Genomic DNA, 54,125 nt, shown 5'->3' with positions numbered 1-54,125 from the left:
TCGCAGGTCGGGCCTGTCCGCATCGTTTATGTGGACTCCGTTTCGACCGACGGCTCGGTTGCCGCGGCGCGCGCGCGCGGCGCCGAAGTGGTGGAACTGGACACCGACATTCCCTTCACCGCTGCGCGCGCGCGCAATGCGGGCCTTGACCGGTTGCGGACGGGAACGGCGCCCCCCTTGGTGCAGTTCATCGACGGCGATTGTGCCATCCGGTCCGAATGGCTGGGAACCGCCCGCGCTTTCCTGACTGACCACCCCCAGGCCGCCGTGGTCTGCGGGCGCAGACGGGAACGGTTTCCGGACGCCTCGGTCTACAACCGCCTGATGGATACGGAATGGGACACGCCGATCGGGGCCGCACGGGCCTGCGGCGGCGATGCATTGATGCGGATGGAGGCGCTGGAGGCGGTGGGCGGCTTCGACCCCGGCCTGATCGCCGGGGAAGAGCCGGAGATGTGCCTGCGTCTGCGCGCCCTGGGCTGGCAGGTCTGGCGCATCGACGCGGAAATGGTGCTGCACGATGCGGCCATGACGCGGTTCGGCCAGTTCTGGAAACGAATGCGGCGGGCCGGCCATGCCGCCGCCGAAGGGGCCGCGATGCATGGGGCCCCGCCCGAACGCCACGGCGTGCGCGCCCGAAACAGCGCGCTCGTCTGGGGCCTGGCCCTGCCGTTGGGCACCATTCTGTCCGGACTGGCGTTCGGAGGGTGGGGCCTGATCCCGGCCCTGTTGTATCCCGCACAGATCCTGCGGTTATGGCTGCGCTTCGGCGGCGGACGACACGCAGCCGAGCGCGCATTCTTTCTGGTAATAGGCAAGTTCGCAGAGGCGCGGGGCGTCGTGGAATACCACCTGAATGCCCGCACCGGCCAGAATGCGGGATTGATCGAATACAAGTAGAAGCAGTGCCGTTCGGCACTGCGTACGGTGTGTCCGTTGGCCTTGGATGGGGTGGTGGCCCGCCCTCGAACTGTGGTTCGGGATGGCGGCGACCTGCATCCGCCGACACCCTCAATAACCTTAATTATGTTAAAGGAAGTCCGGAGGTGGTTGAGGCGCTACCGGCTTTGGCCCGGTCCCGCCTTGCTGCGACCTTGCATGAACGGCCACATGCTCCGGTTGCCATGCAGGGCTGATACCGACCCCCGAATGGCTCATGTGGCAGATCCCGATCAGACCAGATCGAAGGTTCCCGACGCGAGCTGGATGTTGATGTCCGTCTGATCCGCGCCGTCGATCAGGGCCCAGATGATCTGACCGGTGGGCGTGTAGATCACGAAGGCCTCGTCCACGGCGCCCGACCCGGCGTTGTAGGTGGTGGCGACGTTGACCTGGAAATCGGCTGCGGTCGCGCTGGCCGGGCCGCCGAACACCAGAACGTCGCCCTCGGATGCATCGTAGTCCTGAATCCAGTCGCTGCCGTGGCCCTCGACGCCGCCGTGGAAGAACCGGTCCGCCCCGTCGCCCCCGCTCATCCGGTCGAAACCGAAGCCGCCGTTGAGGAAATCCATGCCGTCGCCGCCCGACAGCATGTCGCCCAGCGACCCGCCCGTCAGGGTGTCGTTGCCGGTACCCCCGAGGAGAAGATCGGCGCCGGTGCCGCCATCAAGGATGTCGTCGCCCGCATCGCCGCGCAACTCGTCGTTGCCCGCGCCACCGCGCACCGTGTCATTGCCCGCGCCGGCAAACACCACATCGCGCAGGTCGCCCTCCTCGGGGCCACCGGTGATCAGGTCGTTGCCCGCGCCACCCACGATGGTGTCGAGACCGAGGCTGCCGTCGATCGTGTCGTCGCCATCGCCCCCGGTCAGCGTGTCCGACCCGTCGCCGCCGCGCAAATGCTCGGAGTCCAAGGCACCGATCTCCACGCCGGCACCAGGGCCGACAGGCTCCTCGATCGTATCGTCGCCGCGCAGCGCCTGGCTCTGGAACAGCGTCTCGCCGCGATCGTTGACCACGTAGCGCAAGCTGGCGGAAACGGAGCCGATGCCCGCCTCCTCCAGCGTCATCGTCTCGCCGGTCTCGAGCACCGCGTCGCCGTCATCGGCCCATAGCTCCAGCCCCTGAAGCTCGGCGCCCGTGAGCACGCCGTCGCCGTTCGCGTCGATCAGGGCCAGCTTGGCGTAGCCGTCGACATAGGTCCCGCCCTCGTCGCCGAACAGGCGCTTGCCGTCCATGTCGCCGATGGCCGCCCCGTCGCGGTTGTCGATCAAGAGGGCGTCGGTGCGCCCGTCCATCCATTCGATCCGCTCGAGCGTGCCGTCGCCGTCTAGGTCGAACAGGACCGTATCGCCGATCTCACCGTCCGCGCGGAACTGCGCGGTGGACACGCCGGTGGTCGATATGACGCCGTCCCCGTTCAGGTCGAACGCGATGGGCGAGTGCAACGTGCCCGCGCTCACCTGCACGTTCACATCGAGGCCGAAGACCTTGCCGCTCGGGTCGCGCACCTGGATCGGCGTCGGGATCGCATCCGGCAGCGCATCGAATTCTTCCTGCGTCAACTCCACGTCCCGCGCGCGGAAGCGCAGCGTGATTTCGTCGTCGTCCACGTCGATGTCGATCTTGTCGAGCGTGCTGACCCCCAGATCGGCGAAGACCTCGAGGTAATGCGAAACGTCGACATCCTCGAACGTCCAGTCGGTATCCTCTCCGAACAGGTCCTCCAGGGGGATCTCGACGCGAAGCTCCAGCTTGTCGGAACCGCCCTGATAATCCCACTCGGTCCTGACACCGGCAGCCACCACGATTGGCGAGGTGTCGGCCATGAACCAGACATCCTCGGTCATCACCGTATCCGCACCGGCCTCGTCCGCCGCGCCGTCCACGCGCAGGCGCACGGTCGTGGTGGCGGTCGCGCCGTGTTCGTCGGTCACGGAAAGCTCGAACGTCTCGATGGCGTGGGTCCCGGCGCCAAGGGCCTGGGTGGCCGGGGCGTCGTTGTCGAGCGTGTAGGTCCATTCGCCCGTGTCGGAGTCGATCGCGAGGCGCCCGTAGGTGCCCTGCGCATCGCCCGACCAGGTCAGGGCCGCGTCCGCGTCCGCGTCCGCCGCGCGCGCCTGTCCGGTGGCGACGGCGGTGCCCTGCCCGTCCGTTCCGGCTTCGGCGACGGTGCCCTCCTGTGCCGCGCTGGTGACGGTGGGCACGTCGTTGGTGCCGTCGACGGTGATGGTGACGACCTGCCGGGTGGTGTTGCCGCGCCCGTCCGTCAGGGTGGCGGTGAAGGTCTCGGTGACGCTTTCGCCGCTCTGCAGGGCCTGGGTGGCCGCCGCGTCATTGTCGAGCGCATAGGTCCATTCGCCCGTTTCCGGGTCGATCGCGAAGCGCCCGTAGGTTCCCGCGGCGTCGCCCGACCAGGTCCCGGTGGTTGTCGGGGCCACGGCCGCCGTCAGGGTGCCGGACGCCCCGGGGATGCCCGGTCCGTCGATGCCCGCCTCGATCACGCCGCCCGCGTCGTCGCCACCCGCGTCGGGCGTGTCGATCACGGCGATGATGGAATGGGCCGGCGGGCTGACCTGTCCGGCCATGTCGGTGACGGTGAAGGCAAGGACGCGGTTGGCGCCCGGCCCTTCCGTCGGGGTTTCGGAGGTGTTCTCGTATTGCACCCCGCCGATCAGCGAGGAGACGGCACCGGTGTCCATCGCGCCCCCCGCAGGGTCGGTGACGATCGCGGTGGTCCCGTCGAAGGCAACGGTCATCTCTGCGCCGTTCACGGTAATGGTCGCGGTGCGCGCCGTGCCGAAGGCGAAGGTCTCGCCGCCCAGAAGGATCGTCTCGTCCCCGCCGTCGGCGATGTTGCGCATCTCGATCGCGACGGAGGCAAGGTCGTCCTCGCCGCGGTCGTCGAGGGTGAAATCGGCGTCGACCACCCCGATGGGACCGTCGCCTTCGGTGAAGGTGCGCGCGACATCCAGGTTTTCGCCGGTGATCGCGCCGAAGGCGGAGGCCGACAGGTCGGTGACGAAATGGTCGGTCTGCACGCCGATGGGCGTCAGCGCGCCGGTCTGCTTGTCGATGATGTAGAGGTTGCCGCCGCCCTCGCCCCGCTCACCTGCGCGGTCCACGTAGATCAGGTTGCCGTCGACATCCATGCCGAGCTGTCCGCCCGACCTGTCGGTGAAGTCGAGGCCCGCCACCGGCGTGTTGAGCGCCTCGAACGTCTGCGTCGCCGTGTCGAACTTGGAGAACGATCCGCCGCGCGACAGGTAGATGACGTCGACGCCGCCTTCTTCGGTGACGACGAAATCGCCGAAACCCTTTCCGTCGTCCGGCATGACCTCTTCGGAGGATATGATCCGCAGGCCGTCGTCCGATAGCCTGTGCTTGTGGATCGCATTGCCCACGGCCGTGTAGAGCGCGCCGTCGTAGAAGTCGCCCGCCGCGCTTTGGCCGCCAAGGGTCTTGAGGGTCGTCTGGGTGCCAGCCGCGACGTCCACGACCTCGATCGTGGCCCTGCTGCCGTTGTTGGCATAGTAGAAGAGGCTGGGGTTCGTCGTGCTGGCGGCCGCGCCGTTCACCTGCCCGGTGAAGGCCGAGCCGTCGGCCTTGAGCGACTGCCAGACAAGGGTGTCCTCGCCCGTGGCGAGGTTGATGGAGCGGATCTGGCCGTTCTGGGTGCCGTAGCCCAGGACCGTCTCGACGCCCGCAAAGCTGCTCTGGTCGCCATCGAGGTCGAGCGCGGGGGCGAGGTCGGGTGCCGGGGGCGCGTCGACACCGACGAGCTGGATCGAGGCGGTCGCGGGGGCGGACTGAATGTCGTCCGCGTCCGTCAGGGTCATCGCCAGTTCGCGCAGGACCGGATCGGCCCCGACCGGCAGGTCGGCGGTGTTGTCATAGGCCAGCCCCTGCACGAGGCTTGCCATCGCGGCGTCAGGCGCGCCGGCGGGGTCGACCGCAGTGATCGTCACGGCACCGTCTTCGAAGACGACCTCGAAGGTCTCGCCGTCCACGATGATGCGGCGTGGCGTGGTGTCCGAACCGTCCAGCGGCACGGAAATCTCGGCCCCGTCGTCACCGCGCAGGATCAGAACCTCGTCGGCGCCATAGGCGATGCTGCCGGCCGCGGGCGTGACGCTCAGCGACGTCATGAAGCCGCCCGCACTGTCGATCTTGAGGGTGTCCGGATCGGCCAGGCCGACGGGATCGCCGCCCTCGTCGAACCGGGCGCCGAAATCGGGATTGGTGTCTTCGACAAGAACCTCGGTGAAGAACGTGTCGCTGAAGGTGCCGTCCAGGCCCACGTTCCCACCGCGGTTGTTCTTTTCGTACTGGATCGTGAACTCGGACATGTTGCGGAACGTCAGCGCGACGGAATTGTCGGGCCGCGCGCCGGGCGCGCCGGGGTCGTTGTCATCGGGGGTGAATGTGTACGAACCGCCGTTGTCGGTGACCGTGATGTTGGTCGGGTTGGCGGCGGCGCCCTCGAGGGCGTAGCTGTCCATCTGGTCCTTGGCGACGGTGATGCGCTCGTATTTCGTCATGGTGCTGTCGCCGTCGAGATCGTTGATCAGGACCGAGACGCCATCGACCGTGACGGGAATGTCGGTGCCGCTCTCGACCAGGACCCACTTGACCTCGACCAGGGAATTGGCGGTGAACTTGACGTTGGCGGTGCCATCGCCGCCGGCCGCGCCGGGGTTGGTGTTGACGAGGTCGGGGTTGGTGTCGGCCCCGTTGGGGTTGCCGGCCGCGTCGAGCTTTTCGGCGCGCATCACGTGCCCCACCAGGTCGAGCGACCTGCCCTCGAAGGTCGCCACATTCGCGTAGACCGCCCGTTCTGCGACGCCATCGGCGGCAAAGGTCTTGCCGTCGTCGTGGATGACCGGCTGTGCCGAGCCGAAATCGAGCTGGATGGTCGATGTCTGCAGAGTGCCGACACCGGGGACGGCCTCGGAAAAATCGAGGTCGAAGGTGGGGCGGTTGATGGTCTGCGACATCCTGGCGGCTCCTGCTGGCGGCCCCGGACGGACCACTGATTACAAAGACGGCGTTAGAGGCCGGACTTGTCCGGGTCGGGGCAGAAATCAGGGAACAATAAGGCTTAAGTAAGATAAGAGTTTTCGGGATGTGACCGCGCCCGGCCATCCACCATGGCGCAAGGCGGTCGGGGGCCGCAGGCGATCGCACGCCTGCCCCGCTTCACGGACGACGACTGCGTACTTCCGGCAATACGCCGCCACAGGGGGAAGGTCGCAGTCGAGAGCAACACGAACCGCGCATCAAGTGATTGATATATATCGTCCGTGATGCAAGCCATCCGCAGTTTCGAGATTTGCAGGTCAGGTGAATTTTGCAGGTCCCCGACAGAACCGGAACAGGTTTGCGATGCTTCGGCCGTTACGCCGAGCCGCCGTTCCACGGCAGTCTGCCTTGTTTACAAGACAGGACGCCCCTGCGATAGCAGACTGGGTTAGCGATGGAGTTCACCATGTCAAAGGTGCTCGTCACCGGTGCGGCCGGTTTCATTGGCTATCACGTCAGTTCCGATCTGCTGGATGCCGGGCACGACGTAGTCGGTCTTGACGCCATGACCGACTATTACGACGTGAGGCTCAAACAGGCGCGACTGGACCGGCTGATCCGGAAGCCGGGTTTTACCTTCGTTGCCGGTGCCGTTCAGGAGCAGGGATTGCTGTCTGGATTGTTCGCCGAGCACGGGTTCGATTACGTCATCCATCTGGCTGCCCAGGCGGGCGTGCGACACTCCATCGAGAGCCCGCGAGATTACCTCGAGAGCAATATCGCCGGCACGTTCGAGCTTCTGGAAGCTGCCCGTGCCCATCCTCCAAGGCATATGCTGCTTGCGTCCACGTCCTCGGTCTACGGTGCCAACCGCGATCTCCCCTATGGCGAGACGATGCGCGCGGATCATCAGATGTCCTTCTACGCCGCCACCAAGAAAGCCGGCGAGGCGATGGCCCATTCCTATGCCCATCTTTACGGACTGCCCACGACGATGTTTCGGTTCTTTACCGTCTACGGACCGTGGGGGCGTCCCGACATGGCGCTTTTCAAGTTCACGCGCGCCATTCTCGCTGGCGAGATGATCGACGTTTACAACCAAGGCCGGATGCGTCGGGATTTCACCTATGTGAGTGATCTGTCCACGGCGATCCTGGGCCTGATGACAAAGGTTCCCGGTCTTCCCGAGACGGCGCCGGAAATTCCCGACGACAGTCTTTCGCCCATCGCGCCATGGCGTGTCATCAACCTCGGAAATTCGCAGCCAGTCGAACTCGGACGTTTTATCGAGGCAATCGAGACCGCTACCGGGCGGCCTGCGCGCCGCAATCTCCTGCCGATGCAGCCGGGAGATGTGCCTCAGACCTGGGCCGATACGACCCTGCTGCGGACTTTGATCGGTTCTGTCCCGAATACGGATATCGATGAGGGGGTCGCGTCCTTCGTGACATGGTACCGCGACTACTACGGCGTCTGAACGTCCTCGATCTAAGGTCTGCCTGTTCCCCAGCTGAGGGGACCGCAACCAAGGGGATCGACCGCAAGCATGGCGTCGGTGATGGCACGATCCAGGAATGGCGCCGGAACGTGGCATTATCAGTACCGAAGGTCACGAACGCGAAGCATTGAACCATGCCGAGGCGCGTTGCCCGGACGCCGAACCGGAATACCGATACGCCCTCGCTTCGAATGGTCCCCCCCTACCCCGCCAGATGCCTTGTACGAGCATCCGGCCGGACCCGGAGATCAATTCAGGTGGTCATGACATCACCACTGCCGCATACTGCCGCCGTTTGAGACAGAAATCAGGCGCATCGCCAGGCAACTGCCTTGGCAACGTCTTTGGTGGTGATGTGAGAGATGTTGCCAGTGCACTATGACTGAAAAGAGCTGTTTGGCCTCGATCCCCCTGACGACCAATTGCGAACGCAAAGAAGGCTACCCCCATGAAGAGCGCAATGGCCAAAAACGCCTCGAATGACGTTCATGTCCTGAGAAGACTGTTAGCCCGACTACCGGAATACTTGAAGAACGCCTGGCAGCCTGTCGGGTCGGATAGGGGTTTTTTCGGTGATGGTTCATCTGGCGAAAATGGTATTCGTTCCAACAGCAATCTCGTTTTCGCCATCGCGACACTCCTGAGTCAGAAAGACGAAATTTCTGTTTCCGAAGATGTTCATGTCGAGCTCGGCACGATTCTGAAAAGATTGGTCCGTTACCTCACCTCCAGCCACGTTACAGGCAATGGATCCTGCCAGGACAACGGGCGTTGGGGGTTGAGTTGGCAGTCTTCGTGGTGGGCAACGAAACTTGCTCTTGGGGCAGATATGGCGCGGGACATCCTCGAGCCGGACGATATGGCCGCGGTTCATGCCCTTGTTGCGGCCGAAGCGAACCGGCATTTGTCCCGCCTCATCCCAACCGGCCTTTCAGAGGACACGAAGGCCGAGGAAACCGCTTGGGATGCAGAGATCATAGCCGTTGCCATGGCATTGCTTCCCGATGATTCCAATGCCCCGCTGTGGCGCAAACGGTTGATCGAGTTCGGAATCAATACCTTCAGTTGCCCTTCCGATCGAAACAACAACACAGTCGTCGATGGCGTCACCGTGTCCGAGACATTGAGGTCCTGCAACATTCATGAGGATGGCAGCCTCGAAAACCATGGCACCACCCATTTCTGCTACGTCGCTTCACCGCTCATTTCAAAAACCTGGGCCGCTTTTGCACTGAAACGGGCGTCGATAGCGATCCCGGATGCGCTCGCACACAATGCTAAGAAAGTTTGGGAGTTTTCCGAACCGACCTTCCTTTCGAACCGATTTGCATATCTGGGGGGGCAGGACTGGGCAAGATACACCTACGGTGAATACTTCATTCTTCCGGCCTTGCTGTTCCTTGCCTCCATCGAATGTGGAGAGCGGACAGGTACGATCTTTCAGAAACGCTTGGCCCTGCTTGATTTTGAAGCCTCCCGCAGCCTGGACGGATCGTTCTTCGGCGCCCGCTTCACGCAAGGTTTGTACAAGGGCCAGTATGCAAAATACGAAACCGATTGCTTTGCGTGTATCGCGCTCACACTGACGATGCTGGCTTCGCAAGGGTTTGCTACAGGGCCGGCAGCAGAAGGCTGTGCTGCGGGCACAAGCAGCCCGGAATCACAGTGCTGTTACGCAAGAAATGAAACGGCTTTCATGTCATTTGCCTGGTCAACGCTCAATCAGCCTGTTCCGAACCTCGTATTCTTGCCGTTCAGTGACGATAGTATCGCCGACTGGTACCGAGCGAACCTTCTGGGCTCGATAAAATTCGGGCAGGAGGTGAACTGGATCGGCGTCAAGGCCATGGAGGCGCAAGGCAATTCCATCCGCGTGGAAGGGTCCCATTCCATCAGAAATTCAAAGGGCGTCGCGCTTGCTCAGAACCATTTGAAAATTGATTTTCGTGATGGAATCTTGCGCGTTGCCTCGAAATATAGAAGCTCCAGAAAGCTGTCTGCCGTGCATCTGACCGGTTTGAATTGGAGCATTCCCAACGACGTGTTCAATGGCTTCACCCGAACCTATTTCTTCGAAGGTCCGAGCGACACGATTTCAAGTTTTGAAAGCGTTGCATCGACTGATCCGCAGAACACGAACACCTTGTCATTCACGGAAAAGATAAAGCGCAAAGCTCAGTTGCATGGGGAGGCGAAGAACTTCGGTGCTTCGAGATGGTTGAACATCGACAACAAGGTGGGCGTGGTTTTTGATCGCGACGAGCGGATTGCGCTGCGCCGCTATCCAAACAAGGAAGCAACTTGGAGCAGCCTGAATATCGAGCGCGTCGAGACCCCGAAAGCAAACTGGCGGTTCAATGTTCCCAAAGGGTCCACTCTTCTTGATTTGAGCTGTCGACTACATCTGGGTACAGCGCGAGAAACACAACGTTTGGCCCAAGTATCCATGAATTAGACGATGAGGATGCCGAATTTCCATGAACAACAATCAAGCCTCATCGCCACAGGCATCAATTCTGGCTGACCGTAAGATCATGGTGGATGTCGGGTTGCATAAATGCGATAGTACATGGATTTAGAAACATATGTTCGACAATGCGGATGTCGGATTTTCATCGCCTTGGGGGAACATTGCATCAGCCGCAATTTCTGAATTCGTTGCGATCGACCCCCTTGCATTTGACCCTGTCGCGACACGCAACCGATTGGAATCCGTTGCAAATCTGTCCGAGGGTACGACAAATCATACGATCATTGTAAGCCACGAAGCATTGTCATCTCGTCCTTTTTCCGGAGAATATTATGCGCCCCAGGTCGCGGGTCGGGTGCTCGATGTTTTTCCCGATGCCTCCATTTTGGTTATCTTCAGGGAACAGGTATCTCTGATTCACTCGCTTTACAGTCAGCATCTTAGAACGGGTGGGCGATTGACGCTGGAAGAATTCATCGGAACGGGAGATGAACCTGCCGGTTTCTCGGGTATGTGTCAGCTTTCTTTTTTTCTGTTTTGATCGCCTGATCGACATGTACCGAGAGTATTTTGGAAATGACAAGGTCGTTGCCCTCCCGCTTGAGATGCTCTCGAGTGAACCTCAGCGATTCATCGAGGAAATCTGCCGTCTTGGTGGTGGTACCTACGTGAAGCTGCCGACAGATAGAAAAGCCAATACTGCTTGGGGACCAGTTACTTACGAATTGCTGCGCTGGTCCAACGCGATCATACGTGCCAATCGTCTCCGACCGCGAACCGGGCCCGTATTCACCCTGCGACGGCGCGCCTTGAACCTTGTGGATAAGGTTGTCCCCCGCGGGTTTCAAACCTCCATCAAGGAAAAGCAACGCCAGCAGATCGAACGTCGGACCTCTGGGATGTTCGACATCAGTAACGCGCGTTCGGAGACGATGCTTGAATTGGATCTTCGGAAATACGGATACAGTCTCAAGAAGTCATCCGAGGTCTGCTGCGTACGGTGTTATCGCTCTGGGGTCGTGGTATTTTCCATGGGCATTTGTTGTTGTCCGTTTGGGCTTTTCTCCTCTATCTCAATAAACATTAGTGTGGAGATCCAAGTCTCGATCTTCAGATTACAAACAGATTTTCCGTTCCTAGTCTTCCATTCATTGATGGCGAAGTTGCGAGAGTTCTTCATTTCGCGCGGGAAGGTTGGCTGTCCTATGTTCGGCTGAACGAATGTCGATTCGGATCTATGCATCGGGCCAGAAGTTCGTTGTTCGGCTCAGCTCTCTTCGGGTTATCCACAGGCAATGGTGTTAAATAGGTGTTAAATAGGTGTTACGCAGAAAATTGTTCCGAATAGGCTAGCATGATCAGTCCCTTACAAATTTTCCGGTGTGTGAAATATCGAAACTCGGTGTGTGAAATATCGAAAGATGGTGTGTGAAATATCGAAGAGCTTGACTTGGTGTGTGAAGTATCGAAGAAAGCCGTATGGTGTGTGAAATATCGAAAGACGGTGATCTCATGGACGGTGGTCCCAGCCGGTCACCCCTCCTGCCCGAACGTCATCCGTCGTCGGATTTTTTCGTCTGCGACGTGCTGGATGCGGTTCCCAAGGGCGATCTTGCATCCATGGAACATCCCATATTTTCGCTTTCGACCAAGCCGGACACGCGGTTGCGCCGTTACGAGCAGGGGGACCATTTCGTCGAGGTTTCACCTTCCGTCAAAGGTCTGGCGACGGTTCATGATCGCGACATCCTGATCTATTGCATCAGCCAGATCATCGCGGCGATCAACGAAGGCCGGCAGGTCGACCGGACCATCCGCCTCAAGGCGCACGATATGCTGACGGCGACCAACCGGATGACGAACGGCCAAGCCTACGAGGGTCTCAAGGCCGCGTTGGAGCGGCTGCGGGGCACCACGATCAGTACGAACATCAAAACTGGTGGGACCGAGACCTTCGATGTTTTCGGCCTGATCGAGCGGGCCCGTGTCGTGCGCGAGACCCGCGAGGGTCGGATGCAGGAGCTGGAAATCGTCTTGTCGGATTGGGTTTTCAACGCGATCGAGGCGCGGGAAGTTCTGACACTGCATCGGGATTACTTTCGCCTGCGCAAACCTCTGGAGCGTCGGATGTACGAGTTGGCCCGCAAACATTGTGGGCACCAGTCTGAATGGTCAATCGGACTCGAAAAGCTCAAGGAAAAATGCGGCTCCAACTCCACCCTCAAGGAGTTTCGCCGTCTGGTCAAAAGCGTCGTTCAGCAGGACGAGGCCCATTGCCACATGCCCGATTACTCTGTTCGCCTGGTCGAACGGAAGGCCGATGTCGAGAAGGTCGTGTTTGCCAATCGGCAGACGATGGAACGGCGTAGCGATGCGACCCGCCTGCCCCCTCCGCTGTCGGGGGAAACGTTGCAGGCCGCGCGTCAGATCGCACCGGGATGGGATGTCCATGTCATCGAACAGGAATGGCGAGCCTGGTGTCTGGACAAGGATTGCACCCCTCACAGTCCTGCACAGCATTTCCTGAAATTCTGCCTGACGTGGGCCGAACGACGCGGCGCCGCCTGATCGACCGTGGTCACGGGCCGGTTTGCAAGAACCGGATCGGTTGGTCCGGATACAGGACCGCAGCCGTCAGACGATCGGAATAATAGGCCCCGGTGTCGATCGCGATACGGCGCTTGTGGATGATTGGATCTGGCACGATCGAATGTCCATGAACGACCCAGAGACCGTCGCGCCGCGCCTGAGTGTGAAACCGGCGACAGCCGTCCCAGAGCATCGTCTTGGCTTCTTGTTCCTCGGGGCTCGCGTCAGGGTCCATAGCCGCATGGACGCAGATGACATCACCATTCCGGTGCCACAGAGGCAGATCGCGCAGCCATCCCTGCGTGGTTTCGGAAAGGGCATCGCGTAGACGTTCGGCCAGGCGCGCCGCAGCCTCGGGCGGCGTCTCCGCACCGATACTGCCTGCATCAGGATCGGTCAGCCCCAAGCCTGCCAGGGTTTCCTCTCCGCCGTGTCGCAGCCATCGAAAGGCGTGCTCCTGCGGTGCATCGAGCACGTCGAGCAGCATACGCTCGTGATTGCCCATCAGACAGATTGCATCGTCGGGGGCCGCCTGCTGCAGGTCTTGCAGCAGATCGATCACCGCGCCCCCATCAGCCGTCCGGTCGATGTAATCGCCCAGAAAGACGAGCTGTCCCCTTTCGTCCGGCGGCAATGGATGCCGGGTCATGTCGGCGTCGATCTGGCCCAGCATCTCATCGAGCAGATCGATCCGCCCATGGATATCGCCAATGACATAGAGAGGAGATGCAGGACGCGGCATCGAACTTGGCTCGATCATATGACCCCCCTGCCCCGGGTTGACCTGTCCGACAGATCAGCAGCGCAAATGCTGGAACGGCAGCAGCGGGGATGCAAGCCGACAGGCAGGTGTTTGATACGGACCTGTGCCCGAGCAGCGACAACCCCCGAGGGGCAATGCCATGCCGTGCAAGGCAGGCCGTCCGCGATCAGAAGGCTGTGTATTCCTGCGCGGGGGCGAACCGTTTCTGGAAGTTTTCCCGCACAAGGAGCAGAACGGTCAGAGCGATAGTCGATCCAACTCCGGTTGCGACGAGCAGGCCAAAGGCCGCAAGCATCCCTGCCCCCGCAATCCAGGCAATCAGACCGACCGCGTAGCCAAACAAGGTAGCGATGATGACGATGCCTAAGAACATAGTATTCTCCCTGTCCAGTCGATGAAGGCGACTGAACCCCGTCATCACCCTATGACCAGAACCCTAAGAAAACCTTAAGACCCCAATCGGACGGGAATCTGGCAGAATTGCGGACACTTCGGCGGTCAGCCTCGGCCGTATCGGGCCTCCAGCAGGGCCACCGCATGTTCCAGCGTTTCGCCCAAACCCCAACCATTGTCGTCGGCGATCCGACAGTAGGCTTCGATGATGTCCGGCCGGGCCTTGAGGTTGAACTGTTGATTGCGGCCGGTCCGTCGTCGCCGAACGGGCATTTCCTTTGGGGGCTCCGGGGGGGCGGCAGGTATCTCTCGACTGCTGAAGCCGAGTGCTTCGGCGCTTTGGCGGGTGTGGCGCCGCTCCTGCGCCTGCGGGGCCTGCTTCGGGGCGGCAACCCATTTGTCGGGATCGAACTGGGCCAGTTCGTCACCAAAGCCCAGGTCGGCGCGCAGGGTATCGCGGGCCATCATGCCACCTCCTCGGCTGTCTTGGCCTGCTTGAGACGGGTCAGAACTTCGCCGGCGAAGGTATTGGCGTTTTCGACGGCCCGGCCCAGGTTGCTGACCCGGTCTGCCGGCAGATCCGCCAGAAGCCCCCCGTAATCGAAGATGTCGCGATAGGCCGCGCGTTCAACGATGGGGGTTCCGAAAACCGGGATATCCGCGGCTTCTAGTTGCTCGACCACGTTGCGCAACGCCCGGCTGGTCACGGCTGCCGAGGTCCGCGTCATCAGCACCGCGTGCGGAATGGGACGTCGGGCCATACGCTCCTGATTGCGCAGAAGGCGAATGGTCTTGGCAGCGCCCTTGGCGTCCATCGATCCCCCTTGCGTCGGGATCACCACCAGATCGGACATCCCGAGGGCATTGGCCACCATCAGGCTTGCCGTTCCCTCGAGATCGACAATGACGAACTGCACGCGCCGACTGGTTTCATCGATCAGATCGACGATGCTGTCCTCGGTCACGTCCGAGAAGAGTTCGATAGTGCCGGGCCCTGCCCCCAGCTTGGACCACTGGGTAATCCAGCGTTCCGGGTCGGCGTCTATGATGGCGATACGGGCGCCGCGCGTTGCAAGCGACGACGCCAGAAGAAGCGCAGCAGTCGTCTTGCCCGCGCCTCCCTTCGGATTGGCAAAGGTGATGACCGGCATGTGAAGGCTCCTGTTCTGCTCGGATTTTTATTCAGGTGCCAGACACCTGTAACATCCCGGATAGCTGTCAGATAGCTAGCCGTTAGGTATCAGCATGCTACCGGATAGGTCTGACGCAAGGAGGCCACAAGAAAGCAAAACGAGCCTACATTAAGTGTAGGTATCATATAGATATCACGACATATAGACTATCATGGATATCTGGAAGCTACCGGATAACTATAAGAAACCTATCGGATAGCTAACATATTCCAAGACGAACTGCCGGTTACTCTCCTCCTTGGGAATCCCGCGCTGTCCTCGGATGGGCGCAGGATCACCCCAAGGCTGCCCCGAGATTGTCACACCGATCGCATCCCATGGTCGGGCCAATCACCGTTCGGACCCGACCCTGCATGCTCAAAGAACATCTCGCCAGATCGCTTGCCTGCCTTGTTCTGATGGCCTTGGCCGTCCTGCCCCTTCCCGCGAAGGCCAGCGACATCCGCGTCTCGGCACCCGTCGTGATCGGTGATGATCCCGGCGGTCCTGTTCTGGAAAGGGCGCGTCAGGTGCGTGCCCTGCGCCAATCGGGACAGGACGTGCGCATCGTCGGTGCGATCTGCAACTCGGCCTGCACGATGCTGTTGGGGCTTCCGCAAACCTGTGTGTCACCGCGAACCATCTTCGGTTTTCATGGTCCTTCGCGCGGGGGGCAGCGTCTCGACCGGGCGCAGTTCGACCGCGCGTCACATTTCATCGCACAGCATTATCCGCCGTCTCTGGGGCGATGGTACATGAATACGGCGCGCCATCGGACGCAGGGCGTGCACAAGGTGGCGGGATCCGATCTGATTGCCATGGGGGTCCGCCGCTGCGCGTGATGCCCGGCAGGGCGCATCAGCTGACGGAGGTGCGCCTGCGCAGCAAGGACAGAAAGCCGAATGCGCCCAACAGGGCCAGCCAGGCCGGGGGCAGGGGGACTGCCGCGATCGTGCCCAGGTCAACCTCGCTCGGGTCCAGTGTCGTCCCGGTCGTGCCGCCACTGCTGGTGCTGGTGCCAAAGATCGGCAGCCCACCATCGCCGAACGAGGAAAACGTGCCGCCACCCGTCGAGACCAGCCGCGTTCCACCAGGGCCGCCGCTGGACGCCGACACCACCGTCGGACCCAATTCGGTCAGAAGGCCGGGGGTAGGTGACGACACGCCGCCTGTACCCTCGCCGAATCCGGCGTCGCCCGCGGAGCCAGGATCCGACAATCCGTCCTCGTCGGCAAAGAAGTTCGTGATCCCCTCTAGCTCGGACAAGTAGGGGCAGGCGGGCATCAGTACGTCGCAGGCCCCGACAACCCGTCCCGTTTCGTCCATGGACAGAATCGGAGACGCGGTTGAGGTGCCCACGAAAGCACCCAGATCGGTGATGTCATACGTCTGCGATCCGGTCAGGATCGCGCTGTCGGGCGCCCCCATCTGTGCCAGGACGGTGGGCGCCTGCACCGGGGTCAGACGGTAGAAATGAACATGGCTCCCTTGCGGCCCATAGGCCAGGATACGACCATCCGAGATGATCGAAACAGCGGCTGTCAGGACGATTCCGTCGGGCGCATCGATCAGGTCGTTGAGATCCCTCATGGCGCCGTCGGGGGTCCATAGAAACGCGCGGTCTCCGTCTTCGGTGGCGCTGTAGCCGACGACGCGGCCATTCACATCGATGTCACGGGCCGACCCGGTCTGCGGCCCGCCGGGCAGGTCGCCCAGGTCGATGGCTGCCGCGCCGGGACGCCAGACCACCGGCCGGGGGCGGCCATCGTCGGACAGCGCCATGCCGGCCGCCGCGACCTGTCCGCCGATACCGGTCAGATCGGCGACATGCCCGCGCGCGTCGTCCGAAGGTCCGGCCAGATCCAGAACGGCCGTTTGCGGTGTCCACAAGAACGCCTGTTCGATTCCGTTCGACACGGCCCGACCGACAATGCGCCCGTCGTCGTCTATCCCCGTGGCATCCAGCAGGATCACGTCCGGACCGACATCGGTCACGACCGTCAGATCGCGCATGCCGTTGATCTCGTCCCAGACAAAGGCCCGGTCCCCGTCCGCCGTCCGGCCGCGTCCGACGATCACGCCGGCCGCATTCACCGCGCGCGCGACGCCCGCAACAGGACCGCCGGGCAGATCACCCAGATCACGCGGCTCCTGGTCCGCGGACCAGAGCATGGCGTGCACGCCGCCCTCGGCGGGGCCTTCGCCAACGATGAGGCCCGCTTCGTTGGAGGCATGGGCCGCACCCATGCGCGCATCCCGCACCCGCCCCGCAGGATCGACGAAGAAACCACGCATTTCGGGAACGGCATCGCCGAAGGGCTGCGCCAACGTCCCCAGGTCCAGATCCCGCAACAGCGTATCGAAGTCGCCGCGATCTGACGGCGTCACTTCGACCGGCGCCGCTGTGCTCATGGCGGCGGCAGTTGCGGTAACGAAACCAACAGCGAGGGGTGCAAAACGAAACATCCCCCTGTTTATACACGATTCTGATAGCGTTTCAAAAGAAGCAAATATTTAGGCAGGTTCGCGACACGATTGAGGCAATATCCCTCGATTGGCCGGAATCCGGAGGCAATTCCGGGCACGTGGCCCGGCAAACCTACCTTTCGAAAGGCGGCGCCCTCCGAAACCGCGAATCACCCTCGTGGATCCTGGCCGGTCGGAAGGGCAGGGGGGTCAGGGCGATTGGCGTGACGCGGCCCCCGTGGCCCAGGTCAGCACCAGACCGGTCACGAAGCCGCCAAGGTGCGCCTGCCAGGCCAGAACGGCATCGCGCAGCGTGAAATCCACCAGCGACAGGGTCAGGATGACGAAGCAGATGATGCCTGTCCGGATCCGTGCGTATCGCACCCCCCGTGTCCGAAGGCTGTCGACATGGTCGATGGCGACATAGGCCCCCAGAAGGCCGAACGCACCACCGGAGGCGCCGATCATCGGCGAGAAGGAATGCGACAGCGCCCCGAACGCGATACCACCGCCCAACACGCTGCCGACCCAGATCTCCACCGTTTCGGACGGACGCAGGGCAGGGCCGATCTGCCGAGCGAACCAACCGATCAGAGCAATGTTGCCTGCCAGATGGATCGGACCCGCATGGATCAGCCAGTAGGTGGCAAACATCGTGATGGGCTGAAGGCGGAAGTTCGATTGCCAGTCCCCCAGCAAACCGGGCCAGAAGCCGAGCCGCCCGACCAGCCACAGGCGCGCGCTTGCTTCGGACCCCGCCGCACCCCCCAGCAGCCAGACGGCCACCTCGGCCGTGATCAGCACGCCCGCAAGCCAGAAGTAAGGACGATGCGCCCGGTCCAAGACCTTCAGAAGGCTTGTTGGAAGGATCGGCTCAGCGACAAGGACACCGCAGTCCCTGACGCGTCCGAGCCGTCGTCATCTTTTTCGAACCGGTGACTGGCCCCCATGGTCAGCGCCCAATCCCGGGTCAGGGCCCGCGACAGGCTGGCGCCGATCTGGCCGAAATCCTCGTCGCCTTCGCCGGCCGCATCGCTGCGGGTGATCACGTAGCGGGTGTCGAGGCCCAGCTGCCAGCTGCGGGTCAGCTGCTGTGCATACGTCCCGGACAGGGCGGTGACGGTGCGCAACGCGGGATTGTCATTCGCATCCTCGATCTGGGTGACACGCCGCGACAGATCGAAGGTCACCGCCGACACGTCGGACAGATCGAAGGCCGCCCGGGCCGACCCGATCAGCCCCGGATCGCCGCCTTCCTCGAGCGACACGCCGATCTCGCCGCTCAGCCGTCCCGTGGGACGATCAATCGCGCCGGTCAGGGCCAGATCGCCGCGCAGGCCGGTGGCCTGATCCGTCAATCCCAGACGCAGGCCCAGGCGGGACGTGGCAAAGCGCTGTCCGATGGCCAGGTTCAGACGGGTCTCGTTTTCCTCGTCCTCGCGCAGGACATAGCGCAGATTGCTGGTCGCCTGGATCGTCTCGGTCAGGTCGAGGCGCATGTCGATCCCGCCGGTCAGCCGGGTATCGTCATCGAATGTATTGTTGTCGCCCGAATAGCGCACGCCCGAGACGCCCAGCGAATAGGTGACACCGAACGGGTGATCCCGCCGCGTTTCCAGCGATGCGCCCAGCGAGAACGTCAGGCGTGTCGCCTCGTCGGAGACGGTGCCGTCCAGCAGATCCTCCAGGTCCTCGTCGGACAGATCCTCATCCAGCAACAGGTCCAGCGGCGACAGCGAAGAGACTTCGGAGCGTCGCAGGTTGCCGTCGATCTCCAATGCCGCGCTCCGCGTCTGCCGCTCGTAGGCAAAGCTGAGGGCCGGGTCCACCAGGTCGGACGTGTCGGCGTCGGCCCCTGCCGACAGGCGCAATCCACCATCCAGGGCCGCCTGGAACGATTGCCCCTCGGTGGCCGTGAGCATACCGAGGCGGAACCGGGCCGTCGCATCGAACCGCGCATTGCCGTCGGTGTCGAGATCGGGATTGTCGGATGCCTGCAGCCCATAGGTCGTGTCCAGCGTCAGCAAGCGACCGGTCGGGCCCGCATCCTGCGCCAGCACGGGCTGTGCCATCACCCCCGTCAATACGGAGGCCCCCAGACAGATGGATCGGGAGAGGGCCATGGCCATGCGGTCCGGCGTTATTCGAACAGGCGGCGGGTCGGCACGAGGATCACATCGCCTTCCTGCATCACGACCGATCCATTCTGGCTCCGGCCGGACATGATCGCCTCATAGTTCAGCGGATAGATCGTCTCGGCGCCGGTCACGGGGTTGGTGCGGCGCAGCTGGATCCTCTTTCTGGCGGCAAAATCCGAGAAACCACCCAACTGGGCCAGGGCCTGCAGCAGGCGGGTGCCCGGAACCAGTTCCAGCCGTCCCGCATTGGCGACCTCGCCGATGGCGAAGATGGTGACCACCGGCTCGGGTGCCGGCGTCACCGGAAGGGGCGGGTCTTCCTCGGCCAATCGCGACAGGGACACCACGACCGTCGGCCCGGCCGCGAAATTCGGCGCCAGGGCCGAGACCACGTCGTTCTGAATCGCACCGAGCGACCGGCCCCGCGCCTGGATCTGGCCGGCGAAGGGAACGACGATCCCGCCATCGGGGGCGACCAGCACATCGCGGTTCAGGTCGCTGTCCTCCAGCACCTCGATCCGCAGGACATCGCCGGGCTGGACCCGATATCCCTGGGCTGCGGCGGCGGAGACGGACAACAGCACAAGCAGGCAGCCTGCCAGAAGATGTTTAGCGTGATTGATCATGATGCGGTCTTCTCAGGACGATATCGAACAAGGTTCCCCCATTCCTATGGCAGATCAAGGTCTGTGGGCAGAGGGACATGTCGATGTTCGTCAAGCATATGTGCCTTCTTGATCACGCCCCCCACGATCAAAGCCCCTCGAGGACTTCGCGCGCGATGCCCAGTTGGGGCAACGGCTGATCGCCGCCCAGATCCACGGCCCGCTGCAACGCCGCGCGGGCTTCCTCGGGGCGCTCCAGGGCGGCATAGGCCATGCCCAGATGATAGAGGACCACCGGATTGTCCGGCATGCCCTCGGCGGCCTGGGTCAGATAGGTCAGGGCTTCCTGGAAGTCGCCATCGCGATAGGCGATCCAGCCATAGGTGTCCTGGAAGGCGGGAACATTGCTGTCGCTCAGGCGGCGGGCCACGACACGTGCCCGCGCAAGGCTTTCGTCGTCTTCGCGCAGATCGCTGAGCAGGCTGGCGTAGTTGTTGGCGACGATCAGGTTGTTGCTGTCCACTTCGTAAAGCTGCGCGTAGATCGACAGCGCCTCTTCCAACTGGCCGACCTGTTCGAAGCGCGCGGCCTGCAGCAGCCACAGATCAGTGGCCTCCGGCATCCGTTCCAGGGCGTCGGCCAGCACGGCCTCGGCCTCATCGGGGCGATTGTCGGCCTGCAACAGCCCGTAGAGCCGCTGCACCGGAGCGGGCGCCTCGGGGAAATCGGCGATCAGGCCGCGCAGGTCGGTCTCGGCGGCGCCCAGTTCGCCGTCGGCAATCCTCAGGACGGCGTTGGCGAACAGCAGCCCGGGATCCTCCGGGCGTTCTTCGAGGCGCAGTGCCAGATAGGCGCGCGCCTCGCCGATCTGTCCGGCCTGCAGGCGGGTGCGCACCACGTCCAGGATGACGGCACTGGATGCGGCGTCGTCGGCGCGCGCCTCCAGCAGGGCGACCCCCTCGTCAAAGCGCTGTTCACTCAGCAGGAGGGCAGCCTGCAGGGCCTTGGCCCGGTCGGTGGCAAGGGTATTCCCTTCGATCCGTTCCAGGGTCGCGATCGCGGCGCGTGCGGTATCCGTGTTTCCGGCCATGAGGGCCAGGCGTCCCTGTTCGGTCAACAGGTCGACATTGCCCGGATTGGCCACGACCGCATCCCGGATAACGGATCGGGCGATGCGGTCGCGATCGGCGCTCAACAGGAACCGGGCATAGCGCAGGGCCTCGGCCGGGGCGTTCCCCGACATCTCGAGGGCCAGGGCCAGCCGCTCTCCGGCCAGTTCCGGGCTGCCTGCGCGGGAATGCGCGCGCGCCATGGTGGTCAGGATGTCGGAATCGTTGGGGGCCTGGTCCAGGGCCATGCGCAGGGCGGCGATCGCTTCGTCCGTCTTGTCGGCATCGATCAGCCAATCCGCCTGCATCTTCAGGGCGGCGACATTGCCCGGCTCGATCGAAAGGACCTGTTCGACCAGCGACCGGGCACCCACCGGATCGTCCGATTGGATCAGAAGCTGTGCCAGAAGAGTCCGCAGGCCGTTGGTCTCGGCCGTTGCGTCCGAGGTGCCCAGACGCGCCCTCAGCATGTCCACGGCATCCGTCCGGTCACCGGCATCGAACGCGATGGCCGCGTCCGCGCGGGTATAGGCATCGATGGCCGCAGGATTGTCGGCATTGGCCGCGATCAGGGCCGCCACCTCCTCGCGTGCGGCCTCTGCGCCGCGGGTGCGCAGGATGAACTGGACGACGGCGATATGCCCGTCGACGGGGCCATCCCGCGGCCCGGCGCGGTTGCGCAACAGGCCCTCGACGGCCTCCAGGTCCCCGCGCTGCTGATACCATGCCACAAGATTGCCTTCGATTTCGGCATTCTCGGGGAACCGCGCATACAGATCCAGCAGCAACGCCTCCACCTCTGCGGGGCGGTCCAGCGAACTCAGGACCTGCAGCTTGAGGGTATTCAGCGCCAGGTCGTCGGGGGCACGCGCGATGGCGTTGTCGATCTCGGCCAATGCAGGGTCCAGGTCGCCGTTCGTCAGGTGGCCGATGATCACCAGGCGGCGGGCGATTGCATTCTCCGCGTCTGCCTCCAACAGGGTCAGCGCCTGCGTCAGGGCCGCGTCCATGCCGTCGGTGTCGGGCTCCGACGCATCGCTGGCGTCCATGTAGTCGAGCAGGGCCGCAATCGCGCGGCTTTCGGGCCGATCGGGGTCCAGGTCGACCGCGGCGGGGCCGTGGCGGCGCAGTTCGTTCCAGGCCTCGAGGTTCGTGGCGATCGTGCTCAGGGCGATGCGCACCTCGATGTCATCGGGGTATTGTTCGGCCAGGCGCAGATACTGCGAAAAGGCCGCGTCGGGCTTGCCCTGCTCCAGCAGGACTTCGGCCAGGGCGTTGCGCGCTTCGCGGTGTTCTCCGTCGTAGCGGAAGACGTTGCGGAATTCGACGGCTGCGCGCGACAGGTCGCCCGCCTCACGCAGGTCCACGCCGGAGCGATAGAAGTTCTCTGCGCGTTCTTCGGAGCTTTGGCAGGCGGCCAGGGCAACGAGAAGGACAGGAACGGTTATCCAGCGAAACAGACGCATGGCAGCAATTTCTTCCACAATGAGGGCAAAAGGATGACGCGGGCGATCAGTTCGGCATCTGGCCGTCAGCAGCCCGTCCCGCGCAGCACGACGCGTACCGTCGCCACGAGCAGGCGCAGGTCTTCGGCGAAGGACAGCGTCTTGTAATACTCGGTATCGAACTTCGCACGCGCGGCAAACGTCGACGTGTGGCGGTCGGAAACCTGCCAGGGGCCGGTGATGCCCGGGCGCAGGGCAAAATAGGCGCGGCCGGGATACAGGCTCTTCTGGTTGATCATCATGGGGCGGGGGCCGACCAGGCTCATGTCGCCGGTCAACACGTTGTACAGCTGCGGCAGCTCGTCGATGGATGTCTTGCGCAGGATGCGGCCGATGAGGGTGACGCGGGGGTCATGCGTCAGCTTCTGCTTTGCGCCCCATTCCTTGCGGGCCGAGGGATGCGCGTCCAGGTATTCGCGCAGCTTGGCGTCGGCATCGGGAACCATGGTGCGCAGCTTCCAGATCCGGAACGTGCGACTGGCCCGGCCCAGGCGTATCTGCGAATAGAACGGATTGCTGCCGTCCATGGCCACCAGCAACGCCATGATCCCGATGAACGGCAGCACCACCGGAAGGCTGAAGATCACCAGCGACACGTCGAGGATGCGTTTGAAATACACCGAGTAAAGCTTGGCAGTCATGGGTGGCTTCGCGTCATGACCGGCCGAGTCGACGGGGGGATCGATGAAAGACATGTTCAAAAGCCTCCATCCGGACACCGTAATACATGTGGCATCCAGGCACTCCTGCCGGATAAATTTCCCCATCGCCCGGGCAGTCGAGCCGAAGGGAACCGAAAGCACGGGCATCAGTAATTGCTCAAGCCCAAGTTATAATTATCTTAAAATGTGACAGTTTAACAGGGCTATTGCCCCAAATATGGCACAAACTGCACCTGTCCGCCGTCATGGCTTTCCGATGGGGAGACAATCGCCAGGCAGGCCCATGGATTGTGCACGCTGAGAAGGTTTCTGTGTGATCATTGCCCCATACGCACCCGGTCCGAGTATTTCTGTCTAGTGCCTCGTGAGCCGTATGATAGACAGTCGGAGCAGGCCTTGAAATCCGCATTCCACCTCCACGACAGCGAGCGTTGCCATCAGTCTTTATGTCGATCATTTTGGGTTGACGGACCAGCCGTTCTCGCTGGCTCCGGATCCGGCTTTTCTGTACTGGGGGTCGGCGCATCGGGCGGCGTTCACGATGCTGGAGTATGGGTTGATGACCCGCTCTCCGATCACGCTGCTGACGGGCGACGTGGGGGCAGGCAAGACCACGCTGCTGCACCATCTGCTCGACTCGCTTGAAACGGACGTGATCGTCGGAATGGTGGCCAACGCCCAGGGCGACCGCGATGCCATCCTGCGTTGGGTGATGCTGTCTCTGGATCAGCCGTCCGATCCCCGCGAAACCTATGTCGATCTGTTCTCGCGGTTCCAGTCCTTCCTGATCGACCGTTACGCGCAGGGACAGCGGGTCGTGCTGATCTTCGACGAGGCGCAGGCCCTCAGCCATGACGCGCTGGAAGAGCTGCGGATGCTGACCAACATCAACTCGGGCAAGGACGACCTGGTCCAGGTGATCCTGGTCGGGCAACCCGAACTGCGCGACATTGTCCACGCGCCGGAACTGACCCAGTTCGTTCAGCGGATAGGGGCCAGTTTCCACCTCAGGGCGATGGATGCGACCACGGTGGCCGAATACATAAAGCATCGCCTGGCCGTCGCGGGGGCGGAGGGCGAGATTTTCTCCAAACAGGCCATGCAGCTCGTCTACGATGCGACCGGCGGCGTTCCCCGACTGGTCAACAAGCTGTGTGATGTGGCCATGGTCTATACGTATTCGAGCGACAGGCTGCGTGTCGAGGAGCGGACGATTCAGCAGGTGCTGGAAGATGGACTTCTGATCGGCGGACCTGCGTCGGCTGCGAACAACGACCAGCTTCTCCTCGACAAGACATGGAGGGTATGAGCCGATGGATATCCGTTTCTACCTCTCTCTGCTGCTGCGCAGACTGCATTACATCCTTCTGCTGGTCATCCTGGGCACTGCGCTCGGGGCGACCATCGCGCTGATCCTGCCGCCGCGCTACGTGGCCCAGGCCCGCCTCGTTGTCGAAAGTCAGCAGATCCCGGACGAATTGGCCGCGTCGACGGTCCAGGTCGAGGCGAACGAGCAGCTGCAGATCATCCGACAGAGGATTCTGGCCCGCGGCACGCTGCTGGACATGGCCGACAGTTTCCGCATCTACACCGCGGAGGAGCGGGCGGACCTCTCACCCGACGACATCGTCTCGGACATGCGGTCGCGGATCGGGATCGAGACCACGGGCGGCAGCCGGCGCAACCGCTCCAACGCCACTTTGGTCGATGTCACCTTCTCGGCGGCGCGGGCGGAACTGTCCTCCGCCGTGGCCAACCAGATCGTGACCCTCATCCTCGAAGAGAACGTCGAGATGCGGACGACGGTGTCCGGCCAGACCGTCGATTTCTTCGAAGGAGAAGTCGAACGCCTGGGGCAGGAACTCGCCCAGAGCAGTGCGCGCCTGACCCTGTTCCAGGAGGAGAACCGGGACGCCCTTCCGGAGAGCTTGGAGTTCCGGCGCTCGCAGTTGCTGTCTGCGCAGGAACGCCTGATCGACATCGGCCGAGAGCTTGATCAGCTTGCCGATCGCCGTCGCAATCTCGAAGCGCTTTATGACCAGACGAACGGGCAGGGGGTGATCGCCCCCGAGGCCCAGACCGCCGAGGCGCGGGAACTGCAACGCCTGCAGGAAAGATATGCGTCCAGCTCGGCGGTCATGTCGGATGCAAACCCGCGTCAACGCGTCCTGCGTCAGCAGATCGAGGCCCTGGAAGAGATCGTGGCCAACCAGGTGAACACCATCGCGCCCGATGCCTCGACCCCGGCCCTCAGCCCGCTGGACATCCAGATCGCGGATATCGACAACCAGGTTGCCTTCCTGGAACAGCGTCAGACACAGATTACCGCCCAGATGGAAGAGTTGGCCCGCACCATCGAGGCGACGCCCAACAATGCGGTCACGCTCGGCGGGCTGCAACGGGATCTGGAAAATACCCGTTCCCAATACGACCGTGCGGTGGAGGCCCGCGCCCGGGCCGAGACCGGCGATGCCATCGAGGCCCTGTCCAAGGGCCAGCGGATTTCCATCATCGAGAACGCGGTCGCGCCCAACGCCCCCAACAGTCCCAATCGCCCCAAGATCCTGCTGGCCGGGTTCGGCGGCGGCCTCATGGCGGCATTGACGCTTATCGTGCTGTTGGAGTTGCTCAACACCTCCGTACGCCGGGCCGCCGACATCGAACGCGGTCTGGGCATCACACCAATCGGAACATTGTCCTACATGCGCACCCGCCGCGAGGTCATCGGTCGGCGATTGCTGATCGGCTTCGTCCTGCTCGTGGTCATATTGGGGGTTCCTGCAGGAGTATGGGCCGTGGACACCTATTACAAACCCGTCGATCTGCTCTTGCAGAGCATTCTCGACCGCTTGCCTGACATCCCGCTTCTGACCGGGCTTCGGATCGGAGGGTCCTGATGGAACGTATCCAGACCGCCATCGCCAAGGCGCGCGCCGCCCGCGACGGTGCGCCGCGCAACGTGACCCGCAAGCCGGTCCTGCGCCCCAGCGATGTGGAGGCCGCCTGGGCCGCCGTGCCGATGGCCGACCTCAACAATCGAAAGCTGAAGGCCCGCCGGGTGACCGCATTCGAGAGTGGTTCGGAAACGGCCGAGTTCGATCGGCTGCGTACCCGGATGCTGCAACGGATGCAGAGCAAGAACTGGACCCGGGTCGCGGTGGTCTCGCCGACGGCGCAGAACGGAAAATCGACCGTGGTTTCCAACCTGGCCTTCAGTTTCGCGCGTCAGAAACACCTCAATACCATGGTGATCGAGCTTGATCTGAGGCGGCCGGGCCTGTCACCGATCCTCGATCTGCCACGGGGGTTGGACGTTTCGCGCGTGCTGGAAGGGCAGGCGGATTTCGCGGACCATGCCGTCCGACTGCGTGACAATCTGATCATTGCGCCGACATTGCCCGTTCAGGGCAACGCCGCGGAGCTGCTGCAGTCGCCGGATACGGCCATTGCCTTGAACGGCATCGCCGAGGATTATCGCCCGTCCGTGATGATATTCGACATGCCACCCATCGGGGTCAGCGACGACGTCATCGGTTTTCTGTCCAACGTGGACTGCGTCCTGATCGTTGCCGCGGCCGGAATGACCAGCCTGACCGAGATCAGCGATTGCGAAAGGGATGTCGCGGAACGCACCGAGGTTCTCGGCGTGGTTCTCAACAAGTGTCGTTATGAGCCGAAAGGGACAGGCTACGGCGACTACTACTGAGATGCCCGGCCGAAGCCGGCCCCGGGATTGCCCCGGACATGAAAAAAGGCCTGCGGTATGAACCGCAGGCCTTTCGTGTTTCTCATGCCGTTGAAGGATCAGGCCTTCTGGGCTTTCTTCTTGCGACGGGCGACCGCACCGGCACCGGCCAGAGCCGTCAGCAGGAGCAGGCCACCGGCGGGCAGCGGAACGGCAGCCGTGGTGAAGTTCATCGTGGCCGCGACCGTGCTGGCGGAACCATTCTGGAATTCGAAGGTGAACGATTCACCCGTACGCAGGATGAAGCCCGGCAGAGTGCCGCCACCGAATGCAGTGGTGCTGCCCGGAAGGATGATGGTCGAGTCCAGCGTGGCACCGGTGATGTCGTTGATGCTGGCGCCGGTGTATCCGAAGGTCAGCTGGGCGATGGACGCACCGGACTGGTTGCCGGTTGCCGAGACGCTGATGAAGTCGTTGACCCGCATGTCTTCCAGCGCCGTGAAGGTATAGCCCACCGACGACGAGGTCGGGGCAATGTTCGTCGCAATGCTGGCGTCATCACCGATGTTCAGAGCACCACCGGAAGTCAGTGTGGCAGCGGAAGCGGCAGCACCTGCAACTGCGACGGACGCAGCGAGCGCGATGGTCTTGATCGTGGATGTCATGTTGGGACCTCGTTAAGGAAATTCGGTTCTTGATATATTATGGTTTCTTTACGACAGAATTCGACCGCAATCAAGAATATTAACAAAAGATTACCACATGCGGCCCCACACGCGGACACAGGTTCCCCAGCGGCAGGCAGGCGCGCCGTAGATCAAAGAAATACAGATGGTTAAGGGTCATTCAGGGGGGCCGACGGGGCGTTAACCATGGGCCATGCGGAGGTCTCATAATACGGTCCGCTAGTCGATTGTCCCGCATCAGTGGACGCCGGGCCCTGATTCAGTGAACGGCGAACGCCCTCGTTCAGGCGGATTCGAGGCGCCTGGGGGCGGCGGCCGTGGTGTCGCTGTCGTTGCAGGGATCGCGCAGGGCGCCTTGCCTGATCCGACGATGGGGCAGGTGGCCGAAACAGGCAGGCACATGCGGTTCCGGCCCTATGATGCACGACGCCCTTGGGCCATAACCGGGCACGACCCGACCGATTGCAGGTGAACGAGATGGATGGATACCTTACCAAGGCAGCAGCCCGATCTGTCTTGTCCTCGAAGGTCGGCGCCGCCGCCCGTGCGTATCTGGGACGCCCCTTCTCGGCCAAGGTGGATCGGCGCCTTCTGGTGTATTATCATCCGAACCCCATCAGCTGGGCGCAGATCTACCCCTTTGCCTACTATGCCGACCGCATTCGCGCGAAATACGGAACGGACATACGGTTTCGGCCGGTCGAGGATTTTCTGTCCGGGCGTCACATCGCAACGGGCCAGAGCGACGTGGTCCTCGTGCAGCCATGGTTCGACGTCGAACGACGACGCCTTGCGCATGCTCTGGAAACGCTGGTGGAACGACATCGGCCCGCGTGCGTCGCCTTCATGGATTCATTCGCGCATTCGGATATCCGTCTGATGGGGACCGTCGATCCCTATGTCGACGTATACGTGAAGAAGTCGCTCTTCAAAGACCGCAGCCTCTACCTGCGCCCCTTTCGCGGGGACACGAACCTGACGGAATATTATGGAGACCTGTACGGGATAGAAGCCGATGCCGTAGATTGGCAGGTGCCGTCGGCATCGCTGTCCAAGCTGCGGGCAGGGCCCAACTTCCACACCGCACCGATCTTCCTCGACCATCTGTCGAAATCGCCGGCCCTGCCGGATACGGAACGTGGCATCGACATCCAGACGAGGCTTGGCACGAAAGGGTCGGAATGGTATTCCGCCATGCGCTCCCATGCCATGAAAGCGGTCCATGCGCTCGAGGGGACCACCCAATCCCCGCCGGGGCGGCTCTCGCGCAAGGCATACATGCGGGAAATGAAGAACTCGAAACTGTGCTTCAGCCCATTTGGATACGGCGAGTTGTGCTGGCGCGACATAGAGGCATTCGTCACCGGGGCCGTCCTGGTGAAACCGTCCATGGAACACCTCGATACACTACCGGACCTCTATAGTCCGGGTGTCACCTATCTTCCGATCCGCTGGGATTTCGCCGACCTCGACGAGACCGTTCATCGTGCGCTGGCTGACCCCGATCTGCGATCCTCTCTGAGCCGCGCCGGTCACGACCGACTGCTGCATTATGTCAGGACGGAGCAATTCGTCAACGATATCGCGTTCCTGTTCGAGGCGCCCTGACAGCCAGCCCGATCAGCCTTCGGCGTCGAAGGCGATTCCCGGCATGACCGCCGGGATGAGGTCGATCGTTTCGAGGAAAACCTCCGCCAGGCGGGTCTCGGCCTGGGCCTCGGTTTCGCCCCGCTGGATCGGGGTAAGCAGGCGCACCAGCCCCCCATCCGTGCGCCCGTAGCGGATGCCATCCCAGACCAGCCAGAACTTGGCGGCATAATCCCAGGCCACATGGCGGCCGTGCTGTTCGAACCAGTAATAGGCCATCATGCGCTGCTCACCCTTCTGGATGACGGCGCGGTTGACGTTGTAGGCCTTGCCGATGCCCAGCTCCGCGCCCAAGTCGACGCGCTCGATCCAGGCAATTTCCCAGCCGGCGCCGGGCAGGCAGACTTCGGGCGAATGGGTGCCGCCGTTGGACTGATCGGCGTACCAGGCCATGAACAGGCCGACGGACGCATCCGCATCGGGCGACGACAGCTCTACCGAATGGTAGTCATCGGCCCCCAGCGTCGCCTCGACGGCCGCGGACAGCGGCAATGTCGGAGAGCTTTCCCAAGCGCCGACCTGACGCGGGAACAGCACGAAGGGATCGCGGGAGATCGGCTGGACCTCGACACGGGGCCGCCCCTCCCATGCCAGTGCGGAAACCGCCACCAGCACCACCGCCGAGATCATCGCCGGCGAGGCCCGGACCAGCCGCAGGCGATCCATCTGCCGGACCAGTCCCGAGGTCTCCAGGTCCATGGCATCCAGCAGGCTGGGCCGATTGGGCCGGAACTGCAGCAGGATCCAGGCCAGGACGAACAGCAGCAGCACGCAGATGACGAAGATCACCCAGCCTTCGAAGAAATGGGTGAACCCCTCGAGGTACTCCAGGCCTGCGTATTCCACGATCCATCCCGCAAAGGCGATCCGCACCGAGTTCATCACGACGGTGATCGGCACGGCGGCCAGCAGCAGGATCGCCTTGTGCCACATGGGGCCGCGGTAAAGCACCGCGAACACGTAGGAGAACGACAGGATCGGGAACAGATAGCGCAGCCCCGAACAGGCCTCTGCCACATGCAGCTTGTAGACGCCGAGATCGATGATGTTGCCTTCGAGAAAGACGGGCACGTCGATCAGGTGCAGCATCCAGACGCCCAGCTCCGAAGAGATCGACTGCAACACTGTAGAGATCTTGTAGTAGAACACCCCCGGCAGCGGCAGCATGTAGACAAGGTGCAGGACCGGCGGCCAGAACTGCTTGCCCACCTTCCAGCCGAACGAGATCAGCAGGATTGCCCCGACCCAGACGATCAGACCGTAGGCCACGAAATCGTCGATCCCCGACAGCTTGCCCATCAACCCCAGAACCAGCGCCAGCATCAGCACAGCCACCCCGGCACCGCGGTCGGTGACGGGGCCCGCGTTGACAGGCACTTCCTTGAGCTGGCGCAAAAACAGGATCGCCGACAGGATCGGAATGATCGGCCCGTGGCTGTATTCCGGCAGCTCCCAGGCGGTCAGGAGGGCATCGATCCCTTCCCGGAAATAGATCCCCGCCACCACGGTCGCCAACAACAGGCACAAAAGGCCAGGTGTCAGATAGGCAGACGGGGTGACCGGGCGCCCGGTCGTGGAACTGGAAAAAGCCATTCGACGCAACGCTCCCGAGACGTGGAGATCGGCAATCCGGGACCGATCCGGAAAACTTCCCTTGTTCAATAGCCACATTATGCAGATTTTAACAGTCGCATCCAACGCGAACGTGATCTGCAGGGCCGCGAAAACCGCCCCCATTGTTTCGTCTCGCGTACATCCGGCCGGAATTGCCGGGACTGTCGTGCGGAGCACCCCCCGAAAAACCGCCGGCTGACGGGTCAGGCTTCGCCGAACTGGACGACGCGGACCCGGGGCATCCGTGCCATCCGGGCCAGATCATCGCGATAGGCGGCCTGCAATCGCGCGCGCGCGGCTGCGTCGAAGGGACGGTGCGGGCCTTCGCGGTCGGATCTGGGATGATCGCCGTAGATGCGCTCGACGCGCGCGGCACGCTTGGTCCAGTCCGCCTCTGGCAACTGCTCGGCCAGGTGGATGGCCCGTGCGCTCGGGCTGAGCGTACGGGTGGGTCTGGGGTCCGAGGGATCGTCGTCACCCGGCAGCCCGGTGATCAGACGCCGGATCGCGTCTCCGTGGGCCGCATATGCACCATACTCCCAGATGGTCAGATGCGCCCGTGGAACACGGTCGCAGATTGCCTGCGCCAAGTCGGCCCAACTGGGCGGGTGCGCCTGAACGCGGGCGACCGTCTCCGGAAAATTCAGGCGGTCGGCAGGCAGGGTGCGCAACGCCTGGGCATAGGCGCTCGGCAGGAAGGTATCGAGGGGGCGCACGGCAAGATACAGATGCACCGGCACCCGCGTGGCCAGATCGCCCAGCAGGTTCAGCCTTGGCGATCCGGCGAAGTAGTCTCCGGTGAATACCGATCTCAGGCGGCCCAGCAGGTTCTCTTCGGACAGCACCACGCGATGTGCCGTTTCCGCCCGCGCGCCGATGACAGACACGAGTTCGGTCGCGCAGGCCCGCGCATGGCGAGCCGATCCGAAGGCCCGATCCGGCCACCATGTTTCGCCCGCAAGCCGCCTGCGAAGGCGCATCAGGGGCGACAGGGGGACATCCCGGAATTGCAGCAGAGGGCGCGCTTCAGCGTGGGGCAGGTAGAAAACGCCGTCGCCCTGCAACGCGTCCTTTCGCGCAGAAAGTGCGTCCTGAAGGTGCGTCGTCGCCGTCTTGTGGGCACCTAGATGGATATGCCACGTGCGTGTCGCGGGGGCGTCATCGACCATGATACGCTACCGGCGCCCCGCACGCGACATGCGCAGGATGCCTCTGGGCAGCTTGCGCAACGCCCCCGCGGCCTTGATGGCCCCGTGCAGGGCCCTGTATTCCAGAGCGTGGTCCTTCATGAAGAAAGCGGCGGCGCGCAGCCGCGCGAGACGGGATGGCCTGCGATGTGGCGCACGCGCGAAATACCGGTTCCGGTCCGAAGGCGCATGGAAATGCCAGTCCCACAGGTGGACCTTGGGGGCGATGCGGTCCCGCACGTAAGGAAGGCTGATCTGGTCGCGCTTGCTGAACCTCTCGAATTCCTCCCACCAGAGCGTGCCGATCTCGGCAACCTTGGGCGCGGCCATGCGGTAGAATATTATCGTGTTCTCGGTCACCGGCATGTCGAGCAGGCCCATCTCGCGGTACCTGTCGCGCTGTGCCTGCATCAGGGGAATGTCCCGGGCAGAGGTCTTGTGCTCGAGGGCGAAATCCATCTCCTGCTCGACGGTGCGCCCGCTGGGATGCGGGAACAGGGCAATATCGGCCCCGCTGTCCCAGAACTCCGCAATCAGCGGCGACAGGTCCGCCCGCACGAGAATGGTGCCATCCACATAGATCGCGACATCGCAATCGGGCAGGACGGCGCCGGGAAGGAACTTGAACCGACGGTTCGTCAGCGTCTGCGTTTCCAGCGCCATGTCGTCGGGAACGGGCAGATGCTCCCAGATGCGCCACCGATTGGGGCGTGACGTGCCATAACGCAGAAAGCGCGTGTTCGGCGTCCGCACCAGGGGGCCGAAGTTGTAATCGTAGTCATCGAACGTGCAGGTGTATACGATCGCCGATGGGCCCTGCGGCGCGCCGCCGGTTGCCTCGGATCCGCGGGCGGGGCCGTTTCTTGACATGAAAGCCTCGGTTGTCGTGTCGCCCTGAGACACGCAGCGTATCATCTCAGCCATGCTTTGCGGTTCGGACAATTCAGCATTTCACCGCAGGGAGCAAGCCTCATCACTCGGGCGGCGGGACCGGACGCACGCCGGATGGCGCCCTTGTCCACAAGTGCCTTGCCACATGGATCGGTCTGCGCAACACGAATACGGGACAGATCGCAATCTGCTGCATCTCGAGAAGGATCTCAGGACATGATAGCGACATTCTTCCGAAGCCTGTTCGGCCTTGCCGTTCTTGCCACGGTCGCATCGGCACAGGACGCACAGTTTCGCGTCACCGACCAGGTCGTATCGGAGCCGGTGGAGGGGATCACGGCGACGATCGATGCGTTCGGAGCAGGATCGCGCCTGATGATCGGCGGCGGGTTCGAGCCGATTTCGCATCGTTTGTGGTTGCAGGCAGGCGCAAATGCACCCGCGGAAGCCCCCGGACGCATCCTGGCAAGCCCGTCCGAGATTTCGCAATACGATACCCTGCGTGACGGTGCCTTGGACGGAGCACAGGTAGATGTCCTGCGTCTGATCGATGGACAGCTCGAGGTCGTCCGCACGGGGCGCGTGCCCGTTGGCGGCCACATGGTGTCGGGTTGGATTGCGGATTTGCCCCGGAACCGGCTGATCCCGTCGGACGCCACCAGCGCCACGCTCCGCATCGCCCATTGGGAACGCCCCGGCCAATCGCGCTGGTATGCCATTCGCGCCGTCGGCGCGGATGGTCTGCTTTCCGACCTCTCCGCGCCCGTGCGGATCACCTTGCCCGATACCCTGGCCAAGCCCCGGAAGGACAGGTCGGATCTGCGGCGTTTCGACTATGACGCGGACGGACCGGCCGACCGGAACGCGCCGCCCGCGCCCGGGAATGTCCGCGCACGCTACGACGCGGATACCGGCACCATCGAGCTGTCGTGGGACAAAGGCGCCCGTCGCGGCCTGACCGGGTTCGCGATCTACAAATCCTACATCGCGCCCGAGCGGATGCAGGGCTTCGGCATAGACACCGAAGGCACGGGCGCCCCGATCCTGGCCGGGGACTGGATCACGCTGCGGACCGATCGTCTGGAATCGCCAAAGTCCATCTATGCCTCCGATCGTGTCTGGAACGCCAAACCAGGACGGCTTTTGCGGCCCGGGCCGATCTATTCCGACACCGCGGAAGATACCTGGCAGATCGTCCCCCATCCCGACGATCCGGAACGGACCTGGGGGGGACGCAGCTATCTGCAGCTCGATCTGCCGACGCAGCGCCCCTTTCGCCTCGGGGCCGCCAACCATTCGGGCACGGATCAGGATTTCTATACCGTGTTGCGCCCGGGCATCCCGTACGAGGTGACGGTGCGCCTGCGCGGTGCCCGTCCGGGACGGGCCGAGCTGATGTTCCGGGGTCCGCATTCCGACATGGTCCGGCCCATGATCGCCGACTACGACACGCAGTGGCGCGAAGTCCGCTTTGCCTTCACCCTGCCGCAGGTGGCCGACACCGGCAGAGCCGGATACATCGACCTGATCCTGCGCGGGCCGGGGCGCGTCGACGTGGACGATTTCCGGATCCGACCGTCCGACACCGCCTGGCTCGATTATACCGATACCGATTATGCCCGCCTGAGCCAGTCGGGCGTCTCCGCGCTTCGGACCCATGGCTGGATCAAGACGGGCACGGCGACCTACGATCTGGAAGGACTGCTCTCGGGGGGGATCGTGCCGGGCACGAACGGGGCGCCCGACATGTTCCACACGCTGTCGATGATGGAACGCGCAGGCGTCCGGCCCTGGCTTCAGATCGAACCGCATCTGACGGTGGCGGAATGGCAGGGGCTGGTCGAATACCTCGCGGCACCGTTCGACCCGCGGACCGAAGACCCCGCAACCAAACCCTGGGCGGCGCTGCGCGTTCGCCAGGGCCGGACCGCCCCCTGGATCGACGCTTTCGACAGGATCGACCTGGAGATCGGGAACGAAACCTGGAACGGCCTGTTCGCGCCGTGGACCTTCTTCGGGATGCAGGACGCGCAATCGGGGCAAAAACGCAATCGGGCCCAGGTCTACGGATTGTACCAGTCTCATGTCGCGGCCGCACTCCGCGCCAGCCCCTACTGGAGCGATACCGTCGAGGCCAGAACGCGCTTCGTCATCGGCGGGCGCAGTCGGACCGACTATGGAACGGTTGCCGCCCGCTTTGCACCCGATGCCTCCGATATCGTGACCGTGGCGGCCTATAATGGTGGGTGGGACGAAGGCGAGGGCCCGCCGCAGGATACGCCGGCCAGCTATTCCAACGTTCTCAACCAGCTGTTTCAGTCGAACCTGCCGCGTGCGGTCCGCCAGGTGGCCGACATCCGTGACCTAGAGGCAAGGCAAAACCGGGAAATCGCCGTCGGCACCTATGAGGCAGGGCCGGGATATGCCCTGAATGGGCTCAACAGGCGGCGCGTCACCGAGGAACAGGCCGACGAGCAGGAAATCGTCATGAAGAGCCGGGCCGCCGGTGTCGCAACCCTCGACACGTTCCTCGCACAGCGTCGGAGCGGCTACCGCACCCAGAATTTCTTCAAGTTCGGCGAGGGGCGGATGTGGCAATCCCACGCGCCCTGGCACATGGGCGGCGCCCCATATCCGTCGTGGATGCTGCTGTCGCTGATGAACCGTCTGGGTGCCGGCGAAATGCGCGACGTCGAGACGATCGCGGTACCGCGCCGTGATCTTCCGGCGTTCGAGCGGCGCGAGGCCGTGGCAGATGCCCCACAAGTGGCGGTCTACGCCACCGGCGGGGCGGATTACCTGACGCTCTTCGCGATTTCGCGCAGGGTGCCGAACTATCCTGCCGGATCGGGAAACAACTGCACCCCCGTGACCATTGATCTGCCGGGCGACCTGCCCGCGGGACCGGTCACCCTGTATCGCACGGGCGGATCCCACGACGATACCGGCGCGACCGGGGCGCCACCGCCGCTCGAGCGACTGGAAATTCCGCGGGCGCAGATCGCCTCGGGCCGCCTTCAGGTCGGGGACCGCACCTGCGGCCTTCCGGCGGCATCCGCATATGTCTACGTGATCGGACAGGCGCCGTCCTTTCCCTGAAGCACCCTCCCGGGGGACTTCCGCACCCCCCCCCAAGGCCCCCGTTGCAGTCAGCGTTCGGCACGAAAGGCAGGCAGCCTCGCCTCATGGCGGCGCATGGATCTCAGGGATCGACCCTGCAGACCTGTCTGACGCCGGTCGTCAAACCGGCATTCGACATGCGCGCCGCTTTGCGTTTAGGAATTGCTGATCTCAGCGCCCCGTAGAAAGGGGCCGTGGCCACGATCATTTCTGACAATCAACCATTGCGAGAGACGCATGAAAAATTCCCTCAAGGCCTGGCTTCGGGCAGCCGGTTTCGAAATTCGACGCGTCAACCGCAAGGCGCGTGGAACCGGAAATGATATCCATTTTCTGCACATCGGCAAAAATGCAGGGACCCAGATCGGCAACGTGGCGGATCAGGTGAACGCATTTTCATCCGGGCCCAGGATCATCAAGCACCCACATCATGTCGGATTGGGGCGGATCCCCGTGGCGGATCCCTATTTCTTTTCAATCCGACACCCGGTGTCCCGCTTCAAGAGCGGCTTCTACTCGCGAAAGCGCAAGGGACAGCCGCGCATCTACAGCGAGTGGAGCGCGCATGACGAGATTGCCTTCTCGGAATTCGAGCATGCGAACGATCTGGCGGAAAGCCTCTTCGAGCCCGGAGAACGTGGCCGCAAGGCGTGGGCCGCGATGAAGTCGATCCGTCACACGTCGCAGAACCAGTCCGACTGGTTTTCCTGCCATGGCAACTTTCTCCGGGTCCGCCCCCCGATCTGGATTGTCCGGCAGGAACATTTCGACGCCGACCTGCGGGATCTGGTTGCCCTGATATTCGCGGATACCGATCTGCCGAAGATCGATCTGGGTGACGATGACGGCTCGGCGCACAGGAACGACTACACGAGCACCCCGTCATTGTCCGAGACGGCAAAGGCGAACCTGTCAACCTGGTATGCCCAGGACATCGGGTTCTACGACATGTGCACGGCCTGGCTGGAGTCCGGCGGAAAGTTCTGAAGGCAGGCTTCCGCACAGGTTCCACGGATATGGCGATCTTGGCCCCCGGGGCGCGGTTTCACAAATCGACCAGTGCCCTGATGTCCGCACCGCCGTTTCTTTCAGGGCGCCATTTCAAACACCTCCACAAACCCCGGCGGGATTGTCGCGGTCAGCTTGCCGCCCGTCACCGTGACGGCCTCGCTCTGCAACTGGCAATCGTCCTTCGTCGCCAACGTCTGATTGTGCGTCTGGTAATCGTCACCCGTCATCCAGTGCCGTGTTGCCTGCCCGCTGGACACGGCCGTGATCAGGACGCTTGCGCTGTCCGCAATCGACAGGTTGGCCACCACCACGTAATCCGTGCCATCCCGCGCAACGCGCCATGACAGGACCTCCGGCTCTCCGATGGTGATGGCCCGCCCCGAGGTCGCCACCCGCTGCGGGTCCAGCGGGACCACCCGTCCCCCGGCGATGTGGCGGTTCCAGAAGTCCGCAACCCACTGATAGGCTGGCGTGACGGCCCCGCCCTCGACGTCGGGGGAGTGGCTGTGCCACGTAAGCGCTCCGGCATCGCTGCCCGCCCGGAAGAAGTTCTGTTCAGCGAACCCGTTGGCCGCATTGGTCAGCCATGCCGCGAAAGTCGCCGTGCCCGCCGCGACCGACTTCATCATTTGGCTTTGGTCGATCTTCTGTTGCTGCGTGACGGCCCCGCCGTTCAGACCGTCCAGCACATAGCCCGGGCCCGCCTCATAGGTGCCTGCGGTCCAGCCGCGCGCATTTGCCCGCGCGACAAGGGCGGATGTCTTTTCCGCCCGTTCCTTCAGGGCGCTGTTGAACAGGATATCAAGCCAGTCGTCGTCCGACGTCGGGTCCGGCGCGGCCTTGGCCCCTTCGTCCCACCCGCCGTTGTAATCCGCGATGGTGAGGTGGGCGGGAAGCTGGCTGTCCGTGGCGCCGGCCAGTTCCTCGTTCCATTGGTCGCTGCTGCTGCGTCCCCCGACCACCCAGACGAACTTGTCGTCGTCGAAATCAGGGTGCGCGCGCATTTGCGTCTTCCACCAGTTGCCAAGGCACCCGGCAGAGGTGGCGCCGGTGTTCCCAGAAACGCTCGGCATCGTGTAGAACTCGGACAAGCCGTTCCACATCTCGTTGCCGATCTCGAAATAGACCTTCGTGAACACGTCCGCCCACGGGGCGGTCTGCCCCTGCTGATAGCGCACATGGGCGTGAGGCTTGGCCGCAGGCGTATCCGTGGCCGGGTCATAGGGCGTGCAGAGGTATTCCATAAGCCCCGCGATTTCCGCGCCCGACAAATGCGGCTCGACCTGAAGCCAGACGCGGGAATGCCCTGCGTACCTGGCCCCCTGCAACAACAGGGGCAGGCGATGGGGATCACCGATCAAGCCGCCCAGGTCATAGCTTTGGGGGCGTGTCTTGATGGTGTGATGGCCGCGCATCATGTCCACCTTCGACAGAACGGCCCCCGTGATCGCCGTCGCGCCGGGGATCGGGAAGGCCGCGTCCCCGATGGACCATTCGGCAATATCCAGAACCCCCGGCCCGTCGAAGCGGAAACCGGAAAAGCGCGTGGCGGTGCTGGTGTCCTGCGACGTGACGGCAAAATCCGCCTCGTGCGTCTGCCAACCCGACGTGAGGGTCAGATCGACGTCATCGGCCACCGATTGCATGGATGCGGTCAGGGTCGTGATGTCGGGCGACCGCACCCGCAGTTTCTGCCGGTAGGTCCGCCCTTCGATCAGCACCGGGTAGAAGGGATCGGCCCCGCTGCCCGCGTGGGACGCCCGGTCGATTTCCAGCGTCCCCGTGCCGGTATGGGTCAGGCGCAGGAAATATACGCCGTCCTCGACCTCGAAGGACCAGTCGAGGTCCGGGGCCTGATCTCCCCATGCGTAGGCCCCGCCGCTGTAGAAGCTGTAGCCGTTGGCCGCCGAAAAACCCCACAGTCGATTGCTGACCCAATCAGCCTTGTCGATGTCCGCCGTCATTTCCTTGCGCACGATCAGACAATCGCCAGCCTGCGGCGATATGGTGTCGGTGGCTTCGATGTAGTTGACGAAGATAAAATCGGGGTATTGCGACCGGTGAACGATGTAGCCCGCCGCCCCGGCGGATGCGGTCCATGTGACGGTATGGCTGTTGCCCCCGTCAGCGGTCGTCGCCGCGCAGTTCGTCGGCACGGCAAGGCCGCTGTCCACATCCTCCCGCACGAAGTCTATCGCGTCCTCCGTCGTGATCGATGGGGCCTCGGCATCCAGCGTCGCCCCCGTCGTGACGGCGACGACGTTGCTCCACCCCGACACCCGCCCATCGGCCCCGACCGCCGCAACAGCGATGTATTCCTGCGCGTTCGGGCGGTGGCGGGGATGCCACGCGAAGGTCACGGAGGTTGCCGACGCCGGCAGGTATTCCTCCCCATCGATGCCGCGCACCGGGTAGCTTTCCCGCACGGCGCAGACATCGACGGTCGTATCGGCAACGATCGTCCAGACCCCGTTCACGATCCGTGCGATCGTCAGGTCCGCCCCCACAAGGTAGCCGTCTGCATAGCTGTCAAACCCGTCCAGGTCGCGGACGTGCATGCGTTCTCCCTCGACGCTTTCGACCTCGATCATCTGGCGATAGGAGACCGGCGTGACACGGATCAGCTTGCCCGCGCGGGGCGAATTGAACGGCACGTCTACCGTCACGTTGGTCTGCCCCGCAATCGGCGCGCCCGAGACGGACGCACGGGGGGCAACGAAGGTCGGGGCCGGGTCCGCAGGCGCGGCGACGTCGATATGAAAGGTCATGGTGACACCTGCGCATGCGTGCCGGACACGACCGTCAGATCGCCCAGCGTTCCAAAGTGTGTGCCCGCCGCGCGCTCCGTCGCCGTGCCCCGGTCGTCGATCAGAAGGGTGTCCCATTCGACGGCATTCAGGGCGGGGGCCGTCGGCAGGCCCGTGCCCGCCACCCGCAGCTTGTCGATCATGCCGGGGGCTTCGATGTCGAACGATGCACGCGGGATGGCGACGACGTGGCGGGCGTAATCCGCGACGACCCCCTGCGTGCCGGAATACCGGCTGTAGAGGGAGAACGCCGCCGCCTGACAAGTGAACGTCGTGTTGGCGGGTTGGGGTTTCAGAGGGCCCGCGATGAGCGGCCCGCCGTCGATGCTCATGTAGCTTTGGAAATTCCCGCCGGGCGATCCGATCACGGCGACGAATACTTGCGCGCCGATGGGGGCAGTCGTGTCTACGGTGCTGCTGCCGCTGCCGCTGCCGTCCCCAAGCTGCATGACGCCTTTGAGCTCGCCATTGCGAAACTGCGTTTCCCGCTGGTTGTTGTCGAACATGAACCGAAAACCGCTATGTTCCGTGACCTTGAACCACGACAGGAACGCCAGATGGTCTGACGGTGCGACCGCGCTCGTGTCTGCCGTCACATGCGCGTTGATGGTGACAACCTGCGGCACATAGACCGCCTCGGCCTGCACCTCCGTCACGACTTCGACCGCTCCACCCGTCGCGGTGTAAAGGGTGGCGACACAATCGACTTGCTGCGCGCCGTCCTCCGGCGTCAGGGTGTAGCTGTTGCCCGAAGCAATCTCCGTCCCCCCGCGCGTCCACGACACCACAACGGTCGGTGCGGCAAGCGTGCCGCCGCCCGCATCCGTCGCCACGTAGACGAAAACCCCGTCGTTCTGCGCGGTGAACGTATCCGCCGGGCCTTCGGTGACGGTCGGCGGCAACAGCCACTTGGCCCCCGCCGCCTGCTCTGCCGCCGTGAAGACATAGCTGCCATTCGCGGCACCCGCGCCGGACAGGTCGAAGGTCAGATCGCCGCCCGATGGGACGACATTCGACACGGTGCCGACCAAGGTCGAAACGACCGGATCCACGGCCACCAGCGTCAGGACAGAGGTTTGCCCCGTCGACGAGGTCAAGGCGAACTCCACCGTGATACGGGCGCCGACAGGATCTGCGGGCTGCGGGACGTAATCGGCAAAAGCGTCCACCGTAAAAGGAAGGGGCAGGACGGACACCTCGACGCCGTCGCTCAGGATCCGAACCTGACAGGAAACCGTGGCGGTTGCATCGCGGTCGATCGCCAGGCCCTGATGGATCCTTATGAAGGTTTCCTCGACCGAAACCGCAGGGGGCCGAACATAGGTCGGTTCTGTCCCTACATCCGAGATGTCATAGCGTCCGTCACGCGCGACCGAGGCGCCGGATACGATCAGGGTATCGCCACCATCCGTTGCGCTGCCCCCGCCAGAACCGAAACCGAAGAGGGCCACGGGTGTCGGTGCCAGACCGGTCGTGTCGACCGCGAATATCGGGCCTTCGACGATAACCGGTCCGTATCGGAACCCGATGCGAAAGTCCCCGGACAACTCGGCCGGCAAAGCCAGGGTCGCCGTACCGGACGGTGCCAGGCCAAGCGTACCGAGAGCCAGATAGGGCGCCCCGTCTCCGGGAAAATCACCTTCGGCAGGAGGCGCGTCCGATGCGGGGTAAAGGACGGCCTGAACGATCGCCGGCGTATTGATGTCGTACAGGATGTCGACTGATGCACCTGATGGTCCCTGCAGGACCCCCTGAATGGCCAAGGTCACATCGATCGACGCGAAATCGGTGATCAATCCGGTCGAGGATCCAAGCGCAAGACCTGTGCAGGGCATCAGAACAGCGCCACGATGCCAGCCGCGGTCGTCCCGTCAGCCCAGATGCGGGTCGCCCGAACAGGGAACGTGCCGCCCGCGGCGACGTGCAGCGTCACCGTGCTTCCCGAGATAAGGGTCATGCGCACGTTTCCGGTAATCGCCACATTGATCGCGCGCGATGCCTGCAGAAGATCGGTATCCACGTTCGGCGTCATTTCGACTGCATCACGGATCGGGTCACGCAGCGACCCGGAAAAGCTGCTGTAGGGATTTTTCATGATAACCTCCATCAGATGCCCCGGTCATCCAAGAGAGCAGTCGCACTGCAAAGCCTCGATAATGATGCGCACTGTGGTTTCCGTTTTCCGGAACGCCCCCGCGTTCAGGCCATCGACACCGCCGCACAGACGATTCGGATTTTCCGGAGGGACATGGCCGGGGGCAGGGCGACCGAATTTGCGTCCTTTGCCGAATGACCTGCAAGCCATTCAGGGGGCATGGAATATGGAACCGGGATCCTGCTGGTTCGGCCGTTCAGGGCAGGCGGGATATCAATTCGCCGTGCTGTTTGACGACGAAAATGGCGACAAGCGCCGAAAGGACGAAGAACCCCAGATCCGCCTTCCAGTCCCAGTTTCCATATTTTCGCAAAACCGAAGCGAGCAGGGGATATGTCAGGATCGGGGCGGCGGCAAAGGAAATGGCCACGCCGACGATTCCGAAATCCTCCAGAAGAAGGACCATGACGATTACCTGAACCACTGCAATCGATACGCGGGTCAGCATGTAGCGGAACGAATCGCCTTTCGCCAAAGATGCATTGACCGTTCCCGCAGTCACGATGACCGGCATGATGGCAACAGCCACAAGACAGACTACTGCCCCCGAAAGCAGGAAGCGGTCATCATAGAGGACCGAGACCAGCGCCGGACCGAAAACCGCCAGCAGCGCGGTCAATCCGAGGATGGCCGCAACGATCGCACGACGCAGCTTGAACACGTTGGCGCGGTTCTCGGGGGAATCCGCAGGATGCTTCTTCTTGTAGACCGGGAGCAGGACCTTGCTGGACAGGGCCTTGAAAATTTCCTGCGGCAGCCGCGCCAGGGCAAGACCGATGCTGTAGATCCCCAGCATCTCGACCGAGATTACCGTTCCCAGCAAAGCGCGGTCACTGCGTGTCAGGACATAGGCGGCGACCGTGCTCAGCATCAGGTACTTGCCGAAATGCAGGATTTCCTTCGCTGCCGCCGCCTCGAAACCGAAACGGTTTCCCGGCCCGGGCAGAAAAAGCATGTAGAGCACCTGCGTGATCAGTGGCGTCAGGACCATTCCGATCGCCAGCGCCCAGACCGACTGAAGTGCCCATGCGAGAACGATGATCGACCCGATGCCAAGGGCCTGCCCCGCGAGTTGAAGCTGCGTGATCCGACCGATGCGAAGATGCCGCTGGGCCGTCAGGAAGCGGGTCGGAACGAAGCCCTGAACCAGCAGCTGCAGACCACAGACCGGCAGGATCACCGTCAGCAAGGGCTCCTCGTAGAAATTTCCGACCGGGATCGCGATGGCACAGACCAGCATCCACAACAGGACCCCGCGGACGACCTGCAGCGTCCAGATCGTGTTGAGAAACCCCGGATCGTCCCCCCTGTCGCTCTGGATTACCGATGTGCGCAATCCGACATCCGACAGAAGCGAGGCGCCACCGACCACGACTTGAACCAGCGCCATGAGGCCGAATGCCTCCGGAAAGAGGAGACGCGTGAGAACGAGATTCGACGCGAACCGAAGCCCCTGGCTTCCCCCCATCAGGAAAATGGCGGCCAGGCCGGATCGCAGGGCACGGGCCCGCATGCCGGCTCCGGAAAAATAACTCTGGGGACGCCACGACATGAGATCTATCCTTGAACCGCCGCATTCGGCCGAGCAACCTGAACAAGGCACCTGTTGCGACCAGGAACGGTCTTGTCTTGGAACCGGGCTATGTGTCGCCACTTTTGCGAGATATGTAGCAAAGCAACGGCCGAACGAAAGCTCTCATCCGTGATCACTCTCGCCTTTCTCCTCTGCATCCCCCTGACACTGGTGCTTTTTGCCCGGATGCAGGTGGAACTGGCGCTGATCTGGTCGGTCCTGCTGACCTACATGTTCCTGCCGGAGCGTGCCGGCTTCGACTTTCGGGGCATTCCGGCACTGGACAAGACATCCATTCCGGCCCTCGCCCTGATCCTGGCCGTTCTCATCTTCGGAGGCCGCAAGCGGACCATACGACATGGGGTCACGCACGGCGGACAGGACCCCTCCGACCGGGTCGTCGGCGACCGGGTCGTGGGCGCAGCGATCGGCTGCCTGCTCGTCATGATGCTGCTTTCCCCGATCTTCACTACTTTCACCAATGGGGACAGCCTGCGGTTCGGTCCATTGTTCCTGCAAGGCGCGCGGCCCTGGGATATCGTGGGCCAAAGCTCGGAAGTTGTCTTCATCCTGGTCCCTTACGTGCTGGCGCGCCGTTATCTGTCGACGCCGGAGGCGCATCGCCGGATCCTCGTGGCACTGGTCGCCGCCGGCCTCGTCTACAGCGTCTTCGCCCTGGTCGAAATCCGCCTGAGCCCGCAACTCCACAACTGGGTCTACGGCTTTCACCAGCACTCCTTCCTTCAGCATATCAGGGGCGGAGAGTTCCGGCCCAAGATCTTTCTGGATCACGGGCTGTCGGTCGGGCTTTTCCTGAGCATGACGACCATCGCTGCGGCCGTCCTCATGCGCGGCAGGGATCGCAACCGGAAATGGGTGTTTGCGGGCCTGTGGCTGTTCCTCATCCTGTTCAACAGCAAGAACCTCGGCGCGGTGATGATCACCCTTGCCCTGGTGCCCGTCCTGTTCCTTCCGGTTCGCTGGCAACTGCGGGTGACGACGGTGATCGCCGTGTCGTTCCTGTTGTTCCCCGCCCTCAGACAATCGGGAATTGTCCCGATCGAGCGGCTGACGGCAGTTGCCGAAGCCATCTCCCCCGACCGGGCACAATCACTGGTCTATCGTTTCGACAACGAAGACATTCTTCTGGCCCGCAGCCTGGAACGCCCGGTCTTCGGCTGGGGCGGTTGGGGCCGGAGCCGGGTCTACGATACCACGACAGGCGAGGACCTCTCCACGACCGATGGCCTCTGGATCATCAAGCTGGGTACCAGCGGATGGTTCGGATACGTTGCTTTCTTCGGGCTTCTGGTTTTGCCGATGGTTGCGCTTCACCGGACCGGCAAACGAAAGGGTATCGGGCCGGAAACAGCCGGATTGGCCATCATGATGGCGGGAACCCTGATCTATCTCGTTCCCAACTCCACGCTCAGCCCGGTGGCGTGGCTCATGGTGGGTGCGCTCGCGGGCTTTGCGCAATTCGATACGCAGAAAACGCATTCGGCCGAGGATATTCCCCCGCAGGTTCGGAAATCCCGCGGCCCCCGATATTCGCGGTTCGAGACGGACATTGTCCGGTCAAGGCTGGGCGGTGCGCCCGCGTTCAAGGGGGGTCAGCAAACCAGATGACCGCCGCGCATCATGCGAACATGGTCCGTGCCGACGAATTGTCTTTCCGGCGGTCGTTCGCCGGGACCACCGCCAAGGAGAACTGAACATGGCGCAGGCAACACCATCGAATGCGGGCGGCGATCAGACCTTGCTGTTCTGCATTGGCGCCCAAAAGGCGGGAACGACCTGGCTGCAATCCCAATTGACGGCGCTGGACCGGACGTTCTTCGCGGAACCCAAGGAATTGCATTACCGGGACTGCATCCGATCCCCCTACCTGGAAAAATACAGGTACCGTGCAAAAGCGCGGCTGCACGTTCCCACCGATACCGCGTCGCTGCGGTATCGCCTGTCCGCCTTGTGGCGATCTGATCTGAAACGGCGCATCAATCTGGCGGATCGCTACAACGCGATCTACCGGGCGGGGCCTTACGATCACACGGCCTATCTTTCCTATGTCGGACTGGGAAAGACAGGGGCCACAGCCTGATCGGGGACATAACGCCGTCCTATGCGCTGCTGGACCGGGAAACCTATGCGGAAATGCTGGGTTGCGCGGCAGACGTCCGGTTCGTGTTCATCCTGCGCGATCCGGTGGAACGACTGTGGTCCGGCCTCAAACAGCACTACAGATCTGCGACAAGGACCGGCCAGCTCGATTCCGCGGACCTGATCGCACGTTTCGACAGCATCTGCAGGACACCCCTGGACATCAACTTCCTGCGGTCGGACTATCGCAGGACCATTCAGGAGCTGGAGGCCGCCGTTCCGGCAGCGCGCATAAGCTACTGCTTTTTCGAGACCTTGCTCGACCCGGCACAGGGGCAAGACGCGCGCGCGGATTTGGCACGGTTCCTGGACATTCCCGCATCCGCCCTGAATGCGGAACAGAAGGTTCACGCGACGGCCAGCACCGTTCCCCTTCCAGCAGACAGCCGGTCGGCGGCAAGACGCGCCCTCGATCCCGTCTATGTCGCGCTTGCGGAAAAATTCGGTGACCGGATACCGACGGTTTGGCAGATGTAGAAACGCGCGCCGGGCCATGCTCCGGGGCGCAAGGCGCCGTCCGTCAATACCGCGCCCGTATGGCCTGAAAGACGAGGCCCGGAAAGATCGCGATACAGCGCCCATACCGCCCCGCCAGCCGCCTCGGGTTGGCCGCCAGACGCCAGAGCCATTCAAGCGCCAGTTTACGCATCCATACCGGCGCTCTGGTCTGGGTTCCCGCGATGAAATCGAGGCCCGCCCCGATCGACACGAAACCGACGGAGGGCAGCCCGTCCTGAATGTTCGCCGCAAGACGTTCCTGTTTCGGGGAACCCAGGGCAAGAAAACACAGGCCAGCGCCAGAGGCGTCCAGCCGGCGCGCGATGTCTGCCGCCTCGGGGCCGGCAGGGTCGAACCCGAAAGCCGGTGCAATGCGACAGGCAACCCGGAGCCCCGGATACTCGGCCTCTAGGACGGCGGCCGTCCGGGCCAGCGTCGCATCCGTAGATCCGACCAATGCCACGGGGACATCCGCGGCAACTGCCAGTTCGCACAGCGGAAAGATCAGTTCCGATCCCGGGATCAGATCGACCTTGCGTCCCGCCATCCGGGATAGCCAGACGATCGGGTTGCCATCGGCGACCACGTGGGTCTGCGCCTCGTAGACGGCCACGTAAGTGGGCGTGCGGCGCAGGTTGACGACATGATCGAGGTTGATCGTCGCCACGGAGAAACCTGTTCCCGCAGCCATCCGCGCCCCGATGTCCTTCAGGAAAGCATCCCGATCGGGGTCGGTGACCCGCAGGAAAACGTCGCGCTTCCCGCCAGTCGGATCAGAGGATGTCATACCGGCCCCATCGCCGCAGCTGCGCCTGTTCGGGGCGCACTCGACCGGATCCGCAGGACGACCGGAACACGGGCAAGCGTTCGGACGGCTCGACCATCGGTCAAGGGCGCATGGAACAGGGCTAAACTACAAGAAATGTTCAGATCTCTCTGAGATACGGAAATTCCTTCGACTATCTTGTATCCCCGAACACCTTTCAAGACCGATGATCCCAGTATCCGGGATGTCTGGCCAACCGTTCCAAAGGCCCTCATAACACTCCGGGTGCGTTTCGAAGGCACCCGCGGCAGAGTGAAGGAAGCGGCCTGTGAAAGAATGCGATGATTCCGGCGTCGACCATCTTTTCGCAACCGAAATAACCGCCTCGTCGGCCCCTCCGCTGATCGTGGTCGGATTGCCGCGGTCAGGGTCGTCCTTCCTCAGCCACATCCTGTCCCAGATCGAGGATTGGTATGTCTTCGACGATCTCTATCTTGGCGACAAGGCGCGGGATATCAGGGCGCTCGGCCCCTTGAGTGACACGCAGCTCGACCAATTGCTCGAATTCCTCGGCTGGCAGATCCATGCGCGTCTGAAGTTCGGCCTGTATGCTGTTCCAAAGATAGAGAAATCCGAAATCCCCGACATGGCCGCGGCACTCAAGGCCACGTTCTCGGGGACCGGCGCGACCTGGACCGATCTGCAGAAGGAGTGGCTGCTTCGTCTGGCCGGACGGAACGGCTGCAGCCATTGGGGCTACAAGCAACCAAAGGCCTTCCGATCGATCGACACCCTTCGTGACAGCTATCCGGGGGCGCGTTTCCTGTGGCTGATGCGCCATCCCCATGACGTGCTGGCATCCTACAAGCATATGGAACCTTCATCCCAGGATGGCGACCCAGATCAGTATCATCCCGTCGCCCATGCCATCTACTGGCGCATGGCAGCCAAGGCCTATTTCAGGGCGCGGGAACGATTGGGAAGCGATGTCTTTTTCGTCGGGTTCGACAGCCTGACGACATCGCCTCAGACCGTCGCCGAAAACCTGGCCGATTTCCTGGGGGCGCGGCGGCCGGCCCGGATCGAAGTTCCACCCAGGCCGAATTCCTCTTTTTCCCGGCAAGCGCCGCGCAAGACCGTCTCCGGCCTCGAAGCGAAGATCATCAACCGCATCTGCTGGCCCATCGCGTCGGACATGGGGTTCGCGCCAAGGTCCGGGACGTTCTCGGCGACCGATCCGCTTGATCTCGCGTCCCGCAGCCTGCGCTTCACACGCTACCAGGTCGCCAACAGGATCCTGCGACGGAAATGATCTGACCCTGCCCGGGGGGCACGTACATCGAGCGGCCGCGCCGCAACATGGCTTTTCCGATCGGGCGCCCGATCAAGCAGCGCGGTCGCCACCACGCTTCGAAAGACGACGCAGCTTGCCGGCCACCATGTCCAACGTCGGAATCTTGCTGTCGCAGTATTCGACCATTTCCCCCAGGCGCAGGGGGTTCCAGGGCCGCGTTCCGCGAAAGGCCGTCCGATCGACCACGTCGAAGAAGCGGTCGTAGATGACATCGCGATAATATGGCTCGACGAACTTCTTTTGGTATCGCGCGTTCCAGGGTTTCACCGGTCCGACAAGGTGAACGATCTTTCCCTCGATCGGATCCGGTTTTTCGTACTGGGAAGTATTCCACGAGGTATCGAGAAAATGCACCTTGCCCTCGAAGGTTATGTTCAGGGCGTCCTGATCCTGTGAATCCAGACTGTCTTCCTTTTCGATGGACAGGTCGACGATCCGCTTCGTGATCCCGTTGGCGCGCCAGAAGGCGAGGTCCATGAGCATGACACCTGAATTGAAGTAGTCGCCATAGTCCTTCAGGCCCAACCGACGCGCAATGTCCGGCCGGGCCTTGCCGGAACGGACGGCAATGTCCCGGCACGCCGCCACGGCGTTGCCGCCCAGGTCGAGATGCATGAGTTCGGCCACGTCGCGCATGACGAGCAGATCGACGTCCAGATAGACGCATCGGGAAATATCCGGGAAGAAGTCGGCGATGAAATACCGCGCATAGGTCATCTTGCTCTTGAGATATGCCGTCGAGCGAAAACCTTCGATCGCGGCAGAGGAGATATCCACGAAGCTCACGCTTCCGAGGTGCGCATGCTCCCACGACGTTCGAAGCATCTTCTTGTCCTCGGAGGTGAAGTCCTGGCCCACGATCCAGAAATTCACCGTCTCGCTTGCATGTTCCAAAGCCGACCGCCCGGAGACGGCCATGCCCAGCAAGGCCTTTCTATCGCTGCACATCACGACATCGATCGTCATCGAAAACCCCTGTTCCAAGCGCATGCAAGCCATGCCGAAATCAATATGATCAGTTAGGAGATTGCGGCATCCCGTGCCAATTCTTTTTCCCCCGCCGCACGCCCCGCCGTGCGACGACCCCCGGGAAAACCGGCAGGCCCGTTCCCGTCTGCCACGTGCTGGCCCGGCCACTTAGACAGCGGGGGATCACTCCTGCGGTCTCAGCCCCTCCGGCAAAGTCCCGTTCGCCGCACCCTCGATCAGCCGGGCCAGCCAGGCCGCCTCGGTATCGATGTCGAACTCGGCGGCGACCCGGGCGCGGCCCGCCTCGCCCATGCGCGCGCGCAGATCCGCATCCGACAGCAGCAGCGTCATCCGGTCGGCAAGGGTCCGGGCATCCCCCGCGGGGATGACATGGCCGGAGACCCCGTCCTCGACCAATTCGGCAACGCCTGCGATCTGGCTGGCGATCACGGGGCGCCTGCTGGCCATCGCCTCCATCAGGACGACGGGCACGCCTTCGGCAAAGCTGGGCAGGACCAGCATGTCGGCATCGGCCATGGCCGCCCGTACGGCGTCGCGCGCCTGAAACCCCAGAAAATGCACCCGGTCCGACAGGCCGGCGGCCCTTGCCGCGTCTTCCATGGGGCCGCGCATCTCTCCGTCACCCAGGATCAGCAGGTCGGCGTCGGGGTGGTCCCGCGCGACCCGTTCCATCGCCTCCATCAGGACCAGCCCGCCTTTCAACTGGCTCAGGCGCGCGACATAGACCACACGCCCACCCCCCCTGCGCGGCGGCAGATCCGTGGCCGGGGCAGGGGTGTCGTAGTCACCGGGCCGCACCCCGCAGTGGACGATGCGCAGCCGGTCCCAGGTATGAGGTGCCGCAAAGATCATGCATTGCGACCGACAGAAGTGGCTGATGCACGCCACGAAAGCCGCATGTTCCACCTTGAGGGCGAGACTGTTGCCCTCGGGGTCGAACAATTCGTCGGGGCCATGCACGGTAAAGCTGTAGCTTGGTCCCCCGAGGACCCGGCACATCATCGCGACAGCCGCCGCATTGGTCGAGAAATGCGCGTGCAGATGGTCCACCGGCGCCTGGCGCAAACGGCGGCGCAGAGCCACCGCTTCCAGCAGGTAGGCCACGTGCCGCACGGCGCCCCCGCCCGCCCGCCACAGCCGCCAGCACAGGCGGGCCGCCGTCAGAACGCGGGCAGGGGCGGTCAGCGTCTCGCGCAGGCCCCCCCCGACCAGCCGCAGCGCACCGTCCTCCAGCAGGTGATCGGCCCGCGCCGCCTCGGCGATGTCGGCGGGGTCGACCAGGGCACCGGTCCAGCGGCGTATGACGAACCGGTCCACGTCAAGGCCACGCGCCTCCAGCGCGGCGATCTCGCGGCCGATGAAGGTGGTGCTCACCATGGGATAGGTGTTCATCAGATACGCGATCTTCATATCCTTGATCCCCATGTGACCTGCGGCATGGTGCCGTCCATGGACTTGCGTGTCGCATTTGTGCAGACCGATTGTCGACCCGGGATGCCGATCAGGGAGCCTGCCGATGCCTGCCACAGAAACCAGCGGACCGCGTCTGAGCATCGTGGTTCCAGCCGCGCAGGAAGAGGATCACATTCTTCCCTGCCTTCAGGCGATCCTCGACCAGGCCGGGCTGGGCCATGGCGACATCGAGGTCATCGTCGCCGCGAACGGCTGCACCGACGAGACGGTGATCCGCAGCCGCAGCCTGGGCGATGCCTTCGCCGCGCGGGGCTGGCGGTTCGTCGTTCTCGACATTCCCGAAGGCGGGAAGACCGGTGCGCTGAACCGGGCCGACGATCAGGCCCACGCCCGCGCCCGCGCGTATCTGGATGCCGATGTGGTGATCGATGCCGATCTGATCGCAGCGACCCTTCAGGCGCTGGCCTCCGACGATCCGGTCTATGTCACAGGACGTCTGCGGGTCGCGCCGGCCCGCAGCTGGGTATCACGCCGTTACGGGGCCCTGTGGACGAGGCTGCCGTTCATGGCGCCCGGCACGGCGCCGGGCGCGGGGTTCTTTGCCGTCAACGGGGCCGGACGCGACAGATGGACGGAATTTCCGCAGATCATCTCCGACGACAGCTATGTTCGGTTGCTGTTTGCCCCGCAGGAACGGATCGAAGTGGACGCAGGCTATGTCTGGCCCCTGGTCGAAGGGTTCCCCGCCCTGGTCAGGGTGCGGCGCCGTCAGGACGAAGGTCTTGCCGAACTGTCGCAGCTCTATCCAGACTTGCAGCGCAACGAAGGCAAACAGGGCATATCCCGCGGCAGGCATCTGTCCCTGCTGGCATCTCGGCCGGTGGATTACACCGTCTATGTGACCGTCAGAATGGCAACGCGGGTCAAGGGGCGGAGGAACGACAGATGGGCACGAGGTCGGCGATAGGATCCGGGCGCGCGGGCTGTCGCGGCAGGCCTCGGTCGATCTTCCGGAGCATGCAAATCGGGCAGGTCGTGGCCCGATCCACCCAGTCCGCCGCCCGATGTCGGCTTCGGCTAGACTTGATGGCCCAAACCGAGCTAGCGAAAACCTGTCCTCGCAATCGCGCCGGCCAATCGCATCATTCCCTTACAAATCAGGGCCAATGACAGATATTCCCCCATCCGCCGAACGCACCCCCGACGAGATCGTCGTCTCGATCATCAACTACCGAACCGGTGATCTGACGCTGGACTGCGTAGCCTCGGTGCTGGCGGATTTTCAGGCCTCGGCGATCACGGCGGGTCATGTGGTGGTGGTCGACAATGCCTCGGGCGACGGCTCCGACGATCAGATCGCGGACTGGATCGCGGCCCATCCCGAGGCGCCCGTCACCCTGGTTCGGTCGCCGGTGAACGGCGGCTTTTCGGACGGGCACAACCGGGGCATGGCGGCGCGGAAGGCGCAGTTCTACCTGATCCTGAACTCTGATGCGGTTCTGCGACCCGGCTTTTGCCAGGCAATCCTCACGGCCGCCGCGGCGCATCCCGATGCGGGCCTTCTGGCGCCGCAGCTCGAAGATCCGGACGGCACCATCCAGACCAGCAACTTCCGCCGTCCCTCGCCCGCCAGCGAAGTGATCCGGGGCGCCCGCACGGGATTGGTGACGCGTCTCTTGCGCCGCTGGGACGTGCCCATCGCGCCCCCCGTTCCCACTGGGGCCGCCGATTGGGCCAGTTTTGCCTGCATCCTGCTGCGGGGCCGGATGGTGGATGCGATCGGTCCCATGGACGATGGCTATTTCCTGTATTTCGAGGACACCGAATATTGCCTGCGGGCGCAGCGGGCGGGCTGGGACCTCGTCCATGTGCCACAGGCCCGCGCCGTGCATTTCCGCGGGGGCAGCGGCCCGGTCAAGGCGATGGAACGGGCGCGCAGGCGCCTGCCACGCTATTTCTACGAATCCCGGGCCCGCATCTTTCGCCAGACCTATGGCCCCACAGGCCCTGTCCTGGCCAATCTCGGCTGGTATCTGGGACGGGGGGTGGCAGAGATGCGCCGCCTGATCGGCAAGCCCGTCGGCCCCCCCATCGCACACGAGGCGCGCGACATCTGGATCGACGGATGGCGGGCCGGGCGCCATCCCGATCGCGGCGACGGGGGTATGCCATGACCGGGGTGCCGGACTATATCATCATCGGTGCCATGAAATGCGGCACCACCACCCTGGCCCGGCAGTTGGGCGGGCAGGCGGGCCTGTTCATGACCGACCCGAAGGAGCCGAACTACTTCTCGGACGATGCCGTCTTCGCGCGCGGACCCGATTGGTATGCCGACCTCTTTGCCACCGCTGCCCCCGGCGATCTGCGCGGCGAGGCGAGCACGCATTACACCAAGTTGCCCGACTACCCGGACACCATCGCCCGCCTTGCCGCGACCGCGGCGGAAAATGCGCGTTTCGTCTATCTCATCCGCGACCCGACCGTGCGCGCCGTGTCCCATTACATCCACGAATGGACCACCGGCGTGATCGGTCGCAACACCGGTTTCGAAACCGCCGTGGAACAGCACCCGGAGATCCTGTCCTATGGCCGTTACGGTCATCAGATCGCACCATGGCTGGAACGGTTCGGTCCAGACAGGATCCATGTCGATACACTGGAGGCGATGACAGAGGATCCGCAGGCCCTGTTGGACAGGGTCGGCGCGTTTTTGGGGCGAACCGGCCTTGTCTGGGACGCAGGCGAGGGACAGGCGAACGCCTCGGCCGAACGGCTGCGTCAGACATCGCTGGATCGCTGGCTGTTGCAGGGGCGGGCGGTCACCTGGCTGCGCCGTACCCTCGTGCCCCAGTCGGTCCGCGACCGGGTCAAGGCGGGCCGGCGCCTGCCCGCGCGGCCCACGATCCCGGATGATGTCCGCGCCCGGATGGAGGCGGTGTTCTTGGAAGATCGCGCTGTCCTGCATGGCCTGTTTCCCGATCGCCCGGACCTCGACCGCGCCTATCCCTTCGCCAGCCCATGACCGTGGTGCCCGATATCGGCGTCATAGCCATCGGCCGCAACGAAGGCGCGCGTCTGATCGCCTGCCTTGATGCATTGGCGGCTTCGCAGGTCGTGCCTGTCCGCATCGTTTATGTGGACTCCGGTTCGACCGACGGCTCGGTTGCCGCGGCACGCGCGCGCGGCGCCGAAGTGGTGGAACTGGACACCGACATTCCCTTCACCGCTGCGCGC

At 63.3% G+C, this 54,125-nt stretch carries 43 protein-coding genes; 21 read left to right on the top strand and 22 right to left on the bottom strand.

The features are described from left to right. Positions 1-900: glycosyltransferase family 2 protein (locus tag V6N07_RS18270; protein ID WP_371158469.1), on the top strand; the 900-nt coding region annotated here is incomplete at its 5' end. 272 nt (positions 901-1,172) lie between these two features. Here V6N07_RS18270 and V6N07_RS18265 read toward each other — a convergent pair. Continuing rightward, entirely contained in the window at positions 1,173-5,936 is a 4,764-nt protein-coding gene (locus V6N07_RS18265; RefSeq protein WP_371158467.1) for a VCBS domain-containing protein, read from the bottom strand. Positions 5,937-6,427: 491 nt separating this feature from the next. Here V6N07_RS18265 and V6N07_RS18260 point away from each other — a divergent pair, with 491 nt between their 5' ends. The 5 genes from V6N07_RS18260 (at position 6,428) to V6N07_RS18240 (ending at position 12,497) form a co-directional block, all read left to right on the top strand. Next, the gene (locus V6N07_RS18260; RefSeq protein WP_371158466.1) at positions 6,428-7,438 is read left to right on the top strand and encodes an NAD-dependent epimerase/dehydratase family protein; all 1,011 of its coding nucleotides are present in this window, start codon (positions 6,428-6,430) and stop codon (positions 7,436-7,438) included. A gap of 469 nt (positions 7,439-7,907) precedes the next feature. Beyond that, positions 7,908-9,914 carry a hypothetical protein gene (locus tag V6N07_RS18255; RefSeq protein WP_371158464.1) on the top strand — a complete coding sequence of 669 codons (2,007 nt, stop codon included), beginning with the start codon at positions 7,908-7,910 and terminating at the stop codon, positions 9,912-9,914. A gap of 130 nt (positions 9,915-10,044) precedes the next feature. Beyond that, entirely contained in the window at positions 10,045-10,470 is a 426-nt protein-coding gene (locus V6N07_RS18250) for a hypothetical protein (protein WP_371158462.1), read from the top strand. Then, positions 10,418-11,146, top strand: coding sequence for a hypothetical protein (locus V6N07_RS18245; RefSeq protein ID WP_371158461.1), 729 nt, complete (start codon positions 10,418-10,420; stop codon positions 11,144-11,146). Before V6N07_RS18250 ends, V6N07_RS18245 begins: the two co-directional genes overlap by 53 nt. Positions 11,147-11,441: 295 nt before the next feature. Next, entirely contained in the window at positions 11,442-12,497 is a 1,056-nt protein-coding gene (locus V6N07_RS18240) for a replication initiator protein A (RefSeq protein ID WP_371158459.1), read from the top strand. 10 nt (positions 12,498-12,507) lie between these two features. Here the strand turns inward: V6N07_RS18240 and V6N07_RS18235 are convergent, their stop codons facing one another. The 4 genes from V6N07_RS18235 to V6N07_RS18220 form a co-directional block, all read right to left on the bottom strand. After that, on the bottom strand, positions 12,508-13,278 hold the full coding sequence (locus tag V6N07_RS18235; RefSeq protein ID WP_371158457.1) for a metallophosphoesterase family protein: 771 nt from the start codon (positions 13,276-13,278) through the stop codon (positions 12,508-12,510). A gap of 169 nt (positions 13,279-13,447) precedes the next feature. Next, positions 13,448-13,654, bottom strand: a complete 207-nt coding sequence (locus V6N07_RS18230) for a hypothetical protein (RefSeq protein ID WP_371158455.1) — start codon at positions 13,652-13,654, stop codon at positions 13,448-13,450. Positions 13,655-13,779: 125 nt separating this feature from the next. After that, positions 13,780-14,139, bottom strand: coding sequence for a hypothetical protein (locus tag V6N07_RS18225; RefSeq protein ID WP_371158453.1), 360 nt, complete (start codon positions 14,137-14,139; stop codon positions 13,780-13,782). Then, complete coding sequence (locus V6N07_RS18220; RefSeq protein WP_371158451.1) at positions 14,139-14,825, bottom strand: ParA family protein; 687 nt, start codon at positions 14,823-14,825, stop codon at positions 14,139-14,141. Before V6N07_RS18220 ends, V6N07_RS18225 begins: the two co-directional genes overlap by 1 nt. Before the next feature lie 395 nt (positions 14,826-15,220). Between V6N07_RS18220 and V6N07_RS18215 the strand changes: the two genes are divergently transcribed. Further along, the gene (locus V6N07_RS18215; RefSeq protein WP_371158449.1) at positions 15,221-15,688 is read left to right on the top strand and encodes a hypothetical protein; all 468 of its coding nucleotides are present in this window, start codon (positions 15,221-15,223) and stop codon (positions 15,686-15,688) included. Positions 15,689-15,704: 16 nt separating this feature from the next. Here the strand turns inward: V6N07_RS18215 and V6N07_RS18210 are convergent, their stop codons facing one another. From V6N07_RS18210 to V6N07_RS18185, 6 genes are all read right to left on the bottom strand, one after another. Next, on the bottom strand, positions 15,705-17,258 hold the full coding sequence (locus tag V6N07_RS18210) for a hypothetical protein (RefSeq protein ID WP_371158447.1): 1,554 nt from the start codon (positions 17,256-17,258) through the stop codon (positions 15,705-15,707). Between the two features lie 264 nt (positions 17,259-17,522). Next, positions 17,523-18,155: a rhomboid family intramembrane serine protease gene (locus tag V6N07_RS18205; RefSeq protein WP_371158445.1), complete on the bottom strand. Its 633-nt coding sequence runs from the start codon at positions 18,153-18,155 to the stop codon at positions 17,523-17,525. Positions 18,156-18,160: 5 nt separating this feature from the next. Next, a complete protein-coding gene (locus V6N07_RS18200) occupies positions 18,161-19,441 on the bottom strand; it encodes a hypothetical protein (RefSeq protein ID WP_371158443.1) in 1,281 nt (426 codons plus the stop codon). An 11-nt stretch (positions 19,442-19,452) separates the two neighbouring features. Beyond that, the gene (locus V6N07_RS18195; RefSeq protein ID WP_371158441.1) at positions 19,453-20,076 is read right to left on the bottom strand and encodes a polysaccharide biosynthesis/export family protein; all 624 of its coding nucleotides are present in this window, start codon (positions 20,074-20,076) and stop codon (positions 19,453-19,455) included. A 127-nt stretch (positions 20,077-20,203) separates the two neighbouring features. Then, complete coding sequence (locus V6N07_RS18190; protein WP_371158439.1) at positions 20,204-22,630, bottom strand: tetratricopeptide repeat protein; 2,427 nt, start codon at positions 22,628-22,630, stop codon at positions 20,204-20,206. A 65-nt stretch (positions 22,631-22,695) separates the two neighbouring features. Further along, positions 22,696-23,364, bottom strand: a complete 669-nt coding sequence (locus V6N07_RS18185) for a sugar transferase (protein ID WP_371158437.1) — start codon at positions 23,362-23,364, stop codon at positions 22,696-22,698. A 526-nt stretch (positions 23,365-23,890) separates the two neighbouring features. On the opposite strand from V6N07_RS18185, the gene V6N07_RS18180 reads away from it, so the two are divergent. The 3 genes from V6N07_RS18180 to V6N07_RS18170 are packed head-to-tail and all read left to right on the top strand — an operon-like array spanning position 23,891 to position 27,037. Continuing rightward, on the top strand, positions 23,891-24,640 hold the full coding sequence (locus tag V6N07_RS18180) for an ExeA family protein (protein ID WP_371158435.1): 750 nt from the start codon (positions 23,891-23,893) through the stop codon (positions 24,638-24,640). A 4-nt stretch (positions 24,641-24,644) separates the two neighbouring features. Continuing rightward, a complete protein-coding gene (locus V6N07_RS18175) occupies positions 24,645-26,228 on the top strand; it encodes a GumC family protein (protein ID WP_371158433.1) in 1,584 nt (527 codons plus the stop codon). Then, a complete protein-coding gene (locus tag V6N07_RS18170) occupies positions 26,228-27,037 on the top strand; it encodes a CpsD/CapB family tyrosine-protein kinase (protein WP_371158431.1) in 810 nt (269 codons plus the stop codon). Before V6N07_RS18175 ends, V6N07_RS18170 begins: the two co-directional genes overlap by 1 nt. Positions 27,038-27,135: 98 nt before the next feature. On the opposite strand, the gene V6N07_RS18165 is transcribed toward V6N07_RS18170, so the two are convergent. Continuing rightward, positions 27,136-27,681, bottom strand: a complete 546-nt coding sequence (locus V6N07_RS18165; RefSeq protein WP_371158429.1) for a VPLPA-CTERM sorting domain-containing protein — start codon at positions 27,679-27,681, stop codon at positions 27,136-27,138. A 498-nt stretch (positions 27,682-28,179) separates the two neighbouring features. On the opposite strand from V6N07_RS18165, the gene V6N07_RS18160 reads away from it, so the two are divergent. Next, positions 28,180-29,310, top strand: a complete 1,131-nt coding sequence (locus V6N07_RS18160) for a glycosyltransferase (RefSeq protein WP_371158427.1) — start codon at positions 28,180-28,182, stop codon at positions 29,308-29,310. Between the two features lie 12 nt (positions 29,311-29,322). On the opposite strand, the gene xrtD is transcribed toward V6N07_RS18160, so the two are convergent. From xrtD to V6N07_RS18145, 3 genes are all read right to left on the bottom strand, one after another. Continuing rightward, the gene (gene xrtD, locus V6N07_RS18155; protein WP_371158425.1) at positions 29,323-30,942 is read right to left on the bottom strand and encodes a VPLPA-CTERM-specific exosortase XrtD; all 1,620 of its coding nucleotides are present in this window, start codon (positions 30,940-30,942) and stop codon (positions 29,323-29,325) included. Positions 30,943-31,166: 224 nt separating this feature from the next. Continuing rightward, entirely contained in the window at positions 31,167-32,132 is a 966-nt protein-coding gene (locus V6N07_RS18150) for a hypothetical protein (protein ID WP_371158423.1), read from the bottom strand. Between the two features lie 6 nt (positions 32,133-32,138). Next, a complete protein-coding gene (locus V6N07_RS18145) occupies positions 32,139-33,020 on the bottom strand; it encodes a glycosyltransferase domain-containing protein (RefSeq protein ID WP_371158421.1) in 882 nt (293 codons plus the stop codon). Between the two features lie 237 nt (positions 33,021-33,257). On the opposite strand from V6N07_RS18145, the gene V6N07_RS18140 reads away from it, so the two are divergent. Together V6N07_RS18140 and V6N07_RS18135 are read left to right on the top strand one after the other, a co-directional pair. Further along, complete coding sequence (locus V6N07_RS18140) at positions 33,258-36,140, top strand: hypothetical protein (protein WP_371158419.1); 2,883 nt, start codon at positions 33,258-33,260, stop codon at positions 36,138-36,140. A 510-nt stretch (positions 36,141-36,650) separates the two neighbouring features. Next, on the top strand, positions 36,651-37,148 hold the full coding sequence (locus tag V6N07_RS18135) for a hypothetical protein (RefSeq protein ID WP_371158417.1): 498 nt from the start codon (positions 36,651-36,653) through the stop codon (positions 37,146-37,148). Positions 37,149-37,249: 101 nt separating this feature from the next. Here V6N07_RS18135 and V6N07_RS18130 read toward each other — a convergent pair whose 3' ends face one another. The 4 genes from V6N07_RS18130 to V6N07_RS18115 all read right to left on the bottom strand — a co-directional run bounded on the left by V6N07_RS18130 (position 37,250) and on the right by V6N07_RS18115 (position 43,647). Then, a complete protein-coding gene (locus V6N07_RS18130; protein WP_371158415.1) occupies positions 37,250-39,940 on the bottom strand; it encodes a hypothetical protein in 2,691 nt (896 codons plus the stop codon). Then, a complete protein-coding gene (locus tag V6N07_RS18125) occupies positions 39,937-41,814 on the bottom strand; it encodes a hypothetical protein (RefSeq protein WP_371158413.1) in 1,878 nt (625 codons plus the stop codon). Before V6N07_RS18125 ends, V6N07_RS18130 begins: the two co-directional genes overlap by 4 nt. After that, positions 41,814-42,074 carry a hypothetical protein gene (locus V6N07_RS18120; RefSeq protein WP_371158411.1) on the bottom strand — a complete coding sequence of 87 codons (261 nt, stop codon included), beginning with the start codon at positions 42,072-42,074 and terminating at the stop codon, positions 41,814-41,816. The genes V6N07_RS18125 and V6N07_RS18120 overlap by 1 nt, the downstream gene beginning before the upstream one ends. Positions 42,075-42,330: 256 nt before the next feature. Further along, positions 42,331-43,647 carry an oligosaccharide flippase family protein gene (locus V6N07_RS18115; RefSeq protein ID WP_371158409.1) on the bottom strand — a complete coding sequence of 439 codons (1,317 nt, stop codon included), beginning with the start codon at positions 43,645-43,647 and terminating at the stop codon, positions 42,331-42,333. 189 nt (positions 43,648-43,836) lie between these two features. Here V6N07_RS18115 and V6N07_RS18110 point away from each other — a divergent pair, with 189 nt between their 5' ends. The 3 genes from V6N07_RS18110 (at position 43,837) to V6N07_RS18100 (ending at position 46,344) form a co-directional block, all read left to right on the top strand. Further along, the gene (locus V6N07_RS18110; RefSeq protein WP_371158408.1) at positions 43,837-45,336 is read left to right on the top strand and encodes a hypothetical protein; all 1,500 of its coding nucleotides are present in this window, start codon (positions 43,837-43,839) and stop codon (positions 45,334-45,336) included. A gap of 88 nt (positions 45,337-45,424) precedes the next feature. Further along, positions 45,425-45,808 carry a hypothetical protein gene (locus tag V6N07_RS18105; protein ID WP_371158407.1) on the top strand — a complete coding sequence of 128 codons (384 nt, stop codon included), beginning with the start codon at positions 45,425-45,427 and terminating at the stop codon, positions 45,806-45,808. 53 nt (positions 45,809-45,861) lie between these two features. Continuing rightward, positions 45,862-46,344: a hypothetical protein gene (locus V6N07_RS18100; protein ID WP_371158405.1), complete on the top strand. Its 483-nt coding sequence runs from the start codon at positions 45,862-45,864 to the stop codon at positions 46,342-46,344. A 43-nt stretch (positions 46,345-46,387) separates the two neighbouring features. On the opposite strand, the gene V6N07_RS18095 is transcribed toward V6N07_RS18100, so the two are convergent. After that, on the bottom strand, positions 46,388-47,152 hold the full coding sequence (locus V6N07_RS18095; protein WP_371158403.1) for a WecB/TagA/CpsF family glycosyltransferase: 765 nt from the start codon (positions 47,150-47,152) through the stop codon (positions 46,388-46,390). 307 nt (positions 47,153-47,459) lie between these two features. On the opposite strand from V6N07_RS18095, the gene V6N07_RS18090 reads away from it, so the two are divergent. Beyond that, positions 47,460-48,443: a sulfotransferase gene (locus V6N07_RS18090; RefSeq protein ID WP_371158401.1), complete on the top strand. Its 984-nt coding sequence runs from the start codon at positions 47,460-47,462 to the stop codon at positions 48,441-48,443. 72 nt (positions 48,444-48,515) lie between these two features. Here the strand turns inward: V6N07_RS18090 and V6N07_RS18085 are convergent, their stop codons facing one another. Together V6N07_RS18085 and V6N07_RS18080 are read right to left on the bottom strand one after the other, a co-directional pair. After that, the gene (locus V6N07_RS18085; RefSeq protein WP_371158399.1) at positions 48,516-49,475 is read right to left on the bottom strand and encodes a glycosyltransferase family 8 protein; all 960 of its coding nucleotides are present in this window, start codon (positions 49,473-49,475) and stop codon (positions 48,516-48,518) included. A 162-nt stretch (positions 49,476-49,637) separates the two neighbouring features. After that, the gene (locus V6N07_RS18080; RefSeq protein WP_371158397.1) at positions 49,638-50,885 is read right to left on the bottom strand and encodes a glycosyltransferase; all 1,248 of its coding nucleotides are present in this window, start codon (positions 50,883-50,885) and stop codon (positions 49,638-49,640) included. Between the two features lie 106 nt (positions 50,886-50,991). Between V6N07_RS18080 and V6N07_RS18075 the strand changes: the two genes are divergently transcribed. From V6N07_RS18075 to V6N07_RS18060, 4 genes are all read left to right on the top strand, one after another. Continuing rightward, positions 50,992-51,855, top strand: a complete 864-nt coding sequence (locus V6N07_RS18075) for a glycosyltransferase family 2 protein (RefSeq protein ID WP_371158395.1) — start codon at positions 50,992-50,994, stop codon at positions 51,853-51,855. A gap of 199 nt (positions 51,856-52,054) precedes the next feature. Beyond that, the gene (locus V6N07_RS18070) at positions 52,055-53,062 is read left to right on the top strand and encodes a glycosyltransferase family 2 protein (RefSeq protein WP_371158393.1); all 1,008 of its coding nucleotides are present in this window, start codon (positions 52,055-52,057) and stop codon (positions 53,060-53,062) included. Next, positions 53,059-53,913: a sulfotransferase domain-containing protein gene (locus V6N07_RS18065; protein WP_371158392.1), complete on the top strand. Its 855-nt coding sequence runs from the start codon at positions 53,059-53,061 to the stop codon at positions 53,911-53,913. Before V6N07_RS18070 ends, V6N07_RS18065 begins: the two co-directional genes overlap by 4 nt. Continuing rightward, positions 53,910-54,125, top strand: a 216-nt coding sequence (locus tag V6N07_RS18060; protein ID WP_371158390.1) for a glycosyltransferase family 2 protein, incomplete at its 3' end; no start/stop codon positions are given. The genes V6N07_RS18065 and V6N07_RS18060, both read left to right, overlap by 4 nt.

Origin of the sequence: Jannaschia sp. 2305UL9-9 (assembly GCF_041403465.1) — a bacterium.
Lineage (GTDB): Bacteria > Pseudomonadota > Alphaproteobacteria > Rhodobacterales > Rhodobacteraceae > Jannaschia.
The sequence above is the reverse complement of the archived record's forward strand: the minus strand, read 5'-3'. Positions and strand labels throughout refer to the sequence as shown.

Excerpts from the sequence above, each read along its gene's own strand:
- V6N07_RS18200 (WP_371158443.1), bottom strand. The coding sequence starts at position 19,441 with ATGGCCATGGCCCTCTCCCGATCCATCTGTCTGGGGGCCTCCGTATTG.
- V6N07_RS18075 (WP_371158395.1), top strand. The coding sequence starts at position 50,992 with ATGCCTGCCACAGAAACCAGCGGACCGCGTCTGAGCATCGTGGTTCCA.
- V6N07_RS18185 (WP_371158437.1), bottom strand. The coding sequence starts at position 23,364 with ATGTCTTTCATCGATCCCCCCGTCGACTCGGCCGGTCATGACGCGAAG.
- V6N07_RS18230 (WP_371158455.1), bottom strand. The coding sequence starts at position 13,654 with ATGTTCTTAGGCATCGTCATCATCGCTACCTTGTTTGGCTACGCGGTC.
- V6N07_RS18215 (WP_371158449.1), top strand. The coding sequence starts at position 15,221 with ATGCTCAAAGAACATCTCGCCAGATCGCTTGCCTGCCTTGTTCTGATG.
- V6N07_RS18160 (WP_371158427.1), top strand. The coding sequence starts at position 28,180 with ATGGATGGATACCTTACCAAGGCAGCAGCCCGATCTGTCTTGTCCTCG.
- V6N07_RS18235 (WP_371158457.1), bottom strand. The coding sequence starts at position 13,278 with ATGATCGAGCCAAGTTCGATGCCGCGTCCTGCATCTCCTCTCTATGTC.
- V6N07_RS18140 (WP_371158419.1), top strand. The coding sequence starts at position 33,258 with ATGATAGCGACATTCTTCCGAAGCCTGTTCGGCCTTGCCGTTCTTGCC.
- V6N07_RS18260 (WP_371158466.1), top strand. The coding sequence starts at position 6,428 with ATGTCAAAGGTGCTCGTCACCGGTGCGGCCGGTTTCATTGGCTATCAC.
- V6N07_RS18180 (WP_371158435.1), top strand. The coding sequence starts at position 23,891 with ATGACCCGCTCTCCGATCACGCTGCTGACGGGCGACGTGGGGGCAGGC.
- V6N07_RS18065 (WP_371158392.1), top strand. The coding sequence starts at position 53,059 with ATGACCGGGGTGCCGGACTATATCATCATCGGTGCCATGAAATGCGGC.
- xrtD (WP_371158425.1), bottom strand. The coding sequence starts at position 30,942 with ATGGCTTTTTCCAGTTCCACGACCGGGCGCCCGGTCACCCCGTCTGCC.
- V6N07_RS18070 (WP_371158393.1), top strand. The coding sequence starts at position 52,055 with ATGACAGATATTCCCCCATCCGCCGAACGCACCCCCGACGAGATCGTC.
- V6N07_RS18150 (WP_371158423.1), bottom strand. The coding sequence starts at position 32,132 with ATGGTCGATGACGCCCCCGCGACACGCACGTGGCATATCCATCTAGGT.
- V6N07_RS18080 (WP_371158397.1), bottom strand. The coding sequence starts at position 50,885 with ATGAAGATCGCGTATCTGATGAACACCTATCCCATGGTGAGCACCACC.
- V6N07_RS18165 (WP_371158429.1), bottom strand. The coding sequence starts at position 27,681 with ATGACATCCACGATCAAGACCATCGCGCTCGCTGCGTCCGTCGCAGTT.
- V6N07_RS18255 (WP_371158464.1), top strand. The coding sequence starts at position 7,908 with ATGAAGAGCGCAATGGCCAAAAACGCCTCGAATGACGTTCATGTCCTG.
- V6N07_RS18175 (WP_371158433.1), top strand. The coding sequence starts at position 24,645 with ATGGATATCCGTTTCTACCTCTCTCTGCTGCTGCGCAGACTGCATTAC.
- V6N07_RS18100 (WP_371158405.1), top strand. The coding sequence starts at position 45,862 with ATGCTGGGTTGCGCGGCAGACGTCCGGTTCGTGTTCATCCTGCGCGAT.
- V6N07_RS18115 (WP_371158409.1), bottom strand. The coding sequence starts at position 43,647 with ATGCGGGCCCGTGCCCTGCGATCCGGCCTGGCCGCCATTTTCCTGATG.
- V6N07_RS18145 (WP_371158421.1), bottom strand. The coding sequence starts at position 33,020 with ATGTCAAGAAACGGCCCCGCCCGCGGATCCGAGGCAACCGGCGGCGCG.
- V6N07_RS18170 (WP_371158431.1), top strand. The coding sequence starts at position 26,228 with ATGGAACGTATCCAGACCGCCATCGCCAAGGCGCGCGCCGCCCGCGAC.
- V6N07_RS18210 (WP_371158447.1), bottom strand. The coding sequence starts at position 17,258 with ATGAGCACAGCGGCGCCGGTCGAAGTGACGCCGTCAGATCGCGGCGAC.
- V6N07_RS18220 (WP_371158451.1), bottom strand. The coding sequence starts at position 14,825 with ATGCCGGTCATCACCTTTGCCAATCCGAAGGGAGGCGCGGGCAAGACG.
- V6N07_RS18120 (WP_371158411.1), bottom strand. The coding sequence starts at position 42,074 with ATGAAAAATCCCTACAGCAGCTTTTCCGGGTCGCTGCGTGACCCGATC.
- V6N07_RS18250 (WP_371158462.1), top strand. The coding sequence starts at position 10,045 with ATGTTCGACAATGCGGATGTCGGATTTTCATCGCCTTGGGGGAACATT.
- V6N07_RS18195 (WP_371158441.1), bottom strand. The coding sequence starts at position 20,076 with ATGATCAATCACGCTAAACATCTTCTGGCAGGCTGCCTGCTTGTGCTG.
- V6N07_RS18085 (WP_371158399.1), bottom strand. The coding sequence starts at position 49,475 with ATGCGCTTGGAACAGGGGTTTTCGATGACGATCGATGTCGTGATGTGC.
- V6N07_RS18240 (WP_371158459.1), top strand. The coding sequence starts at position 11,442 with ATGGACGGTGGTCCCAGCCGGTCACCCCTCCTGCCCGAACGTCATCCG.
- V6N07_RS18130 (WP_371158415.1), bottom strand. The coding sequence starts at position 39,940 with ATGACCTTTCATATCGACGTCGCCGCGCCTGCGGACCCGGCCCCGACC.
- V6N07_RS18095 (WP_371158403.1), bottom strand. The coding sequence starts at position 47,152 with ATGACATCCTCTGATCCGACTGGCGGGAAGCGCGACGTTTTCCTGCGG.
- V6N07_RS18225 (WP_371158453.1), bottom strand. The coding sequence starts at position 14,139 with ATGGCCCGCGATACCCTGCGCGCCGACCTGGGCTTTGGTGACGAACTG.
- V6N07_RS18125 (WP_371158413.1), bottom strand. The coding sequence starts at position 41,814 with ATGCCCTGCACAGGTCTTGCGCTTGGATCCTCGACCGGATTGATCACC.
- V6N07_RS18265 (WP_371158467.1), bottom strand. The coding sequence starts at position 5,936 with ATGTCGCAGACCATCAACCGCCCCACCTTCGACCTCGATTTTTCCGAG.
- V6N07_RS18190 (WP_371158439.1), bottom strand. The coding sequence starts at position 22,630 with ATGCGTCTGTTTCGCTGGATAACCGTTCCTGTCCTTCTCGTTGCCCTG.
- V6N07_RS18105 (WP_371158407.1), top strand. The coding sequence starts at position 45,425 with ATGGCGCAGGCAACACCATCGAATGCGGGCGGCGATCAGACCTTGCTG.
- V6N07_RS18245 (WP_371158461.1), top strand. The coding sequence starts at position 10,418 with ATGAACCTGCCGGTTTCTCGGGTATGTGTCAGCTTTCTTTTTTTCTGT.